The organism is Kribbella sp. NPDC050124, assembly GCF_044460355.1.
Classification (GTDB): Bacteria; Actinomycetota; Actinomycetes; order Propionibacteriales; family Kribbellaceae; genus Kribbella.
In genome coordinates this window covers 1-55529 of the sequence record NZ_JBITJU010000029.1, presented here as the reverse complement: position 1 = coordinate 55529, position 55529 = coordinate 1, and the positions used below count along the sequence as shown (strand labels likewise).

Genomic DNA, 55529 nt, shown 5'->3' with positions numbered 1-55529 from the left:
CTCGCCTGCGGCCTCCACCTCGTCGACCTTGAACACCAACATCGCCGAGTCCGGAGCTGCCACCCCGGGCGCCACCTCCGGCGCTACCTCCGGTGCCAGCTCGGCGGTCCCGATCACGTTCGCCATCACCGCCCGTCCGAACAGCACCAGCCCGGTCTGCCCGTCCAGATCCCAGTTCGCGTACTCCGCCTCCGGGATCACCTTGACCGGCTGCACGCCGTACAACTCGTCCAGCACGGTCCTGTAGAACTCAACAGCAGCAGGGAAATCGCGGACCAGTATCCGCGGGTACAACGCGTCCATCGGAGTGCTCCTCACTTAGTTGGTAATCACCAACGATTGGTTCGAACCTACAATAGCTCGATGGAGACTCTCGCGGGGACGACCACCTTCGTGCTGCACAAGGTGGCGGTGGCGAGCCGGCGCGCGATCGCGGACCGGCTGGCCGAGCGTCCAGGGCTGACGCTGTGGCAGTACGCCGCCCTCGCCGAGCTCGGTGATCACGGTCCGGCGGCGCAGAACGGGCTGGCTGCGGCGCTCGGGATGGATCCGGCTGACATGGTCCGGCTCATGGACGAGCTGATCGGCAAGCGACTGGTGTCACGCGAGCGCGATCCCGCCGATCGGCGCCGCTACCGGATCAGCCTCACCGCAAAGGGGCGGAACATACTCGGGATCGCCGGGAAGGTGATCCGCGAGGTGGAGCGGACCACCCTCGAGCCGCTGTCGGACGCCGAGCGTGCGACCCTGCGGGACCTGGTGACGAAGATCCACACACGCTCTGTCGCAAACCAACTACCATCTGTACGCGTCGGCCTGCCCGCGGACAGCGTGATCGGCTGTCGGACCTGATCAGTGCTTCAGGCCGGCAAGTGGTCCGTGGCGGTCCATGTCACCGCTGACGTGTTACAGCACGCCAGCGGTGACATAACCCGTCAGCGGTCGTTTGACGGGCGTCGGCGGAGGGCCGGGTCGGTGAGGGATGGGGGACGCCAGGCGCCGTCGGGCTGGTAGAGGTCGGTGCCCGGTGGCACGATCTCGTCGATCCGGTCCAGGGTGGCGTCGTCCAGGGTCAGGTCGGCGCCCTTCAGCAGACCGTCCAGCTGCTCCATCGTGCGCGGGCCGCTGATCACCGACGTCACCGCGGGATGCGTGGTGACGAACGCCAGCGCCAACTCGGGCAGCGTGCAACCGATGCCCTCGGCAACCTCGATGAGCTGCTCGACCGCGTCGAACTTCGCCGCGTTGCCCGGGATCGACGGGTCGAAGCGGAACGGCGTCAGCGCGGCACGCCCGGTGGTCAGGTCGACCGCCTGGTCCTTGCGCACCTTGCCGGACAGGAATCCGGACGCGAGCGGGCTCCAGGTCAGCACGCCCATCCCCAGTCGCTTGGCAGTCGGCAGCAGCGACCGCTCGATGCCGCGCGCGATCAGCGAGTACGGCGGTTGCTCGGTCCGGAACTTCCCGTACCCACGCCGTTCCGCGACGTGGTAGGCGTTCACGATGTCCTCGGCGGGGAACGTCGAGCACCCGAACGCGCGGATCTTCCCCTGGCTGACCAGGTCGGTCAGCACCCAGAGCGTCTCCTCGATGTCGGTGCTGTAGTCCGGCCGGTGGATCTGGTACAGGTCGATCCAGTCCGTGTCGAGCCGGCGCAGGCTGTTCTCCACCTCCTGGACGATCCACCGGCGCGAGTTCCCACTCCGGTTCCGCGACCCGTCCTCGAGCGGGAAGTGCACCTTCGTCGCCAGCACGACCTCGTCGCGGCGGCCCTTCAGCGCCTTGCCGACGATCTGCTCGGACTCGCCGCGGGAGTACATGTCCGCGGTGTCGACGAAGTTGATGCCCTGGTCGAGGGCGGCGTGGATGATGCGGACACAGTCGGCGTGGTCGGGGTTGCCGACCGCACCGAACATCATCGTCCCGAGGCAGTGCGCACTGACCTCGATCCCGGTCCCACCCAGCGTGCGATAACGCATCTACTCTGCTCCTAGCTCCCGGATCTGCTGTCCCGAACGCTAGAAGCTAGAGCGCTGTCTAGGTCAAGCCGCCCGTACTGTGGGGGACGTGGACTTCGCAGAGTTGTGGGATCCGGAGCCCGGTTGGCTGAACACGGCGTCGTACGGTCTGCCGCCGCGGGTCGCGTGGGAGGCGCTGCAGGGCGTGCTGGCGGACTGGCGGGTCGGCGCGACGAGTTGGGAGCCGTGGGACGAGTCGACCACCCGGTCCCGGGAGTCGTTCGCCCGGCTGGTCGGGGCGGATCCGGCCGATGTGTTCGTCGGCAGCACTGTCTCTGCTGCGCTGGTACCGATCGCAGCCGCGTTGCCGGACGGGGCGAAGGTGCTGACGGACGACGTCGAGTTCACGTCCAACGTCTTTCCGTGGAAGGTGCACGAAGACCGGGGCGTCGAGCTGGTCGCCGTACCGGGTGACCAACTGGTGGCAGCGATCCGGCCCGGGATCGACCTGGTCGCGGTCAGCGCGGTGCAGTCGTCGACCGGCGCCGTCCTCGACCTGGCCGCGGTTGTTGCTGCCAGCAAGGAAGTCGGCGCGCTGCTGGTCATCGACGCGAGCCAGGCGCTCGGCTGGTTGCCGCTGACCGTGGACGGCATCGACGCGCTCGTCGCGCACACGTACAAGTGGCTGATGTCGCCCCGCGGCGCCACGCTCGGTTACCTCTCGCCACGCCTCCAGGAGCGGTGCCGCCCGTCGGCCGCCGGATGGTATGCCGGTCGCACCGTGCAGGGCTCGTACTACGGATCGCAGATGGATCTCGCTCCGGGCGCACGGAAGTTCGACCAGTCGCCTGCGTGGTTCAGCTTTGTCGGTGCGGCGCCCGCGCTCGAGCTGATCGAGCAGATCGGCGTCGAGACGATCCACCGCCACAACCTCGACCTGGCCAACGAGTTCCGCGCCGGGCTCGGCCTGCCGCCGTCCGACTCGGCCATCGTCAGCACCAACCTCGCCGGCGCCCAGCAGGCGTTCGAGGCGGCCGGGATCCGGGCCGCCGTCCGGGACGGGAAGCTGCGGGCGTCGTTCCACATCTACACGACGACTGCCGACGTACATCAGGCCCTCACAGCGCTCAAACCGCTGCTGCAAAAACAGCTAGAGGGTGGTCTAGGTCCGGGTTAGGGTGCCGCGTATGAGCACGGGACTGAGCATCGGACAGGTTGCGGAACGGACCGGGCTGAGCGTGCACGCCCTCCGGTTCTACGAACGCGAGGGCCTGCTCGCGGATCGGGTACGGCGGGAGTCGAACGGCCGGCGCGTGTACACCGAGGACGACGTCGCGTGGCTCGCCATGTGCATCAAGTTCCGGTCGTCCGGGATGCCGTTGGACACCATCCGCAAATACACCGACCTGGTCCGCCAGGGGCCGGGCAACGAGCACGACAGGCTCGCTCTGCTGCGCAGCCACCAGGACTACGTGACTGCGCAGATCCAGGAGCTCACCGAGTGCCTGAACGTCATCACGCACAAGGTGGACGTCTACAGCCAGCGTCTGGCCGCCGGCACTGCCGACTGCCTGTGGGTGGCGCCGTCCAGCACGACGGACTCCGCTGCCTCCTAGTCCACCGTGATGCGGTCGGGGTGGGCGTAGAGGTTCATGGTGCCGTTGCGGATGAAGCCGGCCAGGGTGAGGCCGGACTCCTGGGCCAGGTCGACGGCGAGGGAGGACGGGGCCGAGACGGCGCCCAGGATCGGGATCCCGGCCATGACCGCCTTCTGCGCGAGCTCGAACGACGTACGGCCGGAGACGATCAGGACGCAGGCGCGGGCCGGGATGTGACCGGCGAGGACGGCCCAGCCGATCACCTTGTCGACGGCGTTGTGGCGGCCGACGTCCTCGCGTACGACGAGTAGCTCGCCGCTGGCCGTGAACAGCCCGGCCGCATGCAGACCGCCGGTGCGGTCGAACACCTGCTGCCGTTCGCGGAGCGCATCGGGCAGACCTTTGAGCACGTCGAACGGCACCCGCACCTGGTCGTCGGCGGGCGAGTGGCGCGTCTTCAGTCGTACGGCGTCCAGCGAAGCCTTACCGCAGACGCCGCAGGACGAGGTCGTGTAGAAGTTGCGCTCGACTCCGGTCACCGGTGGCGGGACGCCGGGTGCGAGGCCTACGTCGAGGACGTTGTACGTGTTGCGGCCCTCGTCGTCGCGCGAGTCGCAGTACCGGGCGTCGCGGATGTCGTCGACGCTGCCGATCACGCCCTCGGTGTGCAGGAATCCGTGTGCCAGCTCGACGTCGTGTCCGGGGGTGCGCATGGTGACGGCGAGGGGCTTGCCGTCGACGCGGAGTTCGAGTGGTTCCTCGACGGCGATCGAGTCCGGCCGAGTGCGGTCGCCGGCGGGGCCAAGACGCAGTACCGGACGACGTGCGATTAGACGGCCCATGGTCGCGCTCCCGGATCGAGTGGCAGCAACCTCGCGGCGATCGCCTCGGCTGGACCGGGGTCGACCACGGCGAGTGCGTCGGCTGCGGCGACTCCGCGCAGCATGGCGGAACCGCCGTGGCCCACTGGTACGGCGCCTTGTGCGGTGACGCGGACGGGGACGAGTCGGGTACTGCGTGGGTGGCAGGGCAGCCCGCCTGGTACGGGTGCGACCGGCAACGCGGGGAGGGGGAGACCGCGCATGCGGAGGATCGCGGCGACGCCCAGGGTGAGGAAGGCGGTCAGGGCGGCGAACGGGTTGCCGGGCAGGCCTACGACGAGGCGGCCGTCGGCGAGACGGGCCAGTGCTTGTGGGTGACCGGGACGGCAGGCGACGCCGTCGATGATCAGCTCGGCGCCCAGGGCGGAGAGTGCTGGTCGGAGGTGATCCGCTGGTCCGGATGCGGAGGAGCCGGAGACGAGGATCAGCTCGGCGTCGGTCGAGCGGAGCGCGTCGATGAGCGCCGTACGGTCGTCTGGTAGGTGGGTGACGGGGATGGGTCGGGCGCCGGCGCGGGTGATCAGTCCGGGGAGCATTGGGCCGATGGCGTCGCGCACGCGGCCTGGGCCGGAGGCGCCGCGGTGTATTAGCTCGTCGCCGGTGACGATGGATGCCACGCGCGGTTGCGGGATGACCGTCAGCCGGTTGAGCCCTACGGAGGCCGCGACGCCGAGCACTGCCGGGTCGACGATCACGCCGGCCGGCAACAGCATCTCGCCCGCCTGGCACTCCTCGCCTGCCCGCCTGATGTGCGTGCCGGTGTCGTCCGGGCCGTGCACCAACTCACCAACCCGAATCGCATCCTCATCCCGGATGACCGAGGACGCTCCAGTCGGCACAGCAGCCCCTGTCGTGATGCTGCAGGCCTCCCCGGCCTTCAAGTCCACCGCCGGGCTGGAGCTGACCCCCACGTGCCCCACCACGCGCCACGGTCCGGGCCCACACACCGCAAACCCATCCATAGCCGACCGATCCACCGGCGGCACCGCAACCGACGCCACCAACGGAGTAGCCAGCACACACCCCTCAGCCTCAGCCAACCCCCGCGCCACAGCAGCCATCGGCACCCCGGCCGAATGCGCCAACTCCCGACTCACATCCCACGACAACACGGCTACAGCATGCCGCCGCACCCGAAGCGAGACGTCGTCTGGTTGGGTCACTGGGTGGCCAGTTGTTGGGCGGCCAGGGCTGCTACGGGGTCCAGGTTTTCGGCGCCGGCTTGGACGTGGGCTATCAGGGCTCGCTTCATGCGGGGGTCCCAGGCGGCTTTCATGTGGTTGGCGATTGCGGTGGCGGCGTCGGCGGGCGGGCGGTGGGCGAACTGGACCGCGATCTCGTTCGCCAACCGCACGTACGGCGGGAGGGTGCTCGTCATCTCGCGCCGACCGCCTCGCGCTCGGCGGCGGTGGTTGACGTCGGCTGTGTCAGCAGGTCGACCTGGACGGCGGTCACTTTGTACTCGGGGCAGTTCGTCGCCCAGTCGGAGTTGTCGGTGGTGACGACGTTCGCCCCGCTCACCGGGTGGTGGAACGTGGTGTAGCAGACCCCGACCGGCATTCGGTCGGACAGCCTCGCCCGCAGCGTCGTCCGGCCGACCCGGCTCGACAGCGCGACCGTGTCGCCGTCCTCGATGCCCCGGACCTCGGCGTCGTGCGGATGCAGTTCGAGGATGTCCTCGGGATGCCAGGCGACGTTCGCCGTACGGCGGGTCTGCGCGCCGACGTTGTACTGCGACAGGATCCGCCCGGTGGTGAGGATCAGCGGGAACTTCCGGGTCGACCGCTCGCTGGTCGGCACGTACACGGTCTCCATGAACCTGCCCTTGCCCCGGGTGAACTCGTCCTCGTGCATGATCGGCGTCCCGTCCGGGTGCTCGAGGTTGCACGGCCACTGGATCGAGCCCATCGTGTCCAGCTTGTCGAACGAGACCCCCATGAACGTCGGGGTGGTCAGCGCGATCTCGTCCATGATCTGGCTCGCAGAATCGTAGTGCATCGGGTAACCCATCTGCTGGGCGATCTCACAGACGATCTCCCACTCCTGCTTCCCGGTCTTCGGCGCCATGATCGGCCGCACCCGGTTGATCCGGCGCTCGGCGTTGGTGAACGTGCCGTCCTTCTCCAGGAACGACGTACCCGGCAGCAGCACGTGCGCGAACTTGGCCGTCTCGTTGACGAACAGGTCCTGTACGACGAGCAGGTCTAGCGCACCGAGGGCGGCGAACACGTGCTGGGTGTTGGGGTCGGACTGCGCGATGTCCTCGCCCTGCACGAACAGCGCCTTGAACGATCCGTCGATCGCGGCGTCGAACATGTTCGGGATCCGCAGACCCGGCTCGTTCAGCAGCGGCGTGCCCCAGAGCTGCTCGTACACCTCGCGGACGCCGTCGTCGGAGACGTGCCGGTAGCCCGGCAGCTCGTGCGGGAACGAGCCCATGTCGCACGAGCCCTGCACGTTGTTCTGACCACGAAGCGGGTTCACGCCGACGCCGCGCCGGCCGATGTTGCCGGTCGACATCGCGAGGTTCGCCATGCCCATCACCATCGTCGAGCCCTGGCTGTGCTCGGTGACGCCGAGGCCGTAGTAGATCGCCGCGTTGCCGCCGGTCGCGTACAGCCTGGCCGCCGCGCGGATCTCCTCGGCAGGTACGCCGGTGATGTCGGCGACCGCCTCCGGGCTGTGCTCGGGCCGGGCGATGAATGACTCCCAGGTCTCGAAGTCCTCACACCGATTGTCAACAAAAGGACGATCGACAAGGCCTTCGGTGACGACAACGTGGGCGAAGGCGTTGATGATCGCCACGTTGGTGCCGGGCGCCAACTGCAGATGGTGGGCGGCCTCGATGTGCGGTGAGCGGACCAGGTCGATCCGGCGCGGGTCGACGACGATCAGCTGGGCGCCCTGGCGGAGCCGCTTCTTCATCCGGGACGCGAACACCGGGTGCCCGTCGGTCGGGTTGGCGCCGATCACCAGGATCACGTCGGCTTCCTCGACCGACTTGAAGTCCTGGGTGCCGGCCGACTCGCCGAAGGTCTGCTTCAGGCCGTACCCGGTCGGTGAGTGGCAGACCCGCGCGCAGGTGTCAACGTTGTTGTTGCCGAACACCGCGCGCACCATCTTCTGGACGGCGTACACCTCTTCGTTGGTCGTCCGCGACGACGTGATCGCACCGATCGACCCTTGGCCGTGCTCGGCCTGGATCTCGCGCAGCCGCCGGGCGGTGAAGTTGATCGCCTCGTCCCAGGAGACCTTCCGCCACTCGTCCGCGGTCGTGTCCCGCACCATCGGCTCGAGCACCCGATCCGGGTGGCTGGCGTACCCGAAGGCGAACCGGCCCTTCACGCACGAGTGGCCCTCGTTCGCGCCGCCGTTCTTGTACGGCACCATCCGCACCAGCTCGTCACCGCGCAGCTCGGCCTTGAACGAGCAGCCGACACCGCAGTACGCACAGGTCGTGACGACCGACCGCGTCGGCATGCCGAGCTCGACGACCGACTTCTCCTGCAACGTCGCGGTCGGGCACGCCTGCACACACGCGCCGCACGACACACAGTCCGACTCGAAGAACGAGACGCCTGCACCCGCGGCGACCTTGGAGTCGAAGCCACGGCCTTCGATGGTCAGCGCAAGAGTGCCCTGTACTTCGTCACACGCCCGGACGCACCGTGAACACGCGATGCACTTCGACGCCTCGAAGTCGAAGTACGGGTTGGAGGTGTCGGTCGGCAGGTCCAAGTGGTTGGCGCCGGCCTCGACGCCGGATCCGTACCGGACTTCGCGAAGACCAGTGACGCCGGACATGTCCTGCAATTCGCAGTCGCCGTTGGCGGAGCAGGTCAGGCAGTCGAGTGGGTGGTCGCTGATGTACAGCTCCATCACACCGCGACGGAGTTTGCCGAGCCGCTCGTTCTGGGTCCGGACCACCATGCCGTCGGCGACTGGCGTCGTGCAGGAGGCCGGCGTGCCGCGTACGCCATCGATCTCCACGACGCACAACCGGCAGGAACCGAACGCCTCGAGACTGTCGGTCGCACACAGCTTGGGGATGTCCAGACCGGCTTCCTTCGCCGCGCGCATCACCGACGTACCGGGTGGAACGGCGACGCTCACGCCATCGACGGTCAGACTGACAGTCGCCTCGCCAGGCCGCGCGGGAGTGCCGTAGTCGGGTTCCTTGAGCAAGCTCATCCACGTCCTCGCTTCGCTCCGGGCGCGGATGAGGCGCAACGGGGGCTGTACTTGATGCTGAACTCGCTTCGCTCGTTCATGAACCGAAGTCCTTTCCGAAGTGGCGGACGGCGCTGCGCACCGGCATGGGGGTCAGCCCACCCATCGCGCAGAGGGAGCCGTCGGTCATCAACTCGCACAGGTCGTCGAGCAGCACGAGGTTCTTCTTGCGGTCGTCACCGGCGACGATCCGGTCGATCGTCTCGACGCCGCGGACGGCGCCGACCCGGCAGGGCGTGCACTTGCCGCACGACTCGGCGGCGCAGAACTCGAACGCGAACCGGGCCATCGCGGCCATGTCCACGGTCTCGTCGAACACCACGATCCCGCCGTGCCCGACCATCGCGCCGGCGGCCGCGAACGCCTCGTAGTCCATCGGCAGGTCGAACTGCTCGACCGGCAGGTACGCGCCGAGCGGGCCGCCCACCTGGACGGCCCGCACCGGGCGTCCCGACGACGTCCCGCCGCCGAAGTCGTTCACCAGCTCGCCGAGCGTGATCCCGAAGGCGGTCTCGACGATGCCGCCGCGGGCGACGTTGCCGCCGAGCTGGAAGACGCTGGTGCCGAGTGAGCGGCCGGTTCCGTACGACGCGTAGGCCTCGGCGCCGTGGGCCAGGATCGTCGGGACCGTGGCCAGCGACAACACGTTGTTCACCACGGTCGGGCGGCCGAAAAGCCCTTCCAGCGCAGGGATCGGCGGCTTGGCCCGGACCGTCCCGCGCTTGCCTTCGAGGCTCTCGAGCATCGAGGTCTCTTCACCGCAGATGTACGCGCCGGCGCCGACCCGGACGTGCAGGTCGAAGGTGAGGTCTGAGCCGAGGATGTTCGCACCGAGCCAGCCCTCGGCGCGGGCGATCTCGATGGCGGCCTTCAGCGTCGCGACCGCGTCCGGGTACTCCGAGCGCAGGTAGACGTAGCCCTCGGTCGCGCCGACCGCGTACGCCGCGATCGTCATCCCCTCGATCAGCGTGAACGGGTCGCCCTCGATCAGCATCCGGTCCGCGAACGTCCCGGAGTCGCCTTCGTCCGCGTTGCAGCACACGAACTTCAGATCCGACTGAGCACCGAGCACGGTCCGCCACTTGATCCCGGTCGGGAAGCCGGCGCCGCCGCGACCGCGCAGACCGGAGTCGACCACGGTCTCGACCACCTCGGCCGGAGTCATCAAAAGTGCTTGCCTCAGGCCCGCATTTCCGCCGTACGACGTGGAGTCGGCCGCGGAGAGCGGATCGATCACGCCGACCCGCGCGAACGTGAGCCGCTGCTGCCGCTTCATCCACGGGAGCTCTTCGACCAGCCCGAGATACACGCCGATGTCGCGGACCTCGCCGCGGAGCATCCCGGCCGCGACCAGTCCGTCCACGTCTTCGGGTGCGACCGGACCGTAGCCGACGCGGCCCTCGGGGGTCTCGACCTCGACCATCGGCTCCAGCCAGAGCATGCCGCGGGAACCGGTCCGGACGACCTCGACGCCGCCGATCGCGGTGATCCGCTCGGCGACCTCGTCGGCGCCGACCGACCGCGCGGCGGAGTCCCTGGGGACGTAGACCCTGGTCATCGGGCCTCCCCGAGGATCGCGTCGAGCCGGGTCGGCGTGACCCGTCCGTGCAGCTTGCCGCCGACCTGGACCGCCGGTCCGAGAGCGCAGTTGCCGAAGCAGAACACCTCGTCCAGGGTCAGCCGGCCGTCCGCCGTCGTCTCACCGAAGCCGCAGCCGGTACTGCGTTTCGCGTGCTCGGCCAGCGCGACCGCGCCGACCGACCGGCACGCCTCCGCCTGGCAGATCGCCACGGTCGTGCGTCCGGCCGCCGTACGGCGGAAGTCCTTGTAGAACGTGACGACGCCGTGGACCTCGGCCACGGCGATGTTCAGTACGTCGGCGACGACGGGGACGTCGCCCTGGTCGACGTACTCGAGCTCCTCCTGGATCGCGTGCAGGATCGGGATCAGCGCCCCGCGGAGCCCATGTAGTTCGGTGGCTATCTCGCGCACTCGCTGGGCACGCCCGGGAACCGGGACGGGGGCGGCGGCCACGACCTCACTCGTCATGTATACAACATTCCGTCGCCCGCCCCGCAGGGTCAAAGCAATGCTGCCTATGAGCTGATAGGCGCCGTCTATCAACCGGCCAGTGATCCGCTAGGTAACTGGCTAATTCAGATTGGGCAGTTACAATCGCGCAATGAGTGAGGAGCTGCGGCGATGGATCGAGGGGTGGCGGTTGTGTCGGGGGTTGGGGGCGGTGAGCGAGGACCGGGACGCGTTGGGTGTGGTGCTGGGGTTGCCGGGGCGGGAGCGGGAGCTGTTCGCGCTGACGGATGAGGCTGGGGTGGTGGATCGGCTGGTGGGGCTGGCGGTCGAGGGGGTTTGGCTGACTGTGACGACTCAGGACGGGGATGGTGTGGCTCGGCGGTTGGCCGCAGGTGGGCTGGAGGTGTTCGCGGAGCAGAAGGTGTTGATGTCGACAAGGCTGCTTGATCACCCGACACCGGTGACGACTGAGTACGAGGTGGAGCTAAGGTCGGAGGGGGAGTTGGAGTATGTGCGGGTCCTGGCGGCGGATGGCTCGGTCGCGGCGCGGGGGATGGCGGCGGTGGTCGGGCGGGACGCGGTGATGCACGACATTCAGACCGATCCGGGGCACCGGCGGCGGGGACTCGGGAGCGTGGTGATGGGTGAGTTGAGCCGACGGGCGGTGGAGCGTGGCGCCGAGACCGGGTTGCTGATGGCGACGGTGGAAGGTGTCCACCTGTACCGGAAGCTCGGATGGGTGCCGGAAGCAACCATGGTGACCGCGAAGGGGTCAGGTGGCGCGGGCGCGGTGGGCGGCCACCTTGGTGCGGTTCTGGCAGGCGGTTGAGCAGAAGCGCTGGGTGCGGTTGCGGGTCGAGTCCAGGAAGAGGTCCTCGCAGCGGGTGGCCTCGCAGCGGCGGAGACGCTGGATGTCGTCGCTGCCAAGGAGGGTGGCCGTCGCGGTGGCGAACTCCGCGATCCAGCCGGTCGCCGAGTCCGGGTCGCCGAAGTGCAGGTGCCAGGGCGCGTCCTCGTGCCGGGTCAGCTGTGGCGCCGCCCTCGTCGCCTTGAGAAGCCCGTTCACCACCTGGACCGCCTCGTCGACCCGACCCTCGGGGAGGTGGCCGAGGGCGTCGTGCAGTTGCCGTCCACCAGGAGCCCACTCGGAAACCTCGACGTCGACGGGTTGATTGGTGGTCAGGCGCAGTACGGCGTCCACCGCAGCCGCATCCGGTTCGCCGGCCGGGCGGCCCTGGCGCCAGGTGGATCCGAAGGTGTTGGCCAGCGCGATCGCCGCCAGCAGCGACGCTTTCAGGTGATCCGTGGCTTCCACGCCTCCAGTATCCCCGGGAAAGTTCGCCGGGCGGGGCAGATTTCATTCATCCGGATGAGCCGGGTCATACCACGGTCGTAGCGGCGGGTCGCACAGTTCCGTCCTTGAACCGACGCATCCGGCCGTTGCCGGAAACAACAATGACGATCATGAACCTGGTCCTGAGCCCATCCCGCCACCGCCCGGCAGCACGTGGGATCGCCGGCTTGTCCGAGGCGGTCGTCGACCTCTCGGCGGTTCGCGACAACGTCCGTGCCGACGAGGCGCTGCAACTGCGCGCCGCTGGGCTGACCGTGCCGATCCTGGTCTGGCTGTACGACGCCGCCGAGCTCATGCTGCTCGGGGACGTCGACGTGGATGTCAGCATCTCCACGATCGCGGAGCTGCACAGAGTGGTCTCCAATCCGGCGGTCCACTACGTGCACCTCAAGCTCGACACCGGGCTGCACCGCTCCGGCAGCGCACCTGATCAATGGATCGAGCTGACTCGAGCGGCCGCGCACTACGAAGGACTCGGCGCCTTGACGGTCCGAGGCATCTGGTCGCACCTGTCACATGGCGACAGCCCGGATGCGGTCCAGAGTCGCCGTGAACTCCAACTGCTTCGCACGGGCGTGGTTCTTGCCAGACGCGCCGGCTTGCGGCCGAGCGTCGTACATCTGGCCAACTCCGCTGGGGCGATCACGGTGGATGCGCCCGACTGCGACCTGGTGCGGATCGGCGCCGGGATGTACGGGATCGACGAGACCGGGCTCGGGTTGCGGCCGGCGATGCGGCTGATGAGCAAGCTGGCCCAGGTACGGCGAATCCGTGCAGGTGAAGGGGTTTCGTACGGACACGACTTCGTCGCCGAGCGGGACACCACGGTGGCGCTCGTCCCACTGGGGTATGCCGACGGCATCCCGCGGGTGGCAGGCGGACAGGCCGGCGTGCTGTGCCGGGGAGTCCGGATGCCGGTGATCGGGCGGATCGCGATGGATCAATTCGTCATCGACGCGGGCGATCTCCCGGTCGAACCGGGGGAGCCGGTGACGGTCTTCGGCGACGGCTCGCGCGGTGAGCCGACCGCGGTCGACTGGGCCCGATGGGCCGGCACCATCCCGCACGAGATCTACTGCGGAATCGGATCTCGGGTGCCGCGACGCTACGAGGAGGCGGCCCGATGAAGGTTGCCGTCGTGATGGGTGGCGCGAGCCCCGAGCACCAGGTGTCGCTGGCCAGCGGTCGCGGGATCGCCAGGGCGATCAGCATTCTGGGCCACACCCCGATCCCGCTCGTGATCGATGCCGACGGCAACTGGGTGGACGGCCAGCACGAGGCGATCGAGATCCTCCAGGCCTGTGACGTCACGGTCCCGGCCCTGCACGGCGAAGGCGGTGAGGACGGCACGCTGCAGGGATTCCTGTCCCAGTTGAAGGTTCCGTACGTCGGCAGTGGCGTGGCGGCCAGCGCGGTCGGGCTCGACAAGCACCTGACCAAGTCCGTGCTGAGGGCGCACGGCATCGCGGTGACGCCTGGCGTCACCTTGCGAGGCGCGGACCTGACCGACACCGAGGCCGCGATGCAGAAGCTCAAGGCGGCCGGGCTCGAGTTCCCGGTGTTCGTGAAACCCGGGAACGGCGGTTCCAGCTTCGGCGTCACCCGAGCGACCGACCTGCCGTCGTTGTCGCACGCGATCGCGGAGGCCGCCGTACTCGATCCGCACGTGCTGGTGGAACGGGAGATGGTCGGGCGGGAGATCGACCTGGCCGTGCTGGAGTTCCCGGACGGGCGGGTCGAGACCGCGCCGGCGCTGGAGATCCACAGTGATCCGGGCGAGCCGTTCTTCAACGCGACCGCGAAGTACGACAGCAGCGCCACGCGGTTCGTCGTACCGGCGCCGCTGGATCCGGCGCTGGCCGATCGGCTCCGGCGGACGGCGATCGAGGTCTTCGACGTACTCGGGTGCGAAGGCCTCGCACGGGTGGACTTCTTCGTGCCGGGCCAGGGGGAGCCGATGGTCAACGAGATCAACACGTTCCCCGGATTCACCCCGGCGTCGCAATTCCCGCGGATGTGGGCGGCGGCCGGCATGAGCTACGCCGAGGTCGTCGACACCTTGCTGCGTACGGCGGTGGCGCGCGGATGACCGTCCTGCTGAGCGACGACCGGATCACGCAGCTCCCGGCGATCGAGAGCGGTGAACCGCTGGTCGACCTGTTCACTCGGGACATCGCGACCCCGGACCGCCAGTTCGTCCGGGAGACTGTCGCGGACCGGCTCGCGATCGCCGACGCGTTCCTGCCGGCCGGCATCCGGCTGCAGGTCGTCGAAGGGCTGCGACCGATCGAGGGCCAGCAGAAGATCTACGACGGGTATCGCGCTGAGCTCGAGCGGCTGCACCCGGGGATCTCCGACCACGACGTCACGTGCTGGCCAGCCGGTTCGTCTCACCGGTCGAGGTCGCGCCGCACGTCGCCGGGGCAGCGGTCGACCTGACGTTGATCGGTGCGCACGGCCCGCTCGACCTCGGGACACCGATCGACGCGACACCTGAGCAGAGCAGCGGCGCGTGCTTTTTCGACGCGGCCAACATCAGCCGGGAGGCGCGGACGAACCGCATGCTGCTGGCCGACGTACTGACCGCTGCCGGGTTGGTGAATTACCCGACCGAGTGGTGGCACTGGTCGTTCGGCGACCGCTACTGGGCGTACGTCGAGGACCGCCCGAACGCCATCTACGGGCCGGCTGGGCTCTAGCGGCCGAGGACGAAGGTCTGGATGGCGACGACCGCGGCGCCGCGAGCCCACTCGGAGAAGTCCGCGGGTTGCAGGACCATCGGGAGCTCCGCGCCGGACGGATGACGGTCGCCGTGCAGGCCCGCGAGCAGCTCGTCCTGGGCGACCTCGGCCAGCCGAACGCCCTCGCCGCCGAGGACGACGAGCTCGGGCATGGTGAAGTTCGCGGCTGCGGCGATCAGGCGGCCCAACGCGCGGCCCGCCCTGCCGACGACCTGAACGGCCGCCGCGTCGCCTTTGGCAGCAAGGTCGAGGCATTCCTCGTACTCGACAGCCCGCCCGAGTGCGCTGCCCACCTGGTCGGTGATCGCGCCGACGGTCAGCAGACTGAGCGCGCAGCCGCGATGCCCGCGGTCGCAGCGTGGTCCGTCGGGAACCAGTGGGTGATGACCGATCAGGCCGATACTCGTGTCGGGGCTGTCGACGACCCGGTTGTGCACGACTAGGCCGTACCCGATCCCGACCCCGATCGTCAGCAGCACAAACCGGTCCGAGCCGCGGCCGGCGCCGAACCAGTGCGTCGCCTCGGTCAACGCGTTCAGGTCGTTCGCCACCACGACCGGGGTGTCCGTCTGGGCCGCGAGCAGCTCGCCGAGTGGTACGTCGACCCAGTTCAGGTACGGCCCCCATCGCACCTCGGATTTGCTCCCGACCCGGCCGCCCACGGTCACGCCGAGACCGGTGATCGGCCGCTGCCCAGGCACCTGGACGGCGAGGTCGTCGGCGAGCTCGAGGACCAGGCGGCAGACCGCGGAGGGCGTGGGGTCGGTGAGCGGACGTTCGATACTCGCGATCACCTCGGCACGCAGCGTTGTCAGGACGCCGATCGCGGAGTCGCCGGTGAGTTTGATGCCGACGAAGTGATGCGCGTCCGAATCGAGGTTCAGCGGTTGCGACGGGCGGCCGACCCGGGCGTCCGTAGTCCCGGCAGACACCTCGACGAGCAGGCCCGACTCCACCATCGGCTTGGTCAAGCGGGTCAGGCTGCCCGGTGACAGGCCCACGCGGCGGGACAGTTCGGCGCGCGACAGTGGGCCGTCGAGCAGGATTTCCAGCGCCACCTGCCGAGACGGACCCGTCAATGGTCGCCACTCACCCACCCGACAAGGGTAACGGCGTACGAGAGACGGAGTTGGACGCCGGGACGTGACCCGGTCCGCGGTTCTGGCCGCACAAGCCCCGGCGTCAAGCTCAACCCCACGGTCCCCAGATGTCCACCAGTGATGGAGACACGTGACCACTGACGGGCGGGGTACCCAATACTTCTTGAAGTATGCACCCGATCAACGAACCGGGCGCCGTTACTTTTCCTATATTTTCGGAACGTTTCAACCGCGTCCGCGAGCGGTGAGGCCGGGGAGGACGAGGGTGAGCCAGCGGGTCCGGACCGCCGGCGGCTGGTCGATCGGAGCGGTCGAGATCAGCAGGTAGAAGTCGTCCACGGTGACGTCGGCGTGCAGGTCGCCGTCCTTCTGGGCAGCCCCGATCAGCGCGTCGACCGCGGCCCGGGCGCGGATCTCGCCGGGGTCGTCGACGGTCCCCGCGCCCAGGGTGCGGGCGGCCGCCTTGACCGCGGCGTCGGTCGCTGAAGCCTCCAGGACGCGCTCGACGAGCGCGGTGATCTCGGCCATCGGGTTGGCGCCGGCCGCGACCCGCGCCTGCGCGGCCTCGGCGTCGTCGGCCACGTGGCCGAGGTGTTCGGCGATCACCGCGGTGACCAGGTCGGTCTTGTTCGGGAAGTGCCGGTAGAGCGTGCCGACGGCGACGCCGGCGGCGGCGGCGATCTCGTCCATCCCGGCGTCCGGCCCGTGCCGGGTGATCTGCTCGCGGGCGGCGTCGAGGATCTTCTGCCGGTTCCGGACGGCGTCGGCGCGCGGACTCATCAGGTCTCCCTTGCAATATCGTGAACCATGGTTCATGATAATCATGAACCAGAGTTCATCTTACTCTCAAGGACGGCCATGACCACCAAGATCGCCCTCGTCACCGGCGCCTCGTCCGGTATCGGCGAGGCTACTGCCCGCAAGTTGCACGGCCTCGGTTTCACCGTGTACGGCGCCGCCCGCCGGGTCGACCGGATGGCGCAGCTCGCCGCCGACGGCATCCGTCCGCTCGCGATGGACGTCACCGACGAGGACTCGATGCGCGCCGGGATCGACCGCATCCTGGCCGAGTCCGGGCGGATCGACGTACTGGTGAACAACGCCGGCTACGGCTCGTACGGCGCTCTCGAGGACGTGCCGTTGTCCGAGGCGCGGTACCAGTTCGAGGTGAACGTGTTCGGCGCCGCGCGGCTGATCCAGCTGGTGCTGCCGGGGATGCGGGCGCAGCGCAGCGGCACGATCGTGAACATCAGCTCGATGGGCGGCAAGATCTACACCCCGCTCGGTGGCTGGTACCACGGCACCAAGTTCGCCCTCGAGGCGCTCAGCGACTGCCTGCGGCTGGAGGTGAAGCCGTTCGGCATCGACGTCGTCGTGATCGAGCCCGGCGGCATCCGCACCGAGTGGGGCGGCATCGCCGCCGACAACCTCCGCAAGGTCTCGTCCGAGGGGCCGTACGCCGGCCAGGCCGAGGTGATGGCCGATTCGATGGACTCGGAACGGGCCGACCGCCGTACGTCGCCGCCCTCGGTGATCGCCGAAGCGATCGCCAAGGCCGTCACGGCGCGCCGTCCACGCACCCGTTACGTGGTCGGCTTCGCTGCCAAGCCCCTGGTCACGCTTCGCCGCATCCTGCCCGACCGGGCGTTCGACTACACCATCACGCGCGCCACCGGCGTCCGCTGAGGTTTGTTGCCGCCTGCAACCGTCAGTGCGGGAGCTTGCGGGTGTCGATGAGCTGCTGGGCGACGTCGCGGAGCTTGGTGTTGGTGTCCTGGGAGTAGCGCTTCAGGATCGCGAAGGCGCGGTCGCCGTCGACGTCGAAGCGTTCCATCAGGATGCCCATCGCCTGGCCGACCAGCTTGCGGGCGTCGACGGCCTGGGCCATGGTCTCCTCCTGCCGGGCCGAGGCGACTGCGACGGAGGCGTGCCGGGCGAGGATGTGGGCGATCGCCTCGTCGTCGGCGCTGAAGGCGTCCGGGATCGGGCTGTAGAGGCCGATGACGCCGACGGTCGAGCGGCTGCCGCCGCCGGTGGCCAGCGGCACATCGAGCGTGCTGCGGACCCCGAGGGCGCCGACCTTCGCGGCCCACTCGGGCCAGCGGTCGTCGGTCAGGGTGTCGCGGATCAGGATCGTGGTGCGCTCGCGGAGCGCGGTGACCAGCGGGCCGGTCTCGGTGCTGAGCTGGAGGTCGTACACGTCGGCGACCACGGGGTCCGTCACTGCCGCGATCTCGGGGCGCGAGCCGCGGGAGTACAGGGCGACGCCGGCATAGGTGCAGCTCAGCGCCTGCAGGGCGAACTGGACGACGGCGTCGACCGTCTCCTCCACCCCGGGAGCGTCGTGCAACTCGATCGCCAGACGCGCGAACGCGTCTGCCGAGGTCACAGCGACATCTTGGTCGGTCAACGGGACTCCAGGCATGCTCGAACCAACGGGCACCCCGTGGCTGGAGTGATCCTCAGGAGACATCATGCAGCCCGCACCCCCCAAACTGTTAGCCGGATCGACCGCCGATTTTTTCTGGGTCCTCGAACCCAGAACGATACAGTGAACGCATGACGGACTTCGCCGGCCTGCTGACTGGACGGACGAGCTGGCGGCGGGAGTTCGCGGCGCCGATGCGCGCCTTCCTGCGGACCGAGGCGGGCAGTTCCGGCGTCCTCGCCGCGGCGATCCTGCTCGCCCTGCTGTGGGCGAATCTCGCGCCCGGAACGTACGAGGACTTCTGGCGGACCGAGCTGTCGATCGGGCTCGGTCACGAGGTGCTCTCGATGGACCTGCGGGAGTGGGTCAACAGCGGGCTGATGACCCTGTTCTTCCTGGTCGTCGGGCTGGAGGCGCGGCGCGAGTTCGACCTCGGCGACCTGCGCGACCGCAGCCGGTTCGTCCTCCCGCTGGCCGCCGGTGTCGCCGGAATGGTGCTGCCGGTCCTCATCTACCTCGCGTTCAACGCCGGCGGCGAGGGTGCGCACGGGTGGGGTGTCGCGATGTCGACCGACACCGCCCTGGCGCTCGGCCTGCTCGCGCTGGTCGGTCGCGGCGTCCCCGACCGGGTCCGGGTGTTCTTGCTTACGGTGTTCGTCGTCGACGACCTGCTCGCGTTGCTCGTCATCGCCGTCGTGTACAGCGAGAACATCAAGCTCATGCCGCTGGTCATGGCGATCGCCGCCTTCGCCGTCGTGGTGGTCCTGGCGGTACTGCGAGTCCGGAAGGCGTGGGCGTACGTCGTACTGGGTGTCGTGACGTGGGCGGCGCTGCTGACCAGTGGCGTCGATCCCGTGGTGGCCGGTCTCGCGATCGGCCTGACGGCGTCGGCGTACTCACCGGGGCGGGAGGAGCTCGAGCAGGCGACTGGGTTGTTCAGGCTGTTCCGCGAGCAGCCGACCCCCGAATTGGCCCGCTCGGCGACGGTTGGGCTGACCGCGACGATCTCGCCGAACGAGCGGCTGCAGTACCTCTACCATCCGTGGACCAGCTACCTGATCGTCCCGCTGTTCGGTCTCGCGAATGCCGGGATCACGATCGACCTGGACTTCCTCGGGCGGGCGTACACCTCGCCGATCACGCTCGGCATCCTGGTCGGGTACGTCGTCGGCAAGCCGGTCGCGGTGTCGGTGGTGTCCTGGCTGCTCACCCGGTTCTCCGGCGGTCGCTACCGGCCGCAGGTCGGCTGGGCGGCGGTGGTCGGCAGCGGCACCATCGCCGGCATCGGGTTCACCGTCTCATTGCTGATAGCAACGATCGCGTTCGAGGGCCCGGCGCTCGCGGAGGCGAAGCTCGGGCTGCTCTCGGCGGTCCTGGTCGCGTCGGGGCTGACCTGGCTGGTGTTCCGCGCGGCCAAGCTGCTTTCCCCGCCGAAGAAGGCGCTGGCGCTGCTCGGCGACGCGGAGCAACTGCTGGACCTGACCGACCCTGTCGATCCCGAGCGGGACCACATCCGCGGGCCGGAGACGGCGTCGGTGACCTTGGTGGAGTACGGCGACTTCGAGTGCCCGTACTGCGGGATGGCGGAGCCCGTCGTCCGTGACCTGCTGCAGGACGACGACCTGCGGTACGTGTGGCGGCACCTGCCGTTGAGCGATGTCCACCCGCGGGCGCAGATCGCCGCGGAGGTGTCGGAGGCGGCGGCCGCACAGGGCGCGTTCTGGGAGATGCACGACCTGTTGCTCGCGAACCAGGAGAACCTGCAGCCCAAGGACCTGCTCGGGTACGCCGAGGCGCTCGGACTGGATCAGCAGAAGCTGCACGACGAGGTGAAGCGGCACGTGGCTGCCGCCCGGGTCGCGCAGGACGTGGAGTCGGCCGACCTGAGCGGGGTGTCCGGGACGCCGACGTTCTTCATCAACGGTCAGCGGCACTACGGTGCGTACGACGTCGAGACGCTGAAGGCCGCAATCAAGGTGGCGCGGGCGCGGGCCAAGATCCAGCGCTGACGGTATTTTGTGGTACTGGGGCATTTCTGCCACTGTTGCCCCGGGTGCCGGTGACCGACGCTGGTGGCTCCGCTGATCGAGAAGGAGCCCCGCATGTCCGTTGACCTGCACACTTCAGCTGTTCTGCAGACGCCCGCCGCCGACCGGGACGCGGCGGTGGCGCACTTCGCCGGGCGGCTCACGTTCGAGGCAGACGTGTCGGACGTGGCCGCGGACATCGGTGCCGGCGTGACCGGGTGGGTCCTGGTCGACAGCCGGAGTCAGGAGAGCTGGGACCAAGGGCACGTCCCCGGTGCGATCCACCTGCCGACGCGCGAGATTGCCGCCCGCGCGGCGTCCGTCGTACCCGAAGGCGTCACCGTCGTGACGTACTGCTGGGGTCCGGGCTGCAACGGCGCGACCAAGGCGGCGCTGGAGTTCGCCAAGCTCGGCTACCCGGTCAAGGAGATGATCGGCGGCTTCGAGTACTGGTCCCGCGAAGGCCTCCCAGTGGAGACCGCCGCGGGGATCGAACGCCGCGCCGCCGACCCGCTCACTGCACCGCTGGGGATCGCCTGCGCCTGCTGAGCCTCAGAGGTTGGCGAGGTAGTCGGCGTTGCCGCGGATGGCCGCCTCGTAGCGCTTGATCTCGGGCGTTCCGAGGCGGTCGGCGATGACCAGGAGGAGAGTGGCGAGCGCCTTGTCCTTGTGACCGGCGGCGTGCAGGGTTAGCGACTTGAACACCCGCAGCGAGTCGGACTCGGGGAACTCGGCGCACGCGGTCTTGAAGATGCCGAGCGACTCGTCGAAGCGGCCGAGGTTCCGCAGGGTGCTGCCGTACTGGAGCAGGCACTTGCGCCGGGTCTCGCCGGTCAGCCCGGGCAGGGCGCGCTCGTAGTACACGACCGCCTGCTCCTCCTGGCCGTCGGTGTCGTACGAGCCGCCCACCTCGTACAGCACGTACGGGTTGTCCGGGTGCTCGGTGAGCAGGTTCAGGAAGAAGTCGATCGTCGGCTGCATGTTCGCCCGGTCCCGCCGGTTGAACGCCTCCTCGATCGTCGCCGCCAGTTCGGGCGTCAGATCGGTTGTCACAACTCCATCATGCCAAGTCACTCGGTACGGCGTTGCTGCCATGGCCAGGCGCCGGAGATCTCGACCTCGAGGGCGAAGCTGAGGACGGTGCGGATGGCCACGATCAGGGCGAGGATCAGGACGGTCTCGAGAGAGGTGTCGACGATGATCGTGCGGATGATGTCGCCGACGATCAGGATCTCCAGGCCGAGCAGGATCACCCGGCCGAGGTTGACGCGCAACTGCTCGTAGCTGCCGCCGCCCTTGCGGAGGACGTCGTAGGCGTAGCGGATCAGGACGACGGCGAGGCCGATCGCCATGATGACCACGCCGATGCCCTCGATCACCCGGGCCACGTCGGCGAACACCGACTCGAAGTCCACTCCCCAGGAGTACCAGTCAGGCCGCGGTCTCGCCGGTCGCCTCGCCGGGGCGGATGTTCTGGTTCAGGTGGAACACGTTGGCCGGGTCGTACGCCGTCTTCAGCGCGGTCAGCCGGGCCAGCTTGGCCGGCGGGAAGGCGCGGTTGATCGGGTCGCCGTTGAGCGTGTTCAGGTAGGCGCCGCTCGCGTACGGCGCCAGGCCTGCCGCGTACTCGCGGAGCTGGGCGATCCGGGTCGCGTCCTCGGCCGGGTCCTCCCAGCGGGTCGCGGTGACGAACTCGAACAGCGTGTCCCGGTGGCTGAAGGCCGCGTCCTCGTCCGGTACGTCGGCGATCGCACCGCCGTACGCCTGCAGGCTCGCGGACACGCCCGGGGTGTTCAGCAGTGCGCGGATCGCGTCATCGGGCAGCGACTTGAAGTAGTGGCCCTTCCAGTAACGCCGGTAGCGGTGGCCTTGCACGTTGTCGTCGCGGCTCTGCAGCGTCAGGTACGACATCTCCTCGACGTGCTCGTCGGCCACCGGACCAAGCGCCCGGAAGGCCGGCAGCAGCTGGTCCCCACCCTCGCCGATCCACACGTAGCCGACCGTCACGCCGTCGGGAGTCACGTTCGCGGTGAACGTCGCCTGCCGCGGCGCGGTCGCGTTGAGCTCCCGCCATCCCCGCAGTACGTCGAACCCGGCGGCCATCGGATAGGTGAACTCGGCAACCAACGCCCGGGTGCCGACCTGGTGCAGCCGGAACTCGAACGACGTGACGATGCCGAAGTTCCCGCCGCCACCGCGAAGTCCCCAGAACAGCTCGGCGTTCTCGTCCGCACTCGCCCGAACCACCGAGCCGTCCGCGGTGACCAGCTCGTACGACGCCACGTTGTCGCAGGCCAGGCCGAACTGCCGGGCCAGCCAGCCCATCCCGCCGCCGAGCGTCAACCCGCCGACGCCGGTGTGCGAGACGTTCCCCGCGGTCGTCGCCAGGCCGAACTGCTGCGCCGCCTTGTCGAGCTCACCCAGCAACGCCCCGCCCTGAACCCAGGCCAGCCGTCGCTCCGGATCGACCCGGACCGCGTTCATCGGGGTCAGGTCGATCATCAGCCCACCGTCGGGTACGGCATGGCCGGCGATGCTGTGGCCGCCGCAGCGGACCCCGATCTCCAGGCCGGCCTCCCGGGCGAACCGGACCGCGGCGACGACGTCGGCGGTGTCGTGGCAGCGTGCGATCGCGGCCGGGTACCGGTCGATCATCGCGTTCCAGACGCTCCGGGCCTCGTCGTAGCCGGCGTCGCCGTTCTGCAGCAGCGTGGTCATCGTTCCCCTCCTGGATTCTCGGTCTTCCACCACCCTGACAGCGCAGCGGTACTCCGATAAGGTCCAGTTGTGTGAGCCGAAACAGGACCAGTTCCGGCGCCGGTGAGCTGCTGGTCGAGCTCCGCCGGGACGCCGGAGTGCCGCTGCACCAGCAGCTGGAGAAGGCGATCCGGGACCGGATCCGGCAGGGCCTGATGCGCGCGGACACGGTGATGCCGTCGACCCGCGCGCTCGCCCAGGACCTCGGGCTGTCCCGCGGCGTCGTGGTCGAGGCGTACCAGCAACTGGTCGCCGAGGGGTACCTGGTCAGCCGGGGTGGCGGCTACACCCAGGTCGCCGACATCGCGATCGTCGAGGCCTCGACGATTCAGACGGCGGCGAGCGGTCCGCCACGGATCGACTTCAAGTACAGCCGGCCCGACGTCTCCCAGTTCCCGCGGGCCGCCTGGCTGCGCTCGATCCGGAAGGTGCTGAACGAGGCGCCACACCTGAGCTTCGCCTACCTGGACGGCCGCGGCGCCCTCGAGCTCCGGCACGCGCTGTCCGACTACCTGAACAGAGTGCGAGGTACGGCGGCCCGGCCCGGGAACATGCTGATCAGCAACGGGTTCGCCCAGGGCTCGCGGTTGCTGCTGCAGGTCCTGGCGAAGCAGGGGTATCGGCGGCTGGCGCTCGAGGACCCGTCCGACAACGAGCTGCGGGACGTGGCCACGGCGGCTGGGCTCGAGGTGGTCGGCGTACCGGTGCTGGAGACCGGCATCGATGTCGGCGCACTCGATCAGTCCGGGGCGGACGTCGTACTCGTGACGGCTGCGCATCAGTTCCCGACCGGGGCGGTGGCTTCGGCGGAGACGCGGGCTGCGCTGGTCGCGTGGGCGGCGCGACGAGATGCGCTGATCATCGAGGACGACTACGACGCGGAGTACCGGTACGACCGGGAGCCGATCGGTGCGGTGCAGGGCCTGGCGCCGGATCGGGTCGCGTACGCCGGGACCGCGAGCAAGACGTTGGCGCCGGGGCTCCGGCTCGGCTGGCTGATCCTGCCGGACCGGCTGGTCGAGGGCATGTCGGCCGCGAAGCTGGTGGACGATCGCGGATCGCCGGTGCTGGAGCAATTGGCGTTCGCGGACTTCGTCGCGCGGGGTGAGTTCGACCGGCACCTGCGCCGGATGCGGCCGCGGTACCGGCTGCTCCGGGACACGCTCGTCGACCGGCTGGCGGAGCGCTTGCCGGAGCTCGTCCCGGTCGGGGTGTCGGCCGGTCTGCATGTGATGACGTGGTTGCCGGACGGGTTGTCGGAGAAGGCTGTGATGGCGGCCGCGCTGGAGCGAGGCGTGGGGGTCTACGGCTTGGCGCCGTACTGGATGGCCGGGGACGGACCGGCCGGGCTGGTCTTCGGGTACGGCGGCCTGACCGCGAAGGCGGTTGCCGAGGGCATCGACGTGCTGGCGGACGCGGTCTCCGGACTGGATGAATAACTATCCAATCACTTGCAAGTTGATTCGGCTGGTCCTACGCTGGGTGGAGTGATCAGTGCAGCTCGCATCGACAGTCTGATGAACCAGGGCTGGCCCGCCGAGGCCAAGACGGAACTGGACGGCTGGGTGATCCGCCGCAACGGTGGCGTGACCCTGCGAGCGAACTCGGTGCTGCCCACGAGTACGCCGTTCGACCTCGGCAAGGCGTTGGATTACGTCGAATCGCTGTACGAGGCGCACGGGATCACGCCGTCGTTCCACGTCAGCCCGGCGGCGCAACCGGCCGACTTGGACGGTCAGCTCGAGGCCCGGGGTTACACGGTGCGGAACCAGACCCTGGTGCAGTGTGCCGAGGTGGCCGACGTGCTCGATCGGCTGCCCGAGGTGCCGACCGACGTGAATATTTCTGCGGCGCCGGACGACGACTGGATGGACTTCTGGTGGTCGATCGACGGGCGCGGCGGCGACGCCGGGAAGCAGGCGACCGCGCGGGGCATCCTCAACCGCGGCCCAGCGCTGTACGCCGTGGTGCCGTCGAGCGGCCCGATCACGGCGATCGGCCGGCTCGCGCTGGTCGGCGACTGGGCCGGGTTGTACTGCCTCGCCGTCGACGAGCGCTTCCGGCGGCAGGGGCTCGCGCTCGCCGTGATCCGCGCGTTGTTGCAGGAGGCAACGACGCGCGGGGTCCGGTACGTCTTCCTGCAGGTCGTCGCGGACAACGAGCCGGCCCGGGCCCTGTACGACCGGCTGGGCTTCCGGACCGTCTCGCAGTACCACTACCGGGTCAAAGCGTGAGCTTCTCCAGGTGATCCAGGACGACGAACTCCGCGCCGGCGGTCTCGACCGAGGTGCGGAGCTTCGTCAGGTCGGCCCAGGGCACGGACGGCTTGTCCAGCGGCTGGTCGAAGTCGTCCCAGTGAGTGGCGACGACCTTCTGGACCGGCTTGATCGTGCGCAGCAGCCGGTCGGTGATCCCGGGTTCGCCGCCGGGAGCCGCGAAGACGACGTCCACCTGCAGGTCGCGGAGTGCATTCGGGTCGAAGTTCGCCGTACTCAGGCTGAGGATGCGGACGCCGCCGATCGTGATCACGTACGCGAGCGTGCCGCCCTCGAGCAGGTCCTCGATCACGCGCGGGCGCGGTGGGACGCCGTCGAGGCGGTAGCCCGGGTAGGCGTAGGTGTGGTGCCTTCCACTGCACGAGTGCAGGGACGGGAAGACCTCGACGGTGAAGCCGGCGAACGGGAGGTACTCGCCGCCGCGGACGGGTGACAGCAACTCGGCCGGGGTGCGCATGGCCTTGAGCATGTTGACGTGTGACTGCGTGCCCAGCACGGTGGCCTGGGTCTTCTTCGCGACGTACGGCACGTCGGCCATGTGGTCGTAGTGGCCGTGGTGCACCAGGATCGCGTCGGCGGTGGAGATGTAGCGGTCGATCACGTCCGGCTTGATGACGAGCTTGGTCTTCGGGTCGGCGCCTTCGGGGGTGAACGTGCCGGTCTTGAACCGGGTGATCCACGGGTCGGTCAGCACGATGTGCTTGCCCGAGCGGATCTGCCAGGCGTGCGTGCCGAGCCAGGTGAGTTCGACCGGCTGCCGCTCCCCGGCCTCGTCCGCCGCCGCCTCGTCCGCCGCCGCGTTGGCCGCCGCCGCGTTGGCCACTGTCGCCCCACCTGTCGCGGCCTCGCCGCGGGTTGCCACGCCCACGACTCCGGCGGCGCCGGCTGCGGCCGCCCCTGTGATGATCCCTCGTCGACTCACCTTCACGCTCTCTCCTCTCGCCGGAACTGAGTCCTCAGTCAAGGCGAGGCAGTTGGAGAGTGTCGAATATGCTCTTGCGCATGTGTCGATTGCCTGGTGATATCGCTGCAGGTCAGCTGGGTCATGCTGACTGAGCGACATCTGCAGATCTTCATCGCGCTGGCCGAGGAGCAGCACTTCGGCGATGCCGCGCGCGTCGTCGGCATCACCCAGCCGCCGCTCTCCCAGGGGCTCCGGCGGCTGGAGGCGCTGGTCGGCGCGAAGCTGTTCGAGCGCGGCCAGGGCCGGGTCGAGCTGACGCCCGCGGGTGCGGCGTTGCTGCCGTACGCGCGGCGCGCGCTGACGTCGATCGAGGAGTTGCACCAGGCAGCGGTCGCACGGGATCCGGAAGGGCCGGAGATCCGGCTCGGGCTGGCTCCGGAGGTTCCGCCGGCTGCTGGTGCCGCGGTCGCCGCGGCTTGTGGTGCGGCGATCCCGGGGAGCCGGGTGACGGTGGTTTCCGCGCCGACCAGCTCGCTCGTCGGCCAGGTGTCCGCGGGCCGGCTGACGTTGGCCGTCGTACTGCATCCCGCCGTACTGGACGGGCTCGAGGCTGGGCCGGTGACGTTGGTGCCGACGTGGGCGTTGGCGCCGGTGTCGGTGGTGCCGGATGACGGTGCAGAGGTCAAGCTGCGGGAGTTGGGCGGGTTGCCGGTGGCCGTTCGGTCGCGGGCGGAGGCGCCGGCGGCGCGGGATCTGTTCCTGGACACGTTGGCGTTGCATCGGCCCGATGGTGGGACGGTCGTGGTGACCGACGAGCGGGCCGGGTTGGCGATGGCCGCGGCGGGTCAGGCGATCGTCGTGACCGCGGATCCTTCGCTCACGGCGCCGGGTGTCGGGCGGCATCTGATTGTCGACAATCCACTCCCGCTGCGCTTGCGATTGGTGTGGTCCAGGACGCGTACGCCGTTCCTGCGACCGGCTGACGTGATGGCTCGGCTGACGGATGCGCTGGTGGTGTCGTGAACGCGCGGATCCGGGCGGTGTTCGAGGACGCCGGGGTGCGCGGCTGGCTGCACGCGGTCGCGCTGGACGCGCCCGAGTCGGCGGTCGAGGTGGACGCGGATGGCGTCGTACCGATGGCGTCGGTGTACAAGCTGCCGTTGCTGGCCGGGTTCTGCCGGCTGGTGGATCTCGGCGAGCTCGATCCGTTGTCGAGGGTGACGTTGGATCCAGCGGATCGCACGCCGGGACCGACCGGGCTGTCGGCGCTGGCGGATCCGGTGACGATCTCGCTGCGCGATCTGGCCTTCTCGATGATGACGGTGTCGGACAACGCCGCCGGGGATGAGCTGCTCGGGTTGGTCGGGCTACGGCGGTTGGCCGAGCTACTGGAGTCCTTCGGCCTGCAACGGACCTGGGTACGGCGGGGGACCGAGGGGAGCCTGCGTGATCTGCAGCGGCGTACCGGGTTGAACGATCCGGATGCGGCGCTCGCCGTACTGGCTGACAACGACCGGACCGACCCGGCGGGGGTCTACGAGGCGGCGAACGCATCGGCGAGCAGTCCGCGCGACATGACGCTGCTGCTGCGCCGGCTGTGGGCGGGCGAGTTGCTGTCGGCTGCGCAGACCGAGTTCGTGCAGGCGACCATGCATCGGCAGGTCTTCCAGCACCGGATGGCGTCCGGCTTCCCGCACGACGGCGTACGCGTCGCCGGGAAGACCGGAACATTCGGTGCACTGCGTCACGAGGTCGGCGTGGTCACGTTGCCCGGCGGCGCCGCCTTCGCGATCGCCATCTACACGCTCGCCGCCCGCGGCGACTTCCGCCAACCCCGCGTCGACACTGCCATCGGCGAAGCCGCCCGCCTCGCGGTGGACCTACTGCGCTAGTGCCGCGGCAGTCGGTCGTAACCCCAGCCGTGCAGAGCCGCCCCGTCGGCCCCGACCCCCTGTGGGCCCCTGTGCTGATCTCGCCCCCTGTGGTGGGTCAGCCAACCAGAGTGCGGGTTAGCTCACCGGATTCTGGTAGGCCCACCACCCCTGCGGTGGGCTGACCCACCACAGGGCGCGGTTCACAAGCGGCAACGGGTCGGGTGGATCCTGCGGATCGGCCGCCGCCACCCAAACCTGGCGGGTTTTGCGGCATATGCGCCGAAAACCCTCCGACATCGCGCCGTTGCCTGAAACGGCGCTTGTACACAACGTGGTCAGACGACTGCGTAGGCCTCGATTTCGATGAGGGCTTCGGGTTTGAACAGCGCCACCACCTGCACCGCCGTGCTGGCGGGCGGATTGCTGGTGTCCACGTACTCGTCCCGCGCCGCCCGAATCGCCGGCAGGTAACTGATGTCGGTCACGTAGAAGTTCAGCTTCACCACGTCGGCGAACGTAGCTCCAGCCGCCGTCAAACAAGCATCCAGATTCGCAAACACCTGCCGCGCCTGCGCCCCCGGATCCCCCGCCCCGACAAAGTTGCCCTCAGCATCCAACGCCACCTGCCCCGCAATGGCCACCCACTGCCCCGCCCCAGTCACCACGTGGCTGTACCCATTCCCCGCCGCAACCCCATCCGGCTTCGGGAAAGAAAACTTGCTCAAGACGTCCTCCCGGCTAGTAGTCGGCCCCATTCTCACCCCGCCGCCGACCAACCCGCGAAGAAGTTTCCCACCGCCTGCTGCATCTCGCGGTCGAAGCGGTGGGGGCCGGGGAGGAAGTGGGCTTGGTAGGTGCCGGGGCCGTAGTGGAAGTGTTCGGTGAGTTCGCGGTCGGCGGCGAGCATGCCTTGGGGTGGGAAGAGGTTGTCGTCCTCGGCGTAGACGACGAGTTGGTGGTGGCGGGCGCGGCCGGCGGTGAGGGTGGGGTGGTCCAGCTCGCGGGCCAGGCCAGGGGTGGTGAACAACCAGGAATGGGCATCGAAGTACGCCGGGAGCAGTGCGTCGAACGTGGTCATCATGCAGACGATCGCTGACGCTTGGATGCTCGGGTCGAGGGCGGTGAGGGTCGCCGAGCGGCCGCCACCGCCGGAGAAGCCGAAGACGCCGACCCGGTCCTCGTCCACCTCGTGGAGCCCGCGCAACACGCTGAGCGCGACCAGGTCGTCGTACGCGACCATGCCGGCGAACGACGTACCGAGCAGGCCTGCCGCCTTCGCGACGGTGTGCTCGTGGTGGCTCGCGGCAACGTCGTACCACTCGTCGTCACCAGGGGAGTGGTCGGCGGCCAGCCATGCCGTCTCGTACGTCGCCATCACGTCGCGCAGCCGCCACGGCAACGGGTCGAGCCCGAAGCGCCGCGATCCCCAGGCGAACGTGTCGTGACACAGTACGGCGAACCCCGCCCGCGCCAGCGCATTCGCGACCGCCTGTCCCTCGTAGAGGTCGTCCCGAAGCCTGACAGCGCCGGCGCTCGGTGATGGAGTCTCGACGAGTCGCTCGGCGCCGATCGCCTTCACACCGGCATGGCAGTGCAAGCCGAGCAGGCCGGGTGCCGGCGAGGTGTCGAGCGGGCGCAGCAGCCACGCCCGGGTCGGCGGGCCGAACGGGTTGTTCCACTCGAGCGCACTCCCGCGCACATTGTCCGATTGCCAATCGTCGACAATCCGCACCTCCGGCCGCTCGCCAGGATCCGGTACGCCGAGCAACCCGGCGACCCTGGTGGTGAGCTCGTCCCCGGTCAGCGGGGAGGCTTCCCGGACGAAGCCCGGCCAGTCCTCGTAACCACCCAACGCACTCGGTCTCAACCCTTCACCGCTCCCGCCGACAGGCCCTGGACCAGGAACTTCTGCACATAGGCGAAGACAAGCACAACGGGTACGACGGCCACCACGCCACCCGCCGCCAGCGCGCCGAAGTCGACGCTGTACTCGCCGAGCATGTAGCTGAGCCCGACCGGGATGGTGAACTGGTCCTGGTCGTTGAGGAACATCAGCGCGAAGAGGAAGTTGTTCCACGAGCCGATGAAGGCGAACGAGCTGATCGCCACCATCCCGGGTCGCAGCAACGGCAGCACGACGGTGAGGAACCCGCGCAGCCGGCCGCAGCCGTCCACCCAGGACGCCTCCTCCAGCTCGATCGGGATGTTCCGGATGAACCCAGCCATCATGATCAGCGACAGCGGCAGCCCGAACACGGTGTCGGCGACGACGATGCTCCACGGGGTGTTGATCAGCCCGATGGTGCGGAAGATGTCGAACAGCGGGATCAGCATCATCGCGCCCGGGATGAACTGCGTGCACAACGTCATCACCATGAACGCGCCCCGGCCGCGGAACCGGAACCGGGCCAGCGCGTACCCGCCGAGCAGCGAGAGCACCGTGGTGCCGAAGAGCGTGAACAGCGCGATGATCACCGAGTTCTTGAAGAACACCGCGAAGCCGGCGCCGTTCCAGACGGTCGCGTAATGCTCGAAGGTGATCGGCCACGGTACGACGGAGGTTGATCCGGCTGGGCGCAGGCTGAACAGCAGGATCCAGTAGAAGGGGACGAGGGTGAAGAGCAGGTAGAGCGCGAGCGGCGCGTAGATCATCCACCGCGGCGAATGCCGATTGTTCGGCTGCCTACGATCGGATTGTCGACGATCGACAGCCGCGGGTCGCTCAGTCGGCGCTTCGAGAACAGTCGTCATGCTTGGTCCTCCCGGCCGACGCGGGACAGCTTGAGGTAGGCGATCGAGAAGATCGCGAGGATCAGGAACGCCGACACGGTGAGCGCGGAGCCGTAGCCGAACTCCTTCGCGTCCACTGCCATCCGGGCGACGTACAGCGGCAACGTCATGGTCGCGTTGCCCGGCCCGCCGCCGGTCAGCGTGTAGAGCAGGTCGACGTTGTTGAACTCCCACACCGCCCGGAGCAAGGTCGACAAGACGATCGCGTTGCGAAGATGCGGCAGCGTCACGGACCAGAACCGTTGCAGCCGACCCGCGCCGTCGACCTCCGCGGCCTCGTACAGATCCTGCGAGATCGTCTGCAGATCGGCGAGCAGCAGAATCGCGAAGAACGGCACCCCGCGCCACAACTCCGCGAGTACGGCGGCCCAGAACGCCGACGTACCGTCGATCAGCGGGCTCTCGCCGTAACTGCCGATGCCGAGGTCGGCGAGGTACCGGGAGAACCCGGTGGTCGGGCTGTAGATCAGCAACCAGATCGTCGTCGTCAGCACGCCGGCCACCGCCCACGGCGAGAAGACCAGGGAGCGCGCCAGGCTGCGGCCGACGAAGGTCTCGTTGATCACCAGGGCCAGGCCGAGCCCCAGCACCAGCTGGAGCCCGACCTCGACGACGACCCACTGGGTGGTGAAGCGCAACGAGTCCCAGAACATCTCGTCGTTCAGCATGTTCTGGTAGTTCTCGAAGCCGATGAAGCCGTTGCTGCGCGGCTTGGTGACGTTGTACTTGAACAGCGAGTAGTACACGACACTGCCGATGGGGTAGAGCAGGAAGATCGCGACGAGCACCAGCGTCGGCGCCAGCAACGCGTACGGCGTCCAGCGCTCTCGCGGTCGCCGCCGGACCGCCTTGTCCAGCTTGTCCGGCGGCGCCGGATCAGCCTGCAGAACTGCCATCGTGGAATCTCCTTGTCGATGCGGGGTTTCAGTCGCCGTCGACCGGGCGCCACCCGTCGGACCCGGCCAGCCAGGCGGACCGGTTCGCCGCGGCGGCTTCTTCCGGCGTGAGCTGCGGCCGCCCGTCACCGGTCGCCGCGCCCGGACCGGTGTTGCGGTACTCGGCGAACCGCGCGTCCCGCCACGACCAGCCGCTCATGTCCGTCCAAGCCGGCGTGCCGATGTGCGCGCCCAGCCACGAGTCGCGTACGACGACGCGCGGGTCGGCCCCAGGGTCGCCGCTGGGATGCCACGGGCGACCGAGGAAGACCGTGCCGGCGGCGGCATCGGACTCGAAGCGGCTGTGTTCGATGAGGTAGCCGTGCGGGTTGCTGTCGACGGTCGCGGCGGCGGTGACGTACCCGTTCACCGGTTGGCCCCGGTTCACCGACCTGATCGTGCTGTCGGTGATGACCGCCTTACCGCGACCGTAGATGAAGTCGACGTCGCCCTGGATCAGCGAGTCGGTGATCCAGGTCCGGGCGATCGCCTCCCGGTTCGGGGTGTCGAGCAGCAGCGTGTCCTGGTTGCCGAGCAGGCGGACGTTGTCCAGGCGGATCCGGTCGCCGGCGGTGCTCAGCGCGATCGCCTGGCTGGGGAAGTTGGCCTGCTCGTCCCAGCCGTTCTCGACGGTCAGGTCCTCGATCGTGACGTCGTCGCCGAGGATGCCGAGCGTGGCCGACCCGGTGTGGCCGAAGGTGCCGCCGTAGAACTTCTCCTGGCCGGCGGCGAGGTCGTAGGTGACGACCACGTCTGCCGGGTTGCCGGTCGCGCCGCGGATGGTCAGGCCGTCCTGGAAGGCCCAGATCCGGACGATCTCGCGGTAGACGCCCGGCTGCACGACGATCGTGACCGGGCCCTTGCCGCCCACGGTTGCCACGGCTGCGCCGATGCTGCCGAAGTCGCCGGTGCCGTCGAGCGCGACGGTGACCGTGCGGCCGTAGGTGCGGTCCTTCGTGGTCGGACCGGCGTACTTGCCGACGAGGTTCGGCACGGTGCTCGCGGCGTCCGCGGTCGAGGCGTAGTACGTCGCCGGGTCGAACGCCGTACCGACGTTGTCGCGGCGGCCGCGGATCGCGTTGAAGACATTACTTTTGCTGACAATCTGCGACGCCGGGTCCTTCGCGACGATCGGGTCCTCGCCGTCGGAGTAGTAGTTGCTCTCGGCCACGACCTTGGCGGCGCCGCGGGACATCGTGCCGTACTGCCCGAAGCCGCGGAACCAGTTGTTGTAGACGTGCGCGGCCTCGACGTTGTCGATACTCGCGTTGCGCTGGTAGGTGTTCGAGAACCAGTTGTGGTGCATGGTGATCTTGGTGATCACGTTCGAGGTCCAGCCGACGCCGACGGTCTTGTTGTGCGCGCTGAACACGTTCCACGACAGCGTCACGTAGTCGGAGTCCTTGCGGACGTCGACCAGACCGTCACCGAGCCGCTCGAACGTGACATGGTCGATCCACACGTGGTGCGCGGTGTCGAGCCGGATCCCGTCGTTGTCGTTCTCGGGCGACTTGCCGTCCCAGTCGCCAGGGATGTAGGAGTCGCGGATCCGCAGGTTACGGACGACGACGTTGTGCGTGCCGTTCAGGAACAGACCGCCGCCGACGAGCTCGGCCACGGTGCCGGCGCCGACGATGGTCTTGTTCGAGGCCACCGGGATCTGGGTGCCGAAGGGGATCCGCAGGCTGCCGCGCACGACGATCACGAGCGGCTCTTCGGCTCCGGCGTACCGGGTCAGTTCCTCGGCGGTGCCGGCGACCACGATCTTGCCGCCGAGTCCGCCGGTGGTGCCGTTCGGGAGCTCGGTGGTCGGGATCGAGGCCATGCCGGTCGCCTTCGCGGACCAGACCGGGCCGTCGGCGGTTGCCGTGGCTGGGGCGTTCATCAGCTCGAGGAGCTGCTTGTCCTGGTCCAGCCGGCCCGCACCCGCCCACGCGCCGACCAGGGCGGGAACGCTCGGCGCGGGGTCGATGCGCAGGTGCGGGCCGGAGCTTCCGGACACCGTCGGCAGCAACTGGTCGTCTGGGTGCGCGGCGTTGTAAGCGTCGAGTACGGCGGTGGCGCGACCGTTGACCCAGTTGCCGGACTCGGTGATACCGGTGCCGCCCCAGTCGTAGATGATGCGCTCCGGCGTGACGCCCTGGAACCAGTTGCTACGGGCAATAATCGAGGACTCGACGCCGACGCCCCAGGAGTACTGGTAGCGGTCGGGGTCCGTGACCTTGTAGAGGTTGTTGTAGACGTGCGCCTGGCCGAAGCGGACCCGGGGGCCGCGCTGCACGAGGTCGGTGAGCTCGTTGTGGTGCATGGTCACGCGGAGCTTGCCGCGGTCGGCGACGACGCCGTCGCCGTTGCCCCAAAGCAGTGACTTGTCGTGGCCCTTGAGCTTGTTCCAGGAGATCGTGACCAGGTCGGCCTGGCGGACCACGTCGAGCAGCCCGTCGTGGCGGAGGAACGGTTCGCCGAAGTACTTCGGCTGCTCGGTGTCGACGGTCTCGCCGTCGTCGAGGGTCAGGTGGTCCAGCCAGACGTTGGTCGAGCGGCTGACCACCACGTTGTCCCACTCGGTCTTCCAGGTCTCGCCGTTCCAGCCGGGGTAGCAGTCGTACGCGTCCGAGATCCGCAGGTTGCGGACGATCACGTTCGCGACCGACTCGATGTTGACGACGAACCCGGTCAGCTGGGCGTCACTCAACCCGATCAGCGTGGTGTTGGCGCCGACGTTCAGCTTGACCCGCTCAGCCTGCCTGGCCGACGACGCTCTCCGCGCCTCCTCCATGGGCCCACTCGCCGGCCCACTCCACCGCACCGGGTCGTAGGTCTGGAGGTAGTCGGCCAGGCTGTACGGCGCGACGTCGTACTCAGCACACCCGATCGCCCGCCCGGCATCAGTCGTATTCGCGTCGAGCTTCCCGACCACCTGCACGATCTTCGGCTCGTCCCCACCCACAGCCGCCCGCAGTTCAGCAGCCGTCCGAACCTGCACGACCCGCTGCGCGGCGGCCCCACCGGTAGTACCAGATCCCACCGAAGCCCACCCATCACCAGAGGGGAGGGTCTCGCGCGAGGGATCACCGAGGGTGCCGGCGCCGAGCTGGTCGCCGGAGCCGGCAGCTTGCTCCGCGGCTGCCGTGCCCCCGGCGCTGTCGACGGCTGTTGCCGCCTGGGTGGTGTTGGTGCTGCTGATTCCGTTCCCGCCTGCGATCGCCCCCGGGGCGATCGCAGGCGGTGTTGTGAGGGTCAGGAGGGTGGTGGCGACCAGAAAGGTGGTGCGGAGGGTGGGCGGCATGCGGGGCTCCTTGGTGAAGAAACCGGTTTCTGACATTTTCTGAAGGTTGTGGGCTTACTTGCCGGCTTTGAGGGAGCTGTCGTACTCCTGTTTCGCGGCCTCGAAGCGGGTGGCGTACTTGTCGGCGAACGCCTGTGCGGTGAGCTGCTTCTGGAGGACCTTCTGGAAGTCGGCCTCCATCTCGGTCTTGAGGATCTTCGACCAGTCCGGCAGGTACGTCGGCAGCTGCAGGTACTGCGTCTTCGGGTTCTTCGACGTCTCGACGATCGCCCGCAGCGGCTGCGACTGCTGCACCCACGGCGCCTTCGCGGCCTCGGTGTTCGCCGGCACCTGGCCGACCGCCTCACACCACTCCGAGTTCGCCGTCGTGCTCATGTACTCGACGAACCTCCACGCCGCCGCCTTCTTCTCGCTCTTCGCGAGGATCCCGAGCCCGGAGATCGCCGGCGCGGTTGCCGTGGTCACCCCGTCCGCGTTCGGGAACGGCTGGACGCCGGCCACGTTCGCCGGGCCGAGCGCCTTGAAGTGATCCTGGGTCGAGCCGAGGTTGTGGTGCGTCGCCCACGCGGACCCGCCGTCGAAGGCGGCAACGATCTTCGCGTAGTCGTTGGACAGATCGGCCGGCGCGCTGACGGTCCCGTAGAGCCCGACGTACCGCTCGAGCGCCTTCACCGCCTCCGGGTCGTTGAACGTCGCCTTCCCGTCATCGGTGAAGAACTTCCCGATCCCTGCCTGGCCGTACGTCATCGCGAACATCGGCGGCATCGACCCCGGACCGCCGCGGAACGCGAACCCGAACCTGTTCTTGTCCTTCTCGGTCAGCTGCTGCGTGACCGCGAAGAACTCGTCGTACGACGTCGGCTCGGCGATCCCCTTCTGCTTCAGCCAGTCGGTCCGGTACCAGATCACGTCCGACAGCGCGCTCAGCGGCGCCTTGTAGAGCTTGGAGTCGGCCGAGTTCCGCCGCTCGTTGCTGATCATCGTGGCATCGACCTTGCCGGTCAGTCCGGACTTCTCGTACGCGTCGTCGAGCGTGACCAGCGCGTTCTGCGCGATCAGGTGCGCGACGTCGTTGCCGATCAGGAGTACGTCGGGGATCTCGCCGGAGGCCAGCGCGTTGTCGACCTTCTGCAGGTACGACGAGTTGGGCAGGCCGACGTACTCGACCTTGATGTCGGGGTTCGCGGCGTTGAACTCGCCGATCAGCTTCTCCCACTTCTTGGACAGCGCCGGATTGGCGTTGGTGTCCCAGAACCGGACGGTTCCCTTGGCCTCGCCCCAGTCGTCGGGGTTGCTCGCGGCCTGCTCGCCGCCGCCGCTCGTCGGGCCGGCACAGCCCACGATCGCCAGGGCGGTCACCGCTGCGACCGCCGTCCGCAGCCAACCTGTGCGCCTCATCTCGTCCTTCTCTCCACGCCGGAACAGTTGAAGAAACCGGTTTCTTCATGGGAAAGTAACACAGCGCCCCGGGCTCGCAATAGGGTTCGGAAGGCGGTTTCCCGATCGGAGGGCGAGAGCTGTGTACGTGAACCCGGTGCTCGATGCGGACTGGCCGGACCCGGACGCGATCCGGGTCGGCGCCGACTACTGGCTGATCGCGTCGAGCTTCAACCGGGCTCCCGGTCTCCCGGTCCTGCACTCACGCGACCTGGTCTCGTGGACGCTCGTCAACCATGCCCTGCGCGAGGTCCCGCCGGTCGAGCACTTCCGGATCCCGCGGCACGGAGGTGGGGTCTGGGCGCCGAGCATCCGGCACCACGACGGGCGGTTCTGGATCGTCTACCCCGATCCGGACCACGGGATCTTCGTGCTCAGCGCCGTGGATCCGGCCGGCGCCTGGTCGGAGCCGCAACTGCTGCTGGCCGGCCGCGGGCTGATCGACCCGTGCCCGTTGTGGGACGACGACGGCCGCTGCTACCTCGTGCACGGCTGGGCGAAGAGCCGGTCCGGGATCAAGAACCGGCTGACCGTCCGCGAGGTCTCACCAACCCTCGACCGGGTGATCGGACCGGCCCGGACGGTGATCGACGGCGACGAGCTGCCCGGGTACACGACGCTCGAAGGACCCAAGTTCTCCAAGCGGGACGGGTACTACTGGATCTTCGCGCCGGCCGGTGGCGTCGCGACCGGATGGCAGTCGGTGTTCCGGGCCCGGTCGCCGTACGGTCCGTACGAGGATCGCGTCGTACTGGCGCAGGGGTCGACGCCGGTCAACGGGCCGCATCAGGGGGCGTGGGTGGACACGCCCGACGGTGCCGACTGGTTCCTGCACTTCCAGGATCGCGGTCCCGTGGGACGCGTCGTCCACCTGCAGCCGATGAAGTGGGTCGACGGCTGGCCGGTGATCGGCAACGACGGTGAGCCGGTACTGCGGCATCCCAAGCCTGGTGTGCATCGTGAGCCCGAGCGGAGCGATGCCTTCGACGGCCCTGAGTTGTCGAAGATCTGGCACTGGCAGGCGAACCCGCGACCGGAGTGGTACGACGGTCCGAAGGACGGCTCTCTGCGGTTGGCAATGCTCCCGGACGACGACGGCGATCTGCGGAATCTTCCGCAGGTGCTCGGTCAACAGTTGCCCGGTCACCCGCGCCGGTTCGAGACCTCGGTCCGGCTCGACGGCGGCGGTCCGGGGGCTCGCGCGGGTCTCGTCGTACTCGGCCAGAGCTATGCGTGGATCGGTCTGCATCGCACTCCGACCGGAGTCGACCTCGTCCTGCGGCAACGCGGGACCCTGGATGAGGACGTCCTGCATCACGTTCAGCTGGAGGCGCCGTACGTCGAACTCGCCGCCGACGTCGATGACAATGCGCTGGTGCGCTTCTCGTATCGGACCGGCGGCGAATGGGTCGACGCCGGCGTTTTCCAGGCCGTCGAAGGCCGGTGGATCGGGGCCGAGGTGGGGCTGTTCGCGGCGGCGCCGCAAGGCACGATGGACGGAGGCGGGGCTGTGTTCGGCCCCGTCCGGGTCACCGAGCGAGAGACGGCGTGATGGGCAGGACACCGAAGGACTCGATCACGATCGCCGACGTCGCACGCGCGGCGGAGGTGTCGCGGGCGACCGTGTCCCGGGTGATGAACGGGCGACTCACCGTCGCGCCGGACATCGCCGAACGCGTCCGCGCCGCTGCCGACCGGCTGAACTACCGGCCCAGTGACCTCGCCCGGAACCTGTCCCTCGGCCGGACGAACATGGTCGCGCTGGTGGTGCCGGACCTCGGCAACCCGCTGTTCCAGCAGATCATGCGCGGGATCACGAACGCCTCGGCGGCGGCCGGGTACCGGGTGCTGGTCGCCGAGACGGACGAGGACCCGCTGGCCGAGGCGGACATCGCGATCGAGGCCCGGAGCCGGTGCGACGCGCTGATCCTGGTCTCGCCGCGGCTGGCGGAGGAGCGCCTGCTCGAGCTGCTGCCGGACGTGAAGCCGGTCATCCTGGTCAACCGCCAAGGGCCGCCCGACGTCGCCTCGGTCGGCGTCGACTTCGGTCGCGCGGTGCGGATCGTGGTCGACCATCTCGTCGGTCTCGGGCATCGGCGGCTCGCCTACCTGGCCGGTCCGGTGGGCAGCGCGTCGAACACGGATCGCCTGCGGTCGCTCGAGATCGCCGAACGCGAGATCCCCGGGCTGGAGATCGTCCGGTTCGAGTGCGGCTCGTCGATCGAGGACGGGTACGGCGCGGTCGAACAGGTGCTGGATTCACACGTCACGGCGGTGGTCGCGTTCAACGACCTGGTCGCGTTCGGTCTGCTGGCCCGGCTCAACGAGGTCGGCGTCGCCGTACCCGCGGACCTGTCGGTGGCCGGGATGGACGACATCGGGTTGTCGCGGTTCGCCGTACCGTCGCTGACGACGGTTCGGGTTCCGCAGCAGGGGATGGGGGAGCTGGCCTGGCGGCGGTTGTACGCCGAGATCGCCGGGACCGAGGTGGATCTGGACGGCGTACCGGACCTGCGGCTGGCGTTGCGGGCGAGCACCGGGCCGGTTCCGCAGGCGACGCGGTTGCAGGCGGACGCGCCTCGTGGGCGGGTCGGGCCGGTGCGTTGGCAGCAGCAGGGGGACATCTTCGTGCTCGGGTCCGAGTCCGGGCTGCTCGCGCACTACGAGTTCGGCCGGCGGATGCCGCAGGTGCACTCACCACGGCCCTATTTGCATCCGGTGCGGACGCTCGGCGGTCATCCGCTGACCGAGGTGAGTCCGGTCGACCACCGGCACCACTACGGCGTATCGCTGGCAGTTGCCGGAGTCAACGGAACGTCACACTGGGGCGGCCGTACATTCCTCCCCGGACGTGGGCCGACACTCCTGACGAACCACGGCCAGCAGCGCAGCCGCGGAGTCACCGTCGACGACGGGCCCGGCAACTCGCTGACCGACGAGATCACCTGGTACGACGAACAAGGCCGCCCGCAACTGGTGGAACGCCGACAGCTCAGCGGCTCGCTGGCCGAAGGCGGCTGGCGCCTCGACTGGAACAGCGTCCTCAACGCCCGCTACGGCCCGATCCGCATCGACAGCCCGGCGACCGCCGGACGCCCCGGCGCCGGGTACGGCGGTATCTTCTGGCGACTGCCGTCCGCCGAGAACACCGTCGTACTGAGCGAGGCCGGTGAAGGCGCCGACGCCGCCTACGGATCCCTCAGCCCCTGGCTGGCTTTCGTCCAGCAACGCGGCGACACCGTCACCACTCTGCTCCTCGCCCAACCCGCCGACGTCCGTCCCTGGTTCCTCCGCTCCACCGACTACGTAGGCGCCGGGCCGGCGCTGGCCTGGCAAAGCGCCCTGGCCTTGCAACCAGACCAGGAACTTCAGCTCAGCCTGTCGGCCCTGCTGCTGGACCGCTCGATCGACCTCACCGAAGCCCCGGAACTGGCCGCGCGCCTTGCTGGGCCGTCGGAAGCGGGCCTACGGTGAGGTGAATCGCTCTGGGGGAGCACGAGAGCGAGGGGGATGTCATGGCACGTCGTTGGTTGCTACCGCTGATCGCCGTACTGATCGGCTTGCTCACAGCCGGTGTCGCTCAGGCGGCGCCGCCGTACACTCATGAGCGCTACTCCGGCTCGGACTCGTTCGACGACACGATCTGCGGCCTCGCGGCGCACTTCGACGTCGAGTTCAGCGGGGTGGTGACGATCCGCACCGTGAAGGGCTCGGACGGTCAGGCTTTCCTGGCCCACGACAACTATCTGACCGTCGAGACGGTCACCAACCCGGCGAACGGCCAGCAAATCGTGATCCGTGCCAACGGGGTCTTCCTCGAACAGCACGCCACGCACGTGTCCGGGAACATCTGGCGGTTCGAAGCCCGCGATGCCGGCACCTTCACCATCACCGACCCAGCCGGCCATCGCTTGCTCCGGGACCGAGGCGTTGTGGTGCTCGGAGCCGTGTTCGACACACTCGGTGACAGTCAACCGGGCGGTGTGCTGGTCGTCGAAGACCCACCCGTGTTCCACGGTCCCCACTCCGACGACGCCACCTTCTGTGGTGTCGTGCTGGACCAACTGACTTAGAAGGTCGGCAGGCCGGTCACTGGCGAGGAGGCTTGGGCTGAGTGCCAGCGGCGGGGGACTCGGCCTGCCAGGCGGGCGGCTCGGCCTGCGTTGACTGCGTCTCGCATCGCGGCGGCCATCAGAGCGGGCTTCTCGGCCCGGGTGACCGGCGTGGCGAGCATGACGGCGGCGCAGCCGAGCTCCATGGCCAGCGCTGCGTCACTCGCCGTACCGATGCCTGCGTCGACGATCACCGGGACGCTCGCCGCCTCGGCGATCAGCGCGATGTTGTGCGGGTTCCGGATGCCGAGCGCGGACCCGATCGGTGCGGCCAGCGGCATGACCGCCGCGCACCCGGCCTGCTCCAGCCGGCGCGCCAGGATCGGGTCGTCGTTCGTGTACGGCAACACGGTGAAGCCGTCCGCGACCAGCGCGTCGACGGCGTCCAGCAGTTCGATCGGATCCGGCATCAGCAAGTGGTCGTCGGCGACCACCTCCACCTTGATCAGGTCGGTCTGCAACGCCTCCCGGGCGAGCTTCGCGGTCAGCACCGCCTCGGCTGCGGTGTGGCAGCCGGCCGTGTTCGGCAGCACGTCGATGCCGTGCTGCTTGAGTACGTCGAGGATCGAGCCCTCGTGGCCGGTGCCGAGCCGGCGCATCGCGACCGTGGTGAGTTGGGTGCCTGAGGCAAGCAAAGCCTCTTCCATCACCTCGAGGTTCGCGGCGCCGCCGGTCCCCATGATCAACCGCGAGGTGTACGTCCGGCCGCCGAGCTCCAGTGGATCGTCCATGTCTTCAACCACCCTGGACGGCACTGACGATCTCGACCCGGTCGCCGTCCGTCAGCGTCGTACCGGCCCACTCGTCGCGGGTCAGCACGGTCTGGTTCACCGCGACCGCGATCCCGGTCTCGCGGTCGGAGTACTCCCGGACCAGCTCGGCAACGGATCGATCCGGCGGGACCGTCGTCGCCTCGCCGTTCACCCACACGTCGTACGCCATCGCGTCCTCCCTACGCCGGCATTACCCGATACAGGTTCAGCGGTCGGCGACACCCTGGTCAGTCGCCCTCTCAGCCCACTCTGGCGTGAGCTCCCGCGGCTTCCTCGACGATAACCACCGCACCCCGCCGAGACAACCCGCGTCTCGTCAGGCCGTTCACGTCGTCAGGAGCAGCGTGGCGGCCAGTGGAAGAAGTGTGATGAGGGCGACAAGCATCAGGCAGCTGCTGCCGGCGGCCGCCGTACTGGGTGGCTCCTCCACCTTGTCGAACATCGCGTCTTCCCGCTGACGCCGCGCGACGCCTGCCTTGCCTTCCTCGAGACGCTTCTTGGCCTGCCACCGGCCGTCGGCCGCGGCCCGTTTGTACCAAACCTTCGCGGTGGACCAGTCGTCCAGCTTGTCGGAGTGCAGCCGGCCCAGCGCGAACGCGGCCCAGGAGTCACCCGCGTCCGCGGCCTGCCGATACCACCGAGCCGCCTCCGCATAATCCCCGCTGTAGACGAACCGGTCCTCCATCCGCGCCCGCGTCCGCCCCTCCAGCAACAACCCCAGCCGCCCCATAGCCGGCACAGACCCAGCCTCGGCAGCCTTCCGGTACCACTCCTCGATCGCCGGCAGGTCCCCCACCTGCCCCCGCTCCTCCAGTTCCTGCCCCGCGGCGAACATCTCCTCCGCATCCATCCCGCCAGTATCCCGCCCCACCTGGGCACCGAAACCTGACCCGCGAACGGGCTACCGCTGCCCGGCGAGGCCGATCCGGACGGCTTCGGCGGCGGCTTGGACCCGGGTCTGCACGCCGAGTTTCTCGAGGATGTGGGTGACGTGCACGCTGGCGGTCTTGGGGCTCATGTACAGCGCGGCGCCGATCTCGCGGTTGGTCCTTCCTTCCACGAGCAGGGCAAGCACCTGACGCTCTCGATCCGTCAACGGCGGGAGCGGGCCGGTCGTTGCTGCGGGCTGATCGGAGTGTTCGGTCACGGCGTCGTCGAGCTGGATGTGCGCGATCTTCGCGAGCTCGTGAATCCGGTCGAGCAGCGGCGCCGCACCAAGCTGCTCGGCGATGTGCCGCGCCGCTTCCAGCTCGCTGGTTGCCTGACTTCGGGCGCCAGGGTGCCCGCGCCGAGACAACAGCGCCTCGGCCGCCCGCAGCCGCGCTTGCCCCTCCCAGTACGGCCAGCGGAGTGACGCCCATTCCTGTGCGGCGGTGAGCCACGGGGTCGGATCGGGCGTGCCCTGGATCCGGGATCGTTCGCCCTCGACAATCGCAGCCAGCGCTGGGCCCTCGATCCCGGTCACGCCGCGTCGAAGGAGTGTCACAAGTCGATCGAAGCCGTCGACTGACTGTGACGCGACCGCTGCTTCCAGACCGATACGGAGCAGCGCGCCGCACAGCAGCTCGTCTTCGGTGTCGTGGCTGATTTCGGCGGCTTCGAGCGCAAGGGCCAGGGCCTCGTGCGGACGTTGCTGCAGGAGGCGCAGCTCGGCCGTGGTTGTTGCATAACCGCGCTTCATCATGGGTTGGTCATCGACCGCGAACACCTCTTGTTCGCGCATTAGTTCGTCGGCCTGCTGTAGGTTCCCCCGCGCCATCAGGATCAGCGCGAACTCCTCGTCCTTGAATGCCGGTCCGGACGGTGGCCGGCCCCTGTCCTCGCGGTTCAGCGCCTCATCCCATCGGCCGAGCGCATAGAGGTTGAAGACGGCGTTGGCCTCGATGATGCCCTCGGTCCAATGCTCGTCGACCATCAGGCGCCGGAGCTCGGCCTGGATGGTGTCCGCGACCGCCACGACCTGGTCGGAGTCGCCGCGCAACCCGTGCACAAAGGTCAGCGCCTGGCCTGCCATGGCCAGGTCCTCGGGCTCGGCGAGCTCGCGAGCGATCTCGAGCGCAGCCACCGTCTCTTCCAGCGCCTCGTCGAGCCGGCCCTCGCCGGCGGCGGCCGCCCCCAGCATCACCCGAGCCTGGCCGATCGTCCGGGTGTCACCCGCTCGGGTCGCGTGCTCCAGCGCTGCCCGGGCTGCCTCGGCCATCACTGCCGAGCGGGGATACCCGCGCAGCATCAGTGCGTGCGAGACGCAGACCTGGCCGAGCAGTCGATCGTCACCAGCCGGCACCAGACGCCGAGCTCGCTCGAGATCCGCCATCGCCCCGGCGAGGTCGTCGACCAGCCCGCGTTGCATGCCCCGCGTCAGCAAGGCTCCAACAGTGCCCGCCTCGGCGTCGGACTCATCCACCGCCGCCTCGAGCACGGCGAGAGCCTCGGCATGCCGGCCGACACCGCCCAGCAGCGAGGCTGCTCGCTCGGCGAGCACGAGGCGCGGCGGCACGCGGTCGTCAGTCAGGTCCGACGGCTGCCACAGGGACGAAGCAACGGAGAACCAGTGGCCGGCCTCCGCAAACGCGGACTCCTTCTCGGCGGCACGGGCCGCCGTGAGAGCCCACGTGAACGCCCCATCCCGGTCACTCGCGCGGTGATACTGCTCAGCGACCTCGGCGACCTCCGATGCGGTGGCCTTGCTGCGAAGGCGGCCCGCCAAATGGTTCGCCAGTCGGGCATGCAGGTCGCGGCGTTCCGCAGACAGTAAATTGCCGTATGCCACCTCGGCGACCACTGGGTGCCGCGCGGTGCAACCGACGGCCGGGTCGCGGATCACCAGACCGGAGTCACAGGCCTCTCGTACGGCGTCCGCAGCGCCGCTCACCGCCGCCAGCAGGTCATCGTCGTCGAGGGCGCGAGCCAACGTGCCGGTAGCCGCGACGGCAACGCGAGCCGCCGGCGTGAGCGCCTGCAGCCGGGCGAGCAGGAGTTGGCGCAACGAAGCCGGGACGGTCAGGTCTCCGCGGACCAGTTCGACATTCAGATACGGATTACCTGCGCTGCGCCGGTAGACGGCAGCGACTGTGTCCGCCGTACAGTCTGGTTGGAGATCGAGCACTTGCTGCGACGTCTCCTGCTCGGTGAGTCGACGCAACGGCAGATCGACGACGGCCGGACTGCGAATCACTTCGCCGAGCCAGGTCAGGAGTTCAGGGTCGGCCGTCTCGTCGCGCCAGGTCAGCAGCACGAGCAACCCTCGTTCGGGCAGGCTGCGCGTCTCATGCGCGAGGAAGTCCAGCGTGGACCAGTCAGCCCAGTGCACGTCCTCGACCAGCAAGATGGTGCGTTGCGAAGCGTCGCTGTCGAGCACATCGGCGAGGGTTTGCATCGACCATGCTCGGGCCGCCGCGGCAGATGGGAACTGGTCAGTCGCTGCGGCTTGGCTCAGCGCGCCCGCCAACGTGGCACCGAGCCCGCTGTAGGCGATCGCTCCGGACATCGGGGCGCACGCGCCGCGAAAGATCCGCACACCGCTACCGGCGTACTCGTCGAGCACCGCCCGGACGAGCGTCGTCTTACCGATCCCGGCCTCGCCACGCACCACCACAGCGGCCGACCGCCCCGGCAGTTCGGTGATCAACCCCCGCAGTACCGCAGCCTCGCCCCCACGCCCGACCAGTAAACCGGCCATAGCCCATCATGCGCCCGACCGCGTGCGCACAGCACACCTTTTAACTCCCCGTACGGCGTTCGGCCGCGGAGGGTCACCAAACCCCTGCCGGGTCGCCTGCCCAGGGGTTGCCGGCAGGGGTTTGGTGAGATCAGGAGCCGAGGGCTTCGAGGATGGTCTCGGTGACGGCGGCGGGTTGGGAGACGCTGAGGGCGTGGGAGGCGCCGGCGATCTCCTTGTGGCCCTTGGCGCCGGCGCGCTCGGCCAGGTAGCGGTGCAGCTCGACGGGGATGTTGCGGTCGCCGTCGCTGAACACGAACCAGGACGGGAGCGACTTCCAGGCCGGGGTCTCGGCCGGCAGGCCCTCGGTCAGGGCGGCTTCGGTGACGGGGCGTTGGGTCGCGGCCATCACGGCAGCCTGCGCGTCCGGGACATCCGCGCAGAACTGCTGCTGGAACACGTCCTGCCGGATCGCGAACTCGTTGCCGCCGGCCACCGGGTAGGCCTTGAGCGCGTCACCGAGGGTGCTGCCGGGGAACTTGACGGACAGTTGGAACGCGTTCTCGCCGTGGTCCGGGGCGAACGCGTCGACGTAGACCAGGCCGACGACGTTGTCGTTCTGCGCCGCCGCCTCGGTGATGACCATGCCGCCGTACGAGTGGCCGACGAGCAGCACCGGCCGGCCGACGCCGGCGATCACGTCGCGGATGTACGCCGCGTCGGTGGTCAGGCTGCGCAGCGGGTTGGCGGCAGCGACGACCTCGAGACCGCGCTCGAGTAGTCGTTCGACCACGCCGTTCCAGCTGCTGGCGTCGGCGAAGGCGCCGTGTACGAGCACCACGGCAGGACGTTGGTCGTTCATGGGAACCCCCTTTGGGAATCGGTGTCGCCAGCTCAGACATCGCAGCTTGCGCGTTTGTGACCGGGGCCTTGTGTCACGGCTGTCACACGTCGCCCGGCTGGCCTGTCTTAGCTGGCGACGGACAGCAATTGGGGTGCTCTTGGAGAGGTTCGGATGACCGCTGCGGCGATGGTTGCCGAGTTCGACGACGTGGCCGGGTGGACGGCGGACGCCGTACGACAGTTGGGGGATCGGTATGCCATCCCGGCCGCCTGTCGCGGGAGCGCGAGCCCGACAGCGCTGGCCTGGCTGGCCGAGGCCTGCGAGTTGTCCGCCGGCACGCGCCTGCTCGACGTCGGCGCGGGCGTCGGCGGACCGTCCGCCTGGGCGGCCGAACGCTTCGGCGTCAGCCCGATCCTGCTCGAGCCGATGCCTGCCGCTTGCCGCGCCGCGTCGACGTTGTTCGGCCTGCCCGTCGTACTCGCGGATGGTCGCCGGATTCCGATCCGTACGGCGTCGGTCGACGTCGCGTGGTGTCTCGGAGTGCTGTGCACGGTCGAGGACAAGTCGACTCTGCTCAGTGAGATCCACCGGGTGCTCGTCCCCGGCGGATCACTCGGGCTGCTCGTCGTGATTGCCCAGGGCAAGCAATTGCGGAAGCTGCCGGACGGCAATCACTTTCCCGGGCAGCACGAGCTGGACGCCCTGCTGGCGGAAGCGGGGTTCGACGTCCTGGAGCAGATCGAGCGACCGGCCGACGTACCGCGGTCGTGGTCGCTACGCGCCGCGGAGGTCGCCGCGATGGTCGAGGCCCGGCACAGCTCGCACACCGCCTACGCACTGGCCGCTCGACAGGGGCGGCGGCTCGCCGATCTCTTCGACGGCGGACAACTGTCGATGCAACTGATTCACGGGAGAAAAGCATGACGTGGACCTTGGAGAGTCTTCGGGAGCACCTGCAGTGGGCGGTCGAGCTCGAGCACGCGTCGCTGCCGCCGTACCTGTGCGCGCTGTACTCGCTGGACCCGCAGCGGAACCCGGAGGCCGTCCAGGTCGTCGGCAGTGTCTTCTCCGAGGAGATGCTGCACCTCGCGCTCGCGGCCAACATCCTGAACGCCGTCGGCGGTCGGCCGCGGCTGGACAAGCCCGAGATGCTGCCGCCGCATCCGCGCCGGATGCCGCACGGCGACCGCTCGCTGCAGCTGTCCCTGGCGCCGTTCGGGCCGGAAGCACTCGAGATGTTCCTCCGGATCGAACGGCCGGCCCCGCCCGGCGGTCCGGCCGAGGGCGACGACTACGAGACCATCGGCCAGTTCTACGACGCGATCGAACGCGCGCTGATCGAACTGTGCGACGAGCTCGGCGAGGACGCGGTCTTCTGCGGCGATCCGGCTCGGCAGGTCGGCAACGCGCATTTCCGGCACAGCGGCGGCCGGTTGATCGTGGTCGACGGTCTGAAGTCCGCGCTCGAAGCGCTGGAGGAGATCGTCGAGCAGGGCGAGGGTACGGCGCGCGGCGAAGTGTGGGACGGGGACGCGGACATGTTCCACCCGGACCGCGACGAGGTCGCGCACTACTACCGCTTCCAGGAGCTCGAGCTCGGCCGGCGGTACCAGCGTGGCGACTCCCCGGAGTCCGGCCCGACCGGTGAGCCGATCGGCTTCGACGAGGACGGCGTACGCCCGATGCGGCCGAACCCGCGGCTGACCGACCACCCGGAAGGACACCCGATCCGGGTCGCCCAGGAGGAGTTCAACCACACGTACTGCGCGGTGCTGCACCTGCTCGAGCAGACGTTCAACGGCAGTCCGCGGATGCTGTCCGTTGCCACCGGCACCATGTACGCGCTCAAAGCCCAGGCCGAGGCGCTGATGCAGATGCCTGACGACGACGGCTTCGTTGCCGGTCCGACCTTCGACTACGTCACACCGGCGGCGCGTCAGTGGTCGGTGGGGGAGTCGCAGCGGGTCGCCGTACTGCCGAACGGACCGTACGTCGTCTACGGCCGGGTGCCGCTGCGGCGCAAGCTCAAGATCGTGTCGGAGAACAACGACTCGCTCACCTGGCAGACGTCGGCGGCCATCGAGACCGAGGACACCTACGCCCTCTGCCGGTGTGGCCAGTCGGGCTCGAAGCCGTTCTGCGACGGGACTCACGCGGTGGTCGGCTTCGACGGCACCGAGGCCGAGCCGATGGCGCCGTACGGCGAGCTGCAGCACGTCCACGACGGCGTCGGGATCTCCGCGCAGCGGGTCGGCGAGCTGTGCATCCACGCCGCCTTCTGCATCGGGCGGACCCGGCCGATCGCGAAGATGCTCGCCGACACCGGGGACAGCGACGTACGCTCCGATGTCATGGGACGGATCGACCATTGCCCGTCGGGGTCGTACAGCTACGCGTTGCACCGCGGTGGCGAGTCGATCGAGCCCGACCTGCCGCGGGCGATCTCGGTGCTCGAGGAGGAGGACGGCCAGGCCAGCGCGCTGTGGGTCACCGGCGGCCTACCGGTTCATCGGGCTGACGGGCAGTTGCAGGAGCCCCGCAACCGGGTGACGTTGTGCCGATGCGGTCACTCGTCCAACAAGCCGTTGTGCGACGGCACCCATCGCGAGATCAAGTTCCACGAATGATGTCAGCCGACTTGGAGCAGGCCGCGGCGGTGTTCGCCGAGGTCCGGGGACGGCTGTTCGGCATCGCGTACCGGATGCTCGGCAGCGCCGCCGAGGCCGAGGACCTCGTCCAGGACGTGTGGTTGCGCTGGCAGACCACCGACCGCAGCAAGGTGACGAACCCGGCGGCGTACCTGGCGACCGCGATCACCCGGCTGGCGATCAACGCGACCCAGTCGGCCCGGGTACGGCGGGAGACGTACATCGGCCCGTGGTTGCCCGAACCGGTCGACACCAGCGCGGATCCACATCTCGGCGCCGAACGCAACGAGGCCCTGGAGTTCGCCGTACTGCTGATCCTGGAACGGCTGACGCCGACCGAGCGGGCGGCGTACATCCTGCGGGAGGCGTTCGACTACCCGTACAGCCAGATCGCCGAGATCATCGGCTCCACCGAGGCGGCCTCGCGTCAACTGGTCAGCCGGGCCCGTAAACGCATCGTCGCCGAACGCCACAACCCGGTGACCGGCTCGGAGCAGCGCGAACTGCTGAGCGCGTTCGTCACCGCGGCCCGGGGTGGCGACCTGGCGGAGCTCGAGCGACTGCTCGCCGACGACGCCACCAGCTACTCCGACGGTGGTGGCGCGGTGCGTGCGTCCCGCTTCCCGGTGGTCGGTCTGGAGCGGGTGGCGAAGTACCACAAGGCCTTCGCGTCGCACTTCTGGGAGGGCGCGGAGATCGAGTTCGACACCGCGAACGACCAAGCCGTCGCAGTCCTGCGCCGTGACGGCGTCGCCTACGCCATGTGCACTGTGACCGCCTCATCCGCCGGCATCGAACAGGTCCTGTGGATCCTCAACCCGGCCAAGCTCGCCGTCTTCAACACCTCGGCGGCGTAGTCGCCCCGGCACCTGTGGACTTCATCGCTACTCTGTGTCACTATCGCGGGAACGTTGGGGACGGGGGCCTGCGATGCCTGCTCGGGTGAAGTTGTCGGCTGAAGGTGGCGGTTCGACCGCGGTGGAGGACGCCGAGTTGGGTCCGACCTTGATGGTCCCGCCCGATACCGAGGTGAAGCTGACCGCCGCTGTGGAACCTGCGGATCCCGGCCGGCCTCCGACTTTCGTGTGGAGCCACAAGGGTTCTGCACTGCAGAACACGTCCAACCCACACACCTTCACAGCAAGCGAAGCAACGTGGGGCAAGTACGAAGTGGCGGCCACCGTCAATGGCACCAAGCTGGATCCGGTCGCGGTCAGCGTGACGGAGCTGAAGGAGTCCCCAGAGCCTGTCGACGACAAGGTGAGCGAGACCGCGCCCGGCGAGTACGACCCTCGGTTCACCTGGATCAGTGGGCTTTCGGCTGCAGGGGCTGCGCTTCTCACGGTGATCCTGCTGGCTGTCGTGCTCTTCGGGATCGACCTGCCGGCGCCGGTGTCGACCGTTGCCGACGACCAGCAGGTCACTGGCACCTGGGCGCAGCGTTTCGCCGGCATCCTTGCCCTTGTCCTGGCGGTGATCGGCGCCGTCCTCGTCTTCGGCGGGCTGTGGCTGGCGGCTCTGGAGGCCCGTGGCCGGCTGCGCACCCAGTTGGCCGTGGAACGTGGCGCACTCGATGGCGTCCCCGAGGTCCTCGACAAGGCTCGCCTGCTTCGAGGCACGATCGCGGTGCTCGTCGCGGGCGTCGCCGTTCTCGTCGTGGCGGCGACCATCGGCATCCGTCTCGCCGGAGCTTCGCCGGGCGAGGATCCACAGGTGAGTCCATCGACTCCGGTGGCGCCGTCGGTCTCGCCCACGGGCTGATCGTCATGGCGAGTACGGTCGTGGTGCTGGTCGGCGTACCGGCTCCGCGTCCCTTCAAGTACGACGGTGAGGTGTATCGGTTCGCGGCATTGCCTGGTGTGCTGAACGACGTACGTCAGCATCGGCAGCTCTTGTGCAGCGCGATCCCTTCGGAGCCGGTCGTGCGGGAGTGGGTTACGCCGTACGACACCAAAGTCGATGTCATCGGCAAGCGTCTCCTGGAAGTCGTCACCAAGTTGCAGCCCGACGACCTGTTGGTCCTCGTGCTCTGCGGTCACGGCTTCCAGGTCCGCGATGACGACATGTACCCCGAGCAAGACTTCAAGGACGAGGTCTTCGCCTGCTCGGACGGCCCGTTGCGCGACGACTTCTTCCAGGAGCTGTGGGCGAAGTGCCCGGTCGGCGCCCGGGTCGTCTCGATCGTGGACACCTGCGGATCGGACACACTCGTCCTCGGCCTGGCACGCCCCGAGCCCTTGTACTACGAGGTTTTCACTGCCGCCGGCCCGTCCCGCCTGTCGATCTCCGCCTGCCTCAGCGCCGAGACCGCCCAGGAAATCGGCCCCGCCAACCAACGCCAAGGCCTCCTCAGCTGGGCCCTGGCAGCCACCTGGACCCCCGCCCCCGACCTCACCTACCGCACCTGGTTCACCACCGCCGCCAAACGAGTAACCCACCAAAACAGCCGCCAACACCCCACCCTCAGATACCTCGGCCCGCGAGCTGGCCTTCCCTTGGTCGACTCCCGCCCCTTCTAGCCACTGGGGCCAGTAACCCGCCGGTCAGAAGGCGGGTGGGGTGCCGTGGAGGGCTCGGTGGACGGCGTCGGGGTCGGCTACGAAGTTCGGGACCAGGTCCTCGGTTTGGTAGTAGCGGTGGAAGACCGGGGTTTGGGAGCCGGACATGGGTGGGACGATCCAGCTCCAGTCGGCGGGGCAGCCGCGGCCTGCTCGCTCCTCCCGCTCCAGGTGGATGAGGAAGCGGCGGGTCTCGGTGTGGTGGTCGGTGATGGTCACGCCGTTCGCACGAAACGAGTGCAGGACAGCGCGGTTGATCTCGACCAGGGCCCGGTCTCGCCACAGCGTCGCCTCGTCCGAGGTGTCCAGCCCCATCCGTTCCGCGACCTCCGGGACGATGGCGTAGCGGTCGCTGTCGCCCAGGTTGCGGGCCCCGATCTCCGTGCCCATGTACCAACCATTGAAGGGCGCAGCCGGGTAAGAGACGCCTCCGATCACCAGCCGGTTGTTGCTGATGACCGGAACCGCGTGCCACCGCATCCCCAGGTCGGCGAACCACGCTCAGGATGCTCGAGCAGGACCTCGTGGACCGCGTGCCCAGGGAGCCGGAGAGTCCTGGCGGTGGCTGTTGTACGTCACTCGTTGTCTCCTGACCTGGTAGCGCCGGCGCGGCGTTGTGCTTCTCCGCAGCTGCGTAATAGAAGTGCTCGTACTTGATCTGGTCGGCCGCATGCCGGCGGTGCCCAGCTGCTCCAGCGTGTGGGCGACCATCTGTGGGCCGCCGCAGACCATCGCCGTACGCCCGTACAGCGCCTGCCGCGCCGCGACCGTGCCGACCGTCCCGCGCGTACCGGGGTACGACGGGTCGCCCGAGACGACCTCCGTGTAGTCGAACCATGGCCGCTGCTGGGCTAGCGCCCGCAGCCGCGGGCGGTCGTAGAGGTGCCACGCCATCCGGACGCCGTGGAGCAGATGGACCAGGGGCCCGGTGCCGGACCGTTGCCACTCGAGGTCGATCTGCTCGAGGACCGCAAGCAGCGGGGCGAGACCCGTTCCACCGGCGACCATCAGCAGGTCCCGCGGATCGCCGTCCCACCGGGTCAGCCGGTCGCCGACCGGCGCCCCCAGCTTCACGGAGTCGCCGACCTTGAGGGACCGCACCAAGGCGGGGCTCACCTGGCCGCCGTCGATCTGCTGCACATGTACGTCGATCGAGCCGTCCTGACGCGGGGCGTTGGCCGGACTGAAGTACCGCCACAGCCGCGGGCGTCGCGGGATCTCCATGGACACCGACTGGCCGGGGAGGAACTGGTACGGGCGCCGCGGCCGGATCGTCAGCAGGGTCAGGTCCATGGTTCGCCGCTCGACCGAGAGTACGTCGGCGTCCCACCAGTCAGGGGTGGCCTCCGAGGACATCTCCGCCGCCTCGACCATGATCCGCGCGACCACCTGGTACGACGCCGCCGTCCAGTCCGCGGCGAGGTCCTCGTCCCACTCGGGCCCGAGGAAGTGCTTCAGGGTTGCGCACAGCGAGGCGCCGACCGCGTTGTAATGCTCCTCCACGACGGCGTACTTGCGGTGGTCGCGGCCGAGGGTGCTGCAGGAACTCAGCATCGGTTCTCGATCTGGTCGGCGTGGCTGACGATCCGGCCGAGCGCGCTGAAGAACTTGTCCCGCTGGTTCGACATCGAGAGCGGGAACATCGAGCGCACGTCGGGATGGGACACGAAGAGATGGGAGTAGAAGTACAGCGGCACCTGCTCGCCGTGCTCCGTCACCCGATCCCAACTGCGCTGGAGGGCGTAGGCATCCATGGGCTATCCGTCTCGGAGAGGCAGCTCCTCGCACGAAACGAACGGCCCATCAGGGGGCAGCGCGTACTGACGGTTGTCGGCGGCGCGCGCCGGCGGGTACTGCATTGACAAGGGTGTACCCCGCCCAGATCAGACCCCCGAGTCGTTTCCAGTCCTCCGTCTGCCTCCCGACCTACCCGCGCCAACCCCCTGAAACCGCCAAGTCGGACTATTTCGTCTCGAATTTCGAAGCGGCGGTCACCACGAGGGTCTCGGAATAGGTGCTGGAGGCAACGATCTGCTGACCGGTCGGCGCTCCGTTTCGGACGACGACGACGCTGTTCGCCGTACCCGGGAGGAGGCAAGCATAACGCCATACCGATCGCGGCGCATACGATCCTCTCGTGACCGGGTCGTCGCTCGAGGCCGGTGCCCGCGGGCGGAGCCTGGGCCGGGCTGTCGTCCGCTGGCTCGAGCGGCTGGCCGATCTCGGCGCCCGGGCGGAGGATACCCACGACGAGCGGCTCCGGCAGGGCACGCTCATCTTCTCGGCGCTGCTGATCACGGCGCTGTCCACGATTTGGGTGGTGACATACCTCTCGTACGGCGACCCGGTGTCGGCGGCGATCCCGGGCTTCTACCAGGTGATCACTGTGATCGGGTTGATCGTCCTGGCGCGTACGCGGCACTTCGCCATCTTCCGTACCACCCAGTTGGTGGCGTTCCTAGTGTTGCCAGGGTTGCTGCAGGTCTCGCTCGGCGGCTTCGTGAACTCGAGCGCGATGATCCTCTGGGCGATGTTCACACCACTGGTGGCGCTGGCGTTGCTCGGTATCCGGCGTTCCGTGCCGTGGCTGGTGGCGTTCTTCGTCGAGTTGATCGTGCTCAGCCTCGTCGATTCCCGGCTCGCGCAGTCCCCGTCGGCGCTGCCGCGCAGCTTCGTGGTCACGTTCCTGGTGCTGAACGTTGCGGGGGTCATGGTGTGCGCGTACGTGATGCTCAGCTACTTCGTGGAGCAGCGGGAGCGAGCCCATCGCGACCTCCAGGCCGAGCGAGAGCGTTCGGAGCGGCTCCTGCTCAACGTGCTGCCGGCGCCGATCGCCGAGCGCCTGAAGGCGGAAACGGGAGTGATCGCGGAAGACTACGACTCGGTGAGCGTGCTCTTCGCGGACATCGTCGGCTTCACAGCGCGCTCGGCCGTGATGGCAGCAGCGGACGTCGTGAAGCTGCTGGACCAGGTGTTCTCCGCGTTCGACCGGATCGCCGACGAGCAGGGCGTCGAGAAGATCAAGACCATCGGCGACGCGTACATGCTGGTCGGCGGCCTACCAACGCCACGCCCCGACCACCTAGCAGCCGTCGCCCGTACGGCGCTAGCCCTACGCGACGAGGTCGCCCGAATCGCATCCCAACCCGGGCAGGACTGGCTAGCAGTCCGCATCGGCATCGACTCGGGCCCCGTCGTAGCCGGCGTGATCGGCCGCCGAAAGTTCATCTACGACCTCTGGGGCGACACCGTAAACACCGCCAGCCGCATGGAATCCCACGGCCTACCCGGCCAAATCCAACTAACCACCCGAGCCGCCACCGCCCTACCCCCCGACTTCACCACCCACCCCCGAGGCACCATCCAAATCAAAGGAAAAGGCCCCATGCAAACCTTCTTCCTCGAGGGTCCGCCACTCAACGCCGGGCACGCGCGTTAGCGATCGAGGTAGTCCGCCTGGGGTGATGGCGCAGGCCGAAACCGGCTTAGCGTCCTGTGACGCGAGCGACCGGCAGCCTGCTGGGTAGCAGAGTGAGGTGGCCTCCTTCGAGGGCGTGCTCGGCAAGGAGTTCTCGAATCCGATCCCGAGCTACGCACCGGGAGCAGGGCGTGGCGTGGTGCCGCATCACGTGGCGACGCCGATGGACGCACCCAACCCCGACGCAGGCGAGGAGCACCCGCACACCAACACCCAGCTGTTCGGGACGGTGGCCCCGGACGAGAACCGTTTTCTGTCGTACGAGGCGATGCGGCCGCCGTTCAATGCCGCAGACGATCCGGCGCGTGCGCCGACGATGGACAGCTTCGTGCTGGACTACGTCAACACGTTCCGCAGCGAGATGGGCCGGCTGCCTGAGTACGACGAGTACGCGCAGATCATGTCCGGCTATACCCCGAACAGGTACCGGTCATCTCAACGATCGCCAAGGGGTTCGCAACCTTCGATCACTGGTTCTGCGAGGTGCCTTCGCAGACGCTCACGAACCGGTCCTTCTACCACGCAGGGTCCGCGTCCGGTCTGGTGGTGAACGCCGCCGCTCGGCCGGGCGCAGCCCCTGCCCTGGACAGCTTCCCGAAGCACAACGACGCCGAGACCATCTTCGAGCGACTCGATGCCGCTGGCCTGTCGTGGCGTGTCTACGTCGACCCCGGCATGCCGTTGTCGATCACGGGGATGATCCACACGCCCCGGCTCCACAAGCGGTTCGTCACCCAGTTCTCGAGCCTCGACGATGTCGCCTGCCATGAGCATGGGACCGCTCTGAGCGGTTTTCTGCCAGCTTCATGGGACCACCTGGGTTGCCAGTCGTGGGACCACCCGGCGCG

General features: G+C 68.8%; 56 protein-coding genes and 1 riboswitch (1 of these 57 running past the window's edge). Of the genes, 26 read left to right on the top strand and 30 right to left on the bottom strand.

Annotation, left to right across the window (positions count from 1 at the left end; genetic code table 11):
- Positions 1–303 carry the 5' portion of a VOC family protein gene (locus ACIBL3_RS40845; protein WP_396359362.1) on the bottom strand. The gene continues 126 nt to the left of window position 1, outside the view, so the window shows 303 of its 429 coding nt (coding positions 1–303); its start codon is at positions 301–303; the stop codon falls past the left edge of the window.
- A gap of 60 nt (positions 304–363) precedes the next feature.
- Between ACIBL3_RS40845 and ACIBL3_RS40840 the strand changes: the two genes are divergently transcribed.
- Positions 364–852, top strand: a complete 489-nt coding sequence (locus ACIBL3_RS40840) for a MarR family winged helix-turn-helix transcriptional regulator (RefSeq protein WP_396359361.1) — start codon at positions 364–366, stop codon at positions 850–852.
- A gap of 83 nt (positions 853–935) precedes the next feature.
- Here ACIBL3_RS40840 and ACIBL3_RS40835 read toward each other — a convergent pair whose 3' ends face one another.
- Entirely contained in the window at positions 936–1979 is a 1044-nt protein-coding gene (locus tag ACIBL3_RS40835; RefSeq protein ID WP_396359360.1) for an aldo/keto reductase, read from the bottom strand.
- 88 nt (positions 1980–2067) lie between these two features.
- On the opposite strand from ACIBL3_RS40835, the gene ACIBL3_RS40830 reads away from it, so the two are divergent.
- Together ACIBL3_RS40830 and ACIBL3_RS40825 are read left to right on the top strand one after the other, a co-directional pair.
- Positions 2068–3135: an aminotransferase class V-fold PLP-dependent enzyme gene (locus ACIBL3_RS40830; protein ID WP_396359359.1), complete on the top strand. Its 1068-nt coding sequence runs from the start codon at positions 2068–2070 to the stop codon at positions 3133–3135.
- Between the two features lie 10 nt (positions 3136–3145).
- On the top strand, positions 3146–3574 hold the full coding sequence (locus ACIBL3_RS40825) for a MerR family transcriptional regulator (RefSeq protein WP_396359358.1): 429 nt from the start codon (positions 3146–3148) through the stop codon (positions 3572–3574).
- Here the strand turns inward: ACIBL3_RS40825 and fdhD are convergent.
- From fdhD to ACIBL3_RS40795, 6 genes are all read right to left on the bottom strand, one after another.
- Positions 3571–4398, bottom strand: coding sequence for a formate dehydrogenase accessory sulfurtransferase FdhD (gene fdhD / locus ACIBL3_RS40820; RefSeq protein WP_396359357.1), 828 nt, complete (start codon positions 4396–4398; stop codon positions 3571–3573). The two genes, ACIBL3_RS40825 and fdhD, sit on opposite strands and share 4 nt — an antisense overlap.
- Positions 4386–5498 carry a molybdopterin molybdotransferase MoeA gene (locus ACIBL3_RS40815; protein WP_396359356.1) on the bottom strand — a complete coding sequence of 371 codons (1113 nt, stop codon included), beginning with the start codon at positions 5496–5498 and terminating at the stop codon, positions 4386–4388. Before ACIBL3_RS40815 ends, fdhD begins: the two co-directional genes overlap by 13 nt.
- Before the next feature lie 98 nt (positions 5499–5596).
- Positions 5597–5815 (bottom strand): formate dehydrogenase subunit delta, encoded by a 219-nt coding sequence (locus ACIBL3_RS40810; protein ID WP_396359355.1) that lies wholly within the window; start codon positions 5813–5815, stop codon positions 5597–5599.
- Positions 5812–8628: a formate dehydrogenase subunit alpha gene (gene fdhF / locus ACIBL3_RS40805; protein WP_396359354.1), complete on the bottom strand. Its 2817-nt coding sequence runs from the start codon at positions 8626–8628 to the stop codon at positions 5812–5814. The genes ACIBL3_RS40810 and fdhF overlap by 4 nt, the downstream gene beginning before the upstream one ends.
- 76 nt (positions 8629–8704) lie before the next feature.
- Positions 8705–10225, bottom strand: coding sequence for a formate dehydrogenase beta subunit (locus ACIBL3_RS40800; protein ID WP_396359353.1), 1521 nt, complete (start codon positions 10223–10225; stop codon positions 8705–8707).
- On the bottom strand, positions 10222–10716 hold the full coding sequence (locus ACIBL3_RS40795) for an NAD(P)H-dependent oxidoreductase subunit E (protein ID WP_396359352.1): 495 nt from the start codon (positions 10714–10716) through the stop codon (positions 10222–10224). Before ACIBL3_RS40795 ends, ACIBL3_RS40800 begins: the two co-directional genes overlap by 4 nt.
- Positions 10717–10849: 133 nt before the next feature.
- Here ACIBL3_RS40795 and ACIBL3_RS40790 point away from each other — a divergent pair, with 133 nt between their 5' ends.
- Positions 10850–11527 carry a GNAT family N-acetyltransferase gene (locus ACIBL3_RS40790; protein WP_396359351.1) on the top strand — a complete coding sequence of 226 codons (678 nt, stop codon included), beginning with the start codon at positions 10850–10852 and terminating at the stop codon, positions 11525–11527.
- Here the strand turns inward: ACIBL3_RS40790 and ACIBL3_RS40785 are convergent.
- Entirely contained in the window at positions 11471–12013 is a 543-nt protein-coding gene (locus tag ACIBL3_RS40785; protein ID WP_396359350.1) for a CGNR zinc finger domain-containing protein, read from the bottom strand. The genes ACIBL3_RS40790 and ACIBL3_RS40785 overlap by 57 nt on opposite strands.
- A 149-nt stretch (positions 12014–12162) precedes the next feature.
- Between ACIBL3_RS40785 and alr the strand changes: the two genes are divergently transcribed.
- Genes alr through ACIBL3_RS40765 form a run of 4 tightly spaced genes read left to right on the top strand, consistent with a single transcriptional unit; the run spans position 12163 to position 14751 of the window.
- Complete coding sequence (alr, locus tag ACIBL3_RS40780; RefSeq protein ID WP_396359349.1) at positions 12163–13179, top strand: alanine racemase; 1017 nt, start codon at positions 12163–12165, stop codon at positions 13177–13179.
- On the top strand, positions 13176–14141 hold the full coding sequence (locus ACIBL3_RS40775; RefSeq protein WP_396359348.1) for a D-alanine--D-alanine ligase: 966 nt from the start codon (positions 13176–13178) through the stop codon (positions 14139–14141). Before alr ends, ACIBL3_RS40775 begins: the two co-directional genes overlap by 4 nt.
- Positions 14138–14491, top strand: coding sequence for a hypothetical protein (locus tag ACIBL3_RS40770; protein WP_396359347.1), 354 nt, complete (start codon positions 14138–14140; stop codon positions 14489–14491). The genes ACIBL3_RS40775 and ACIBL3_RS40770 overlap by 4 nt, the downstream gene beginning before the upstream one ends.
- Positions 14422–14751, top strand: a complete 330-nt coding sequence (locus ACIBL3_RS40765) for a M15 family metallopeptidase (RefSeq protein ID WP_396359346.1) — start codon at positions 14422–14424, stop codon at positions 14749–14751. Before ACIBL3_RS40770 ends, ACIBL3_RS40765 begins: the two co-directional genes overlap by 70 nt.
- Here ACIBL3_RS40765 and ACIBL3_RS40760 read toward each other — a convergent pair.
- Together ACIBL3_RS40760 and ACIBL3_RS40755 are read right to left on the bottom strand one after the other, a co-directional pair.
- On the bottom strand, positions 14748–15890 hold the full coding sequence (locus ACIBL3_RS40760; protein WP_396359345.1) for an ROK family protein: 1143 nt from the start codon (positions 15888–15890) through the stop codon (positions 14748–14750). The two genes, ACIBL3_RS40765 and ACIBL3_RS40760, sit on opposite strands and share 4 nt — an antisense overlap.
- A gap of 228 nt (positions 15891–16118) precedes the next feature.
- Positions 16119–16673 (bottom strand): TetR/AcrR family transcriptional regulator, encoded by a 555-nt coding sequence (locus tag ACIBL3_RS40755; RefSeq protein ID WP_396359344.1) that lies wholly within the window; start codon positions 16671–16673, stop codon positions 16119–16121.
- Positions 16674–16751: 78 nt separating this feature from the next.
- Between ACIBL3_RS40755 and ACIBL3_RS40750 the strand changes: the two genes are divergently transcribed.
- Positions 16752–17579 carry an oxidoreductase gene (locus tag ACIBL3_RS40750; protein WP_396359343.1) on the top strand — a complete coding sequence of 276 codons (828 nt, stop codon included), beginning with the start codon at positions 16752–16754 and terminating at the stop codon, positions 17577–17579.
- Between the two features lie 22 nt (positions 17580–17601).
- Here ACIBL3_RS40750 and ACIBL3_RS40745 read toward each other — a convergent pair whose 3' ends face one another.
- Entirely contained in the window at positions 17602–18318 is a 717-nt protein-coding gene (locus tag ACIBL3_RS40745; protein ID WP_396359342.1) for a GAF and ANTAR domain-containing protein, read from the bottom strand.
- 134 nt (positions 18319–18452) lie between these two features.
- Between ACIBL3_RS40745 and nhaA the strand changes: the two genes are divergently transcribed.
- Both nhaA and ACIBL3_RS40735 read left to right on the top strand, forming a co-directional pair.
- Complete coding sequence (gene nhaA, locus ACIBL3_RS40740) at positions 18453–20330, top strand: Na+/H+ antiporter NhaA (protein WP_396359341.1); 1878 nt, start codon at positions 18453–18455, stop codon at positions 20328–20330.
- A gap of 93 nt (positions 20331–20423) precedes the next feature.
- Complete coding sequence (locus ACIBL3_RS40735) at positions 20424–20897, top strand: rhodanese-like domain-containing protein (RefSeq protein WP_396359340.1); 474 nt, start codon at positions 20424–20426, stop codon at positions 20895–20897.
- 3 nt (positions 20898–20900) lie between these two features.
- Here the strand turns inward: ACIBL3_RS40735 and ACIBL3_RS40730 are convergent, their stop codons facing one another.
- The 3 genes from ACIBL3_RS40730 to ACIBL3_RS40720 are packed head-to-tail and all read right to left on the bottom strand — an operon-like array spanning position 20901 to position 23066.
- Positions 20901–21401, bottom strand: coding sequence for a tetratricopeptide repeat protein (locus ACIBL3_RS40730; RefSeq protein WP_396359339.1), 501 nt, complete (start codon positions 21399–21401; stop codon positions 20901–20903).
- A gap of 17 nt (positions 21402–21418) precedes the next feature.
- Positions 21419–21763, bottom strand: a complete 345-nt coding sequence (locus ACIBL3_RS40725) for a DUF1622 domain-containing protein (RefSeq protein ID WP_396359338.1) — start codon at positions 21761–21763, stop codon at positions 21419–21421.
- 16 nt (positions 21764–21779) lie between these two features.
- Entirely contained in the window at positions 21780–23066 is a 1287-nt protein-coding gene (locus tag ACIBL3_RS40720) for an FAD-binding oxidoreductase (RefSeq protein ID WP_396359337.1), read from the bottom strand.
- Positions 23067–23137: 71 nt separating this feature from the next.
- Here ACIBL3_RS40720 and ACIBL3_RS40715 point away from each other — a divergent pair, with 71 nt between their 5' ends.
- Together ACIBL3_RS40715 and ACIBL3_RS40710 are read left to right on the top strand one after the other, a co-directional pair.
- Positions 23138–24544 (top strand): PLP-dependent aminotransferase family protein, encoded by a 1407-nt coding sequence (locus ACIBL3_RS40715; protein WP_396359336.1) that lies wholly within the window; start codon positions 23138–23140, stop codon positions 24542–24544.
- A gap of 48 nt (positions 24545–24592) precedes the next feature.
- Positions 24593–25339, top strand: a complete 747-nt coding sequence (locus ACIBL3_RS40710) for a GNAT family N-acetyltransferase (protein WP_396359335.1) — start codon at positions 24593–24595, stop codon at positions 25337–25339.
- Here ACIBL3_RS40710 and ACIBL3_RS40705 read toward each other — a convergent pair.
- Positions 25329–26309 carry an MBL fold metallo-hydrolase gene (locus tag ACIBL3_RS40705; RefSeq protein ID WP_396359334.1) on the bottom strand — a complete coding sequence of 327 codons (981 nt, stop codon included), beginning with the start codon at positions 26307–26309 and terminating at the stop codon, positions 25329–25331. The two genes, ACIBL3_RS40710 and ACIBL3_RS40705, sit on opposite strands and share 11 nt — an antisense overlap.
- A 117-nt stretch (positions 26310–26426) precedes the next feature.
- Between ACIBL3_RS40705 and ACIBL3_RS40700 the strand changes: the two genes are divergently transcribed.
- Positions 26427–27308, top strand: a complete 882-nt coding sequence (locus tag ACIBL3_RS40700; protein WP_396359333.1) for a LysR family transcriptional regulator — start codon at positions 26427–26429, stop codon at positions 27306–27308.
- Positions 27305–28177 (top strand): serine hydrolase, encoded by an 873-nt coding sequence (locus ACIBL3_RS40695; RefSeq protein WP_396359332.1) that lies wholly within the window; start codon positions 27305–27307, stop codon positions 28175–28177. Before ACIBL3_RS40700 ends, ACIBL3_RS40695 begins: the two co-directional genes overlap by 4 nt.
- A gap of 317 nt (positions 28178–28494) precedes the next feature.
- Here the strand turns inward: ACIBL3_RS40695 and ACIBL3_RS40690 are convergent, their stop codons facing one another.
- The 6 genes from ACIBL3_RS40690 to ACIBL3_RS40665 form a co-directional block, all read right to left on the bottom strand.
- Positions 28495–28884, bottom strand: a complete 390-nt coding sequence (locus tag ACIBL3_RS40690) for a RidA family protein (RefSeq protein ID WP_396359331.1) — start codon at positions 28882–28884, stop codon at positions 28495–28497.
- Between the two features lie 32 nt (positions 28885–28916).
- Positions 28917–30026: a hypothetical protein gene (locus ACIBL3_RS40685; RefSeq protein WP_396359330.1), complete on the bottom strand. Its 1110-nt coding sequence runs from the start codon at positions 30024–30026 to the stop codon at positions 28917–28919.
- Positions 30023–30811, bottom strand: a complete 789-nt coding sequence (locus ACIBL3_RS40680; RefSeq protein ID WP_396359329.1) for a carbohydrate ABC transporter permease — start codon at positions 30809–30811, stop codon at positions 30023–30025. Before ACIBL3_RS40680 ends, ACIBL3_RS40685 begins: the two co-directional genes overlap by 4 nt.
- Before the next feature lie 95 nt (positions 30812–30906).
- Positions 30907–31845 carry a carbohydrate ABC transporter permease gene (locus tag ACIBL3_RS40675; protein ID WP_396359328.1) on the bottom strand — a complete coding sequence of 313 codons (939 nt, stop codon included), beginning with the start codon at positions 31843–31845 and terminating at the stop codon, positions 30907–30909.
- A gap of 28 nt (positions 31846–31873) precedes the next feature.
- Positions 31874–35209, bottom strand: coding sequence for a pectinesterase family protein (locus ACIBL3_RS40670; protein WP_396359327.1), 3336 nt, complete (start codon positions 35207–35209; stop codon positions 31874–31876).
- An 18-nt stretch (positions 35210–35227) separates the two neighbouring features.
- On the bottom strand, positions 35228–36571 hold the full coding sequence (locus ACIBL3_RS40665; protein ID WP_396359326.1) for an ABC transporter substrate-binding protein: 1344 nt from the start codon (positions 36569–36571) through the stop codon (positions 35228–35230).
- Between the two features lie 127 nt (positions 36572–36698).
- On the opposite strand from ACIBL3_RS40665, the gene ACIBL3_RS40660 reads away from it, so the two are divergent.
- Genes ACIBL3_RS40660 through ACIBL3_RS40650 form a run of 3 tightly spaced genes read left to right on the top strand, consistent with a single transcriptional unit; the run spans position 36699 to position 40683 of the window.
- Positions 36699–38162, top strand: a complete 1464-nt coding sequence (locus ACIBL3_RS40660) for a family 43 glycosylhydrolase (protein ID WP_396359325.1) — start codon at positions 36699–36701, stop codon at positions 38160–38162.
- Positions 38162–40084 (top strand): DUF6807 family protein, encoded by a 1923-nt coding sequence (locus tag ACIBL3_RS40655; RefSeq protein ID WP_396359324.1) that lies wholly within the window; start codon positions 38162–38164, stop codon positions 40082–40084. Before ACIBL3_RS40660 ends, ACIBL3_RS40655 begins: the two co-directional genes overlap by 1 nt.
- Before the next feature lie 41 nt (positions 40085–40125).
- Entirely contained in the window at positions 40126–40683 is a 558-nt protein-coding gene (locus tag ACIBL3_RS40650; RefSeq protein WP_396359323.1) for a hypothetical protein, read from the top strand.
- On the opposite strand, the gene ACIBL3_RS40645 is transcribed toward ACIBL3_RS40650, so the two are convergent.
- The 5 genes from ACIBL3_RS40645 to ACIBL3_RS40625 form a co-directional block, all read right to left on the bottom strand.
- Positions 40680–41453: a thiazole synthase gene (locus ACIBL3_RS40645; RefSeq protein ID WP_396359322.1), complete on the bottom strand. Its 774-nt coding sequence runs from the start codon at positions 41451–41453 to the stop codon at positions 40680–40682. The genes ACIBL3_RS40650 and ACIBL3_RS40645 overlap by 4 nt on opposite strands.
- A 4-nt stretch (positions 41454–41457) precedes the next feature.
- Entirely contained in the window at positions 41458–41664 is a 207-nt protein-coding gene (thiS, locus tag ACIBL3_RS40640; protein WP_360518472.1) for a sulfur carrier protein ThiS, read from the bottom strand.
- Positions 41655–41771, bottom strand: a riboswitch (TPP riboswitch). Its footprint overlaps the gene before it by 10 nt.
- A gap of 49 nt (positions 41772–41820) precedes the next feature.
- Positions 41821–42345 (bottom strand): tetratricopeptide repeat protein, encoded by a 525-nt coding sequence (locus ACIBL3_RS40635; RefSeq protein WP_396359321.1) that lies wholly within the window; start codon positions 42343–42345, stop codon positions 41821–41823.
- Positions 42346–42396: 51 nt separating this feature from the next.
- Positions 42397–45174 carry a LuxR C-terminal-related transcriptional regulator gene (locus ACIBL3_RS40630; RefSeq protein WP_396359320.1) on the bottom strand — a complete coding sequence of 926 codons (2778 nt, stop codon included), beginning with the start codon at positions 45172–45174 and terminating at the stop codon, positions 42397–42399.
- 130 nt (positions 45175–45304) lie between these two features.
- On the bottom strand, positions 45305–46015 hold the full coding sequence (locus ACIBL3_RS40625; protein WP_396359319.1) for an alpha/beta fold hydrolase: 711 nt from the start codon (positions 46013–46015) through the stop codon (positions 45305–45307).
- 153 nt (positions 46016–46168) lie between these two features.
- On the opposite strand from ACIBL3_RS40625, the gene ACIBL3_RS40620 reads away from it, so the two are divergent.
- The 5 genes from ACIBL3_RS40620 to ACIBL3_RS40600 all read left to right on the top strand — a co-directional run bounded on the left by ACIBL3_RS40620 (position 46169) and on the right by ACIBL3_RS40600 (position 51164).
- Positions 46169–46921 carry a class I SAM-dependent methyltransferase gene (locus ACIBL3_RS40620; protein WP_396359318.1) on the top strand — a complete coding sequence of 251 codons (753 nt, stop codon included), beginning with the start codon at positions 46169–46171 and terminating at the stop codon, positions 46919–46921.
- Entirely contained in the window at positions 46918–48624 is a 1707-nt protein-coding gene (locus tag ACIBL3_RS40615; protein WP_396359317.1) for a ferritin-like domain-containing protein, read from the top strand. The genes ACIBL3_RS40620 and ACIBL3_RS40615 overlap by 4 nt, the downstream gene beginning before the upstream one ends.
- A complete protein-coding gene (locus ACIBL3_RS40610; protein WP_396359316.1) occupies positions 48621–49502 on the top strand; it encodes an RNA polymerase sigma-70 factor in 882 nt (293 codons plus the stop codon). The genes ACIBL3_RS40615 and ACIBL3_RS40610 overlap by 4 nt, the downstream gene beginning before the upstream one ends.
- Before the next feature lie 73 nt (positions 49503–49575).
- Positions 49576–50406, top strand: coding sequence for a hypothetical protein (locus ACIBL3_RS40605; RefSeq protein WP_396359315.1), 831 nt, complete (start codon positions 49576–49578; stop codon positions 50404–50406).
- A gap of 5 nt (positions 50407–50411) precedes the next feature.
- Positions 50412–51164: a caspase family protein gene (locus ACIBL3_RS40600; protein WP_396359314.1), complete on the top strand. Its 753-nt coding sequence runs from the start codon at positions 50412–50414 to the stop codon at positions 51162–51164.
- 24 nt (positions 51165–51188) lie between these two features.
- Here ACIBL3_RS40600 and ACIBL3_RS40595 read toward each other — a convergent pair whose 3' ends face one another.
- From ACIBL3_RS40595 to ACIBL3_RS40585, 3 genes are read right to left on the bottom strand one after another with little or no spacing between them, the layout of a single operon-like run.
- The gene (locus ACIBL3_RS40595) at positions 51189–51683 is read right to left on the bottom strand and encodes a nitric oxide synthase oxygenase (protein WP_396359313.1); all 495 of its coding nucleotides are present in this window, start codon (positions 51681–51683) and stop codon (positions 51189–51191) included.
- A gap of 21 nt (positions 51684–51704) precedes the next feature.
- Positions 51705–52757, bottom strand: a complete 1053-nt coding sequence (locus ACIBL3_RS40590; RefSeq protein WP_396359312.1) for an FAD-binding oxidoreductase — start codon at positions 52755–52757, stop codon at positions 51705–51707.
- Positions 52751–52957: a hypothetical protein gene (locus ACIBL3_RS40585; RefSeq protein ID WP_396359311.1), complete on the bottom strand. Its 207-nt coding sequence runs from the start codon at positions 52955–52957 to the stop codon at positions 52751–52753. The genes ACIBL3_RS40590 and ACIBL3_RS40585 overlap by 7 nt, the downstream gene beginning before the upstream one ends.
- Positions 52958–53340: 383 nt before the next feature.
- On the opposite strand from ACIBL3_RS40585, the gene ACIBL3_RS40580 reads away from it, so the two are divergent.
- The 3 genes from ACIBL3_RS40580 to ACIBL3_RS40570 form a co-directional block, all read left to right on the top strand.
- Positions 53341–54642, top strand: a complete 1302-nt coding sequence (locus ACIBL3_RS40580; protein WP_396359310.1) for an adenylate/guanylate cyclase domain-containing protein — start codon at positions 53341–53343, stop codon at positions 54640–54642.
- 97 nt (positions 54643–54739) lie between these two features.
- A complete protein-coding gene (locus tag ACIBL3_RS40575; RefSeq protein ID WP_396359309.1) occupies positions 54740–55231 on the top strand; it encodes a hypothetical protein in 492 nt (163 codons plus the stop codon).
- Positions 55114–55529 (top strand): alkaline phosphatase family protein (locus tag ACIBL3_RS40570; RefSeq protein WP_396359397.1); only part of this gene is annotated, 416 nt, incomplete at its 3' end. The genes ACIBL3_RS40575 and ACIBL3_RS40570, both read left to right, overlap by 118 nt.

Excerpts from the sequence above, each read along its gene's own strand:
- ACIBL3_RS40825 (WP_396359358.1), top strand. The coding sequence starts at position 3,146 with ATGAGCACGGGACTGAGCATCGGACAGGTTGCGGAACGGACCGGGCTG.
- ACIBL3_RS40735 (WP_396359340.1), top strand. The coding sequence starts at position 20,424 with ATGTCCGTTGACCTGCACACTTCAGCTGTTCTGCAGACGCCCGCCGCC.
- ACIBL3_RS40720 (WP_396359337.1), bottom strand. The coding sequence starts at position 23,066 with ATGACCACGCTGCTGCAGAACGGCGACGCCGGCTACGACGAGGCCCGG.
- ACIBL3_RS40795 (WP_396359352.1), bottom strand. The coding sequence starts at position 10,716 with ATGACGAGTGAGGTCGTGGCCGCCGCCCCCGTCCCGGTTCCCGGGCGT.
- ACIBL3_RS40750 (WP_396359343.1), top strand. The coding sequence starts at position 16,752 with ATGACCACCAAGATCGCCCTCGTCACCGGCGCCTCGTCCGGTATCGGC.
- ACIBL3_RS40620 (WP_396359318.1), top strand. The coding sequence starts at position 46,169 with ATGACCGCTGCGGCGATGGTTGCCGAGTTCGACGACGTGGCCGGGTGG.
- ACIBL3_RS40680 (WP_396359329.1), bottom strand. The coding sequence starts at position 30,811 with ATGATCTACGCGCCGCTCGCGCTCTACCTGCTCTTCACCCTCGTCCCC.
- ACIBL3_RS40595 (WP_396359313.1), bottom strand. The coding sequence starts at position 51,683 with ATGCGGTGGCACGCGGTTCCGGTCATCAGCAACAACCGGCTGGTGATC.
- ACIBL3_RS40815 (WP_396359356.1), bottom strand. The coding sequence starts at position 5,498 with ATGGCTGCTGTGGCGCGGGGGTTGGCTGAGGCTGAGGGGTGTGTGCTG.
- ACIBL3_RS40625 (WP_396359319.1), bottom strand. The coding sequence starts at position 46,015 with ATGAACGACCAACGTCCTGCCGTGGTGCTCGTACACGGCGCCTTCGCC.
- ACIBL3_RS40585 (WP_396359311.1), bottom strand. The coding sequence starts at position 52,957 with ATGGATGCCTACGCCCTCCAGCGCAGTTGGGATCGGGTGACGGAGCAC.
- ACIBL3_RS40670 (WP_396359327.1), bottom strand. The coding sequence starts at position 35,209 with ATGTCAGAAACCGGTTTCTTCACCAAGGAGCCCCGCATGCCGCCCACC.
- fdhD (WP_396359357.1), bottom strand. The coding sequence starts at position 4,398 with ATGGGCCGTCTAATCGCACGTCGTCCGGTACTGCGTCTTGGCCCCGCC.
- ACIBL3_RS40605 (WP_396359315.1), top strand. The coding sequence starts at position 49,576 with ATGCCTGCTCGGGTGAAGTTGTCGGCTGAAGGTGGCGGTTCGACCGCG.
- ACIBL3_RS40630 (WP_396359320.1), bottom strand. The coding sequence starts at position 45,174 with ATGGCCGGTTTACTGGTCGGGCGTGGGGGCGAGGCTGCGGTACTGCGG.
- ACIBL3_RS40610 (WP_396359316.1), top strand. The coding sequence starts at position 48,621 with ATGATGTCAGCCGACTTGGAGCAGGCCGCGGCGGTGTTCGCCGAGGTC.
- ACIBL3_RS40700 (WP_396359333.1), top strand. The coding sequence starts at position 26,427 with ATGCTGACTGAGCGACATCTGCAGATCTTCATCGCGCTGGCCGAGGAG.
- ACIBL3_RS40835 (WP_396359360.1), bottom strand. The coding sequence starts at position 1,979 with ATGCGTTATCGCACGCTGGGTGGGACCGGGATCGAGGTCAGTGCGCAC.
- ACIBL3_RS40650 (WP_396359323.1), top strand. The coding sequence starts at position 40,126 with ATGGCACGTCGTTGGTTGCTACCGCTGATCGCCGTACTGATCGGCTTG.
- ACIBL3_RS40665 (WP_396359326.1), bottom strand. The coding sequence starts at position 36,571 with ATGAGGCGCACAGGTTGGCTGCGGACGGCGGTCGCAGCGGTGACCGCC.
- ACIBL3_RS40755 (WP_396359344.1), bottom strand. The coding sequence starts at position 16,673 with ATGAGTCCGCGCGCCGACGCCGTCCGGAACCGGCAGAAGATCCTCGAC.
- fdhF (WP_396359354.1), bottom strand. The coding sequence starts at position 8,628 with ATGAGCTTGCTCAAGGAACCCGACTACGGCACTCCCGCGCGGCCTGGC.
- ACIBL3_RS40770 (WP_396359347.1), top strand. The coding sequence starts at position 14,138 with ATGACCGTCCTGCTGAGCGACGACCGGATCACGCAGCTCCCGGCGATC.
- ACIBL3_RS40615 (WP_396359317.1), top strand. The coding sequence starts at position 46,918 with ATGACGTGGACCTTGGAGAGTCTTCGGGAGCACCTGCAGTGGGCGGTC.
- ACIBL3_RS40840 (WP_396359361.1), top strand. The coding sequence starts at position 364 with ATGGAGACTCTCGCGGGGACGACCACCTTCGTGCTGCACAAGGTGGCG.
- ACIBL3_RS40655 (WP_396359324.1), top strand. The coding sequence starts at position 38,162 with ATGGGCAGGACACCGAAGGACTCGATCACGATCGCCGACGTCGCACGC.
- ACIBL3_RS40635 (WP_396359321.1), bottom strand. The coding sequence starts at position 42,345 with ATGGATGCGGAGGAGATGTTCGCCGCGGGGCAGGAACTGGAGGAGCGG.
- ACIBL3_RS40645 (WP_396359322.1), bottom strand. The coding sequence starts at position 41,453 with ATGGACGATCCACTGGAGCTCGGCGGCCGGACGTACACCTCGCGGTTG.
- ACIBL3_RS40800 (WP_396359353.1), bottom strand. The coding sequence starts at position 10,225 with ATGACCAGGGTCTACGTCCCCAGGGACTCCGCCGCGCGGTCGGTCGGC.
- ACIBL3_RS40810 (WP_396359355.1), bottom strand. The coding sequence starts at position 5,815 with ATGACGAGCACCCTCCCGCCGTACGTGCGGTTGGCGAACGAGATCGCG.
- ACIBL3_RS40600 (WP_396359314.1), top strand. The coding sequence starts at position 50,412 with ATGGCGAGTACGGTCGTGGTGCTGGTCGGCGTACCGGCTCCGCGTCCC.
- ACIBL3_RS40745 (WP_396359342.1), bottom strand. The coding sequence starts at position 18,318 with ATGCCTGGAGTCCCGTTGACCGACCAAGATGTCGCTGTGACCTCGGCA.
- nhaA (WP_396359341.1), top strand. The coding sequence starts at position 18,453 with ATGACGGACTTCGCCGGCCTGCTGACTGGACGGACGAGCTGGCGGCGG.
- ACIBL3_RS40775 (WP_396359348.1), top strand. The coding sequence starts at position 13,176 with ATGAAGGTTGCCGTCGTGATGGGTGGCGCGAGCCCCGAGCACCAGGTG.
- thiS (WP_360518472.1), bottom strand. The coding sequence starts at position 41,664 with ATGGCGTACGACGTGTGGGTGAACGGCGAGGCGACGACGGTCCCGCCG.
- ACIBL3_RS40790 (WP_396359351.1), top strand. The coding sequence starts at position 10,850 with ATGAGTGAGGAGCTGCGGCGATGGATCGAGGGGTGGCGGTTGTGTCGG.
- alr (WP_396359349.1), top strand. The coding sequence starts at position 12,163 with ATGAACCTGGTCCTGAGCCCATCCCGCCACCGCCCGGCAGCACGTGGG.
- ACIBL3_RS40675 (WP_396359328.1), bottom strand. The coding sequence starts at position 31,845 with ATGGCAGTTCTGCAGGCTGATCCGGCGCCGCCGGACAAGCTGGACAAG.
- ACIBL3_RS40590 (WP_396359312.1), bottom strand. The coding sequence starts at position 52,757 with ATGCTGAGTTCCTGCAGCACCCTCGGCCGCGACCACCGCAAGTACGCC.